This window comes from Dactylosporangium sp. NPDC000555 (assembly GCF_040300025.1).
In the GTDB taxonomy this organism is placed as follows: domain Bacteria; phylum Actinomycetota; class Actinomycetes; order Mycobacteriales; family Micromonosporaceae; genus Dactylosporangium.
Window position 1 is genome coordinate 1 of the sequence record NZ_JBEPDB010000067.1, and the last position, 52,052, is coordinate 52,052.

The 52,052-nt window shown below is 69.9% G+C and carries 45 protein-coding genes, 1 tRNA gene, 4 pseudogenes and 1 other annotated feature; of the genes and pseudogenes, 29 read left to right on the forward strand and 21 right to left on the reverse strand.

The window, feature by feature from the left end; translation table 11 throughout:
- Nucleotides 1-610, reverse strand: a pseudogene (locus ABT297_RS31120) (hypothetical protein); the annotation flags it as partial.
- Between the two features lie 299 nt (nucleotides 611-909).
- Here ABT297_RS31120 and ABT297_RS31125 point away from each other — a divergent pair.
- The 3 genes from ABT297_RS31125 (at nucleotide 910) to ABT297_RS31135 (ending at nucleotide 2,447) form a co-directional block, all read left to right on the forward strand.
- Nucleotides 910-1,191 carry a hypothetical protein gene (locus ABT297_RS31125; RefSeq protein WP_350555966.1) on the forward strand — a complete coding sequence of 94 codons (282 nt, stop codon included), beginning with the start codon at nucleotides 910-912 and terminating at the stop codon, nucleotides 1,189-1,191.
- An 84-nt stretch (nucleotides 1,192-1,275) separates the two neighbouring features.
- The gene (locus tag ABT297_RS31130; RefSeq protein ID WP_350555967.1) at nucleotides 1,276-1,818 is read left to right on the forward strand and encodes a DinB family protein; all 543 of its coding nucleotides are present in this window, start codon (nucleotides 1,276-1,278) and stop codon (nucleotides 1,816-1,818) included.
- Entirely contained in the window at nucleotides 1,812-2,447 is a 636-nt protein-coding gene (locus tag ABT297_RS31135; protein ID WP_350555968.1) for an acVLRF1 family peptidyl-tRNA hydrolase, read from the forward strand. Before ABT297_RS31130 ends, ABT297_RS31135 begins: the two co-directional genes overlap by 7 nt.
- A 66-nt stretch (nucleotides 2,448-2,513) precedes the next feature.
- On the opposite strand, the gene ABT297_RS31140 is transcribed toward ABT297_RS31135, so the two are convergent.
- The 7 genes and pseudogenes from ABT297_RS31140 to ABT297_RS31170 form a co-directional block, all read right to left on the reverse strand.
- Nucleotides 2,514-5,162, reverse strand: coding sequence for a pectate lyase-like domain-containing protein (locus ABT297_RS31140; protein ID WP_350555969.1), 2,649 nt, complete (start codon nucleotides 5,160-5,162; stop codon nucleotides 2,514-2,516).
- Nucleotides 5,163-5,372: 210 nt separating this feature from the next.
- Nucleotides 5,373-7,610 carry a diguanylate cyclase domain-containing protein gene (locus ABT297_RS31145; RefSeq protein WP_350555970.1) on the reverse strand — a complete coding sequence of 746 codons (2,238 nt, stop codon included), beginning with the start codon at nucleotides 7,608-7,610 and terminating at the stop codon, nucleotides 5,373-5,375.
- A gap of 212 nt (nucleotides 7,611-7,822) precedes the next feature.
- Nucleotides 7,823-8,275, reverse strand: a complete 453-nt coding sequence (locus tag ABT297_RS31150) for a response regulator transcription factor (protein WP_350555971.1) — start codon at nucleotides 8,273-8,275, stop codon at nucleotides 7,823-7,825.
- Nucleotides 8,272-8,826: a hypothetical protein gene (locus ABT297_RS31155; protein WP_350555972.1), complete on the reverse strand. Its 555-nt coding sequence runs from the start codon at nucleotides 8,824-8,826 to the stop codon at nucleotides 8,272-8,274. Before ABT297_RS31155 ends, ABT297_RS31150 begins: the two co-directional genes overlap by 4 nt.
- Complete coding sequence (locus ABT297_RS31160; protein WP_350555973.1) at nucleotides 8,817-9,632, reverse strand: hypothetical protein; 816 nt, start codon at nucleotides 9,630-9,632, stop codon at nucleotides 8,817-8,819. Before ABT297_RS31160 ends, ABT297_RS31155 begins: the two co-directional genes overlap by 10 nt.
- A complete protein-coding gene (locus ABT297_RS31165; RefSeq protein ID WP_350555974.1) occupies nucleotides 9,629-9,931 on the reverse strand; it encodes a hypothetical protein in 303 nt (100 codons plus the stop codon). Before ABT297_RS31165 ends, ABT297_RS31160 begins: the two co-directional genes overlap by 4 nt.
- A 71-nt stretch (nucleotides 9,932-10,002) precedes the next feature.
- Nucleotides 10,003-10,401 (reverse strand): annotated as a pseudogene (locus tag ABT297_RS31170) (VOC family protein).
- Between the two features lie 105 nt (nucleotides 10,402-10,506).
- Here ABT297_RS31170 and ABT297_RS31175 point away from each other — a divergent pair.
- Both ABT297_RS31175 and ABT297_RS31180 read left to right on the forward strand, forming a co-directional pair.
- Nucleotides 10,507-10,580 (forward strand) — tRNA-Pro (locus tag ABT297_RS31175).
- Between the two features lie 474 nt (nucleotides 10,581-11,054).
- On the forward strand, nucleotides 11,055-11,762 hold the full coding sequence (locus tag ABT297_RS31180; protein WP_350555975.1) for an SDR family NAD(P)-dependent oxidoreductase: 708 nt from the start codon (nucleotides 11,055-11,057) through the stop codon (nucleotides 11,760-11,762).
- Between the two features lie 96 nt (nucleotides 11,763-11,858).
- On the opposite strand, the gene ABT297_RS31185 is transcribed toward ABT297_RS31180, so the two are convergent.
- A complete protein-coding gene (locus tag ABT297_RS31185) occupies nucleotides 11,859-12,299 on the reverse strand; it encodes a hypothetical protein (RefSeq protein ID WP_350555977.1) in 441 nt (146 codons plus the stop codon).
- Entirely contained in the window at nucleotides 12,235-13,530 is a 1,296-nt protein-coding gene (locus tag ABT297_RS31190) for a hypothetical protein (protein WP_350555978.1), read from the reverse strand. The genes ABT297_RS31185 and ABT297_RS31190 overlap by 65 nt, the downstream gene beginning before the upstream one ends.
- Before the next feature lie 361 nt (nucleotides 13,531-13,891).
- Here ABT297_RS31190 and ABT297_RS31195 point away from each other — a divergent pair.
- Nucleotides 13,892-15,117 (forward strand): IS3 family transposase gene (locus ABT297_RS31195; RefSeq protein WP_502885676.1). Its coding sequence is split into 2 segments (ribosomal slippage): nucleotides 13,892-14,180 and nucleotides 14,180-15,117, totalling 1,227 coding nucleotides; the frame shifts between segments, so codons are not numbered across the junction.
- Nucleotides 14,167-14,298, forward strand: a sequence feature (AL1L pseudoknot). It overlaps the preceding gene by 132 nt.
- A 1,572-nt stretch (nucleotides 15,118-16,689) precedes the next feature.
- On the opposite strand, the gene ABT297_RS31200 is transcribed toward ABT297_RS31195, so the two are convergent.
- Genes ABT297_RS31200 through ABT297_RS31210 form a run of 3 tightly spaced genes read right to left on the reverse strand, consistent with a single transcriptional unit; the run spans nucleotide 16,690 to nucleotide 18,688 of the window.
- Nucleotides 16,690-18,048 carry a ThiF family adenylyltransferase gene (locus tag ABT297_RS31200; protein WP_350555980.1) on the reverse strand — a complete coding sequence of 453 codons (1,359 nt, stop codon included), beginning with the start codon at nucleotides 18,046-18,048 and terminating at the stop codon, nucleotides 16,690-16,692.
- Nucleotides 18,030-18,416: a hypothetical protein gene (locus ABT297_RS31205; protein WP_350555981.1), complete on the reverse strand. Its 387-nt coding sequence runs from the start codon at nucleotides 18,414-18,416 to the stop codon at nucleotides 18,030-18,032. The genes ABT297_RS31200 and ABT297_RS31205 overlap by 19 nt, the downstream gene beginning before the upstream one ends.
- On the reverse strand, nucleotides 18,413-18,688 hold the full coding sequence (locus ABT297_RS31210) for a multiubiquitin domain-containing protein (RefSeq protein WP_350555982.1): 276 nt from the start codon (nucleotides 18,686-18,688) through the stop codon (nucleotides 18,413-18,415). The genes ABT297_RS31205 and ABT297_RS31210 overlap by 4 nt, the downstream gene beginning before the upstream one ends.
- A 157-nt stretch (nucleotides 18,689-18,845) precedes the next feature.
- Here ABT297_RS31210 and ABT297_RS31215 point away from each other — a divergent pair, with 157 nt between their 5' ends.
- Both ABT297_RS31215 and ABT297_RS31220 read left to right on the forward strand, forming a co-directional pair.
- Nucleotides 18,846-19,712 (forward strand): hypothetical protein, encoded by an 867-nt coding sequence (locus ABT297_RS31215; protein WP_350555983.1) that lies wholly within the window; start codon nucleotides 18,846-18,848, stop codon nucleotides 19,710-19,712.
- Between the two features lie 78 nt (nucleotides 19,713-19,790).
- Nucleotides 19,791-20,390, forward strand: a complete 600-nt coding sequence (locus ABT297_RS31220; protein WP_350555984.1) for a hypothetical protein — start codon at nucleotides 19,791-19,793, stop codon at nucleotides 20,388-20,390.
- A gap of 128 nt (nucleotides 20,391-20,518) precedes the next feature.
- Here the strand turns inward: ABT297_RS31220 and ABT297_RS31225 are convergent, their stop codons facing one another.
- A complete protein-coding gene (locus ABT297_RS31225) occupies nucleotides 20,519-20,644 on the reverse strand; it encodes a hypothetical protein (RefSeq protein WP_350555985.1) in 126 nt (41 codons plus the stop codon).
- 314 nt (nucleotides 20,645-20,958) lie between these two features.
- Between ABT297_RS31225 and ABT297_RS31230 the strand changes: the two genes are divergently transcribed.
- From ABT297_RS31230 to ABT297_RS31240, 3 genes are all read left to right on the forward strand, one after another.
- On the forward strand, nucleotides 20,959-21,726 hold the full coding sequence (locus ABT297_RS31230) for an SMODS-associated NUDIX domain-containing protein (RefSeq protein WP_350555986.1): 768 nt from the start codon (nucleotides 20,959-20,961) through the stop codon (nucleotides 21,724-21,726).
- Nucleotides 21,726-26,015: a tetratricopeptide repeat protein gene (locus ABT297_RS31235; protein ID WP_350555987.1), complete on the forward strand. Its 4,290-nt coding sequence runs from the start codon at nucleotides 21,726-21,728 to the stop codon at nucleotides 26,013-26,015. Before ABT297_RS31230 ends, ABT297_RS31235 begins: the two co-directional genes overlap by 1 nt.
- 513 nt (nucleotides 26,016-26,528) lie before the next feature.
- The gene (locus tag ABT297_RS31240) at nucleotides 26,529-27,131 is read left to right on the forward strand and encodes a response regulator transcription factor (RefSeq protein WP_350555988.1); all 603 of its coding nucleotides are present in this window, start codon (nucleotides 26,529-26,531) and stop codon (nucleotides 27,129-27,131) included.
- Between the two features lie 7 nt (nucleotides 27,132-27,138).
- On the opposite strand, the pseudogene ABT297_RS43230 reads toward ABT297_RS31240, so the two are convergent.
- Nucleotides 27,139-27,382, reverse strand: a pseudogene (locus ABT297_RS43230) (IS982 family transposase); the annotation flags it as partial.
- 326 nt (nucleotides 27,383-27,708) lie between these two features.
- Here ABT297_RS43230 and ABT297_RS31245 point away from each other — a divergent pair.
- From ABT297_RS31245 to ABT297_RS31255, 3 genes are all read left to right on the forward strand, one after another.
- Complete coding sequence (locus tag ABT297_RS31245; protein WP_502885677.1) at nucleotides 27,709-30,804, forward strand: hypothetical protein; 3,096 nt, start codon at nucleotides 27,709-27,711, stop codon at nucleotides 30,802-30,804.
- A 132-nt stretch (nucleotides 30,805-30,936) separates the two neighbouring features.
- Nucleotides 30,937-31,653, forward strand: a complete 717-nt coding sequence (locus ABT297_RS31250) for a hypothetical protein (RefSeq protein WP_350555990.1) — start codon at nucleotides 30,937-30,939, stop codon at nucleotides 31,651-31,653.
- Nucleotides 31,654-31,895: 242 nt separating this feature from the next.
- On the forward strand, nucleotides 31,896-32,933 hold the full coding sequence (locus tag ABT297_RS31255; RefSeq protein WP_350555991.1) for a tyrosine-type recombinase/integrase: 1,038 nt from the start codon (nucleotides 31,896-31,898) through the stop codon (nucleotides 32,931-32,933).
- Nucleotides 32,934-33,954: 1,021 nt separating this feature from the next.
- Here ABT297_RS31255 and ABT297_RS31260 read toward each other — a convergent pair.
- Entirely contained in the window at nucleotides 33,955-35,238 is a 1,284-nt protein-coding gene (locus tag ABT297_RS31260) for an outer membrane protein assembly factor BamB family protein (RefSeq protein ID WP_350555992.1), read from the reverse strand.
- 88 nt (nucleotides 35,239-35,326) lie between these two features.
- Between ABT297_RS31260 and ABT297_RS31265 the strand changes: the two genes are divergently transcribed.
- The 11 genes from ABT297_RS31265 (at nucleotide 35,327) to ABT297_RS31315 (ending at nucleotide 42,822) form a co-directional block, all read left to right on the forward strand.
- Nucleotides 35,327-35,680 (forward strand): MauE/DoxX family redox-associated membrane protein, encoded by a 354-nt coding sequence (locus ABT297_RS31265; protein ID WP_350555993.1) that lies wholly within the window; start codon nucleotides 35,327-35,329, stop codon nucleotides 35,678-35,680.
- On the forward strand, nucleotides 35,677-36,315 hold the full coding sequence (locus tag ABT297_RS31270; RefSeq protein WP_350555994.1) for a diguanylate cyclase domain-containing protein: 639 nt from the start codon (nucleotides 35,677-35,679) through the stop codon (nucleotides 36,313-36,315). Before ABT297_RS31265 ends, ABT297_RS31270 begins: the two co-directional genes overlap by 4 nt.
- A gap of 159 nt (nucleotides 36,316-36,474) precedes the next feature.
- Entirely contained in the window at nucleotides 36,475-36,735 is a 261-nt protein-coding gene (locus ABT297_RS31275; RefSeq protein WP_350555995.1) for a hypothetical protein, read from the forward strand.
- 47 nt (nucleotides 36,736-36,782) lie between these two features.
- Nucleotides 36,783-37,799: an MvdC/MvdD family ATP grasp protein gene (locus ABT297_RS31280; RefSeq protein ID WP_350555996.1), complete on the forward strand. Its 1,017-nt coding sequence runs from the start codon at nucleotides 36,783-36,785 to the stop codon at nucleotides 37,797-37,799.
- A gap of 5 nt (nucleotides 37,800-37,804) precedes the next feature.
- The gene (locus ABT297_RS31285) at nucleotides 37,805-38,542 is read left to right on the forward strand and encodes an SDH family Clp fold serine proteinase (protein WP_350555998.1); all 738 of its coding nucleotides are present in this window, start codon (nucleotides 37,805-37,807) and stop codon (nucleotides 38,540-38,542) included.
- Entirely contained in the window at nucleotides 38,539-39,069 is a 531-nt protein-coding gene (locus ABT297_RS31290) for a MauE/DoxX family redox-associated membrane protein (protein WP_350555999.1), read from the forward strand. The genes ABT297_RS31285 and ABT297_RS31290 overlap by 4 nt, the downstream gene beginning before the upstream one ends.
- A gap of 9 nt (nucleotides 39,070-39,078) precedes the next feature.
- Complete coding sequence (locus tag ABT297_RS31295; protein WP_350556000.1) at nucleotides 39,079-39,675, forward strand: TlpA family protein disulfide reductase; 597 nt, start codon at nucleotides 39,079-39,081, stop codon at nucleotides 39,673-39,675.
- Nucleotides 39,665-40,393 carry a class I SAM-dependent DNA methyltransferase gene (locus ABT297_RS31300; protein WP_350556001.1) on the forward strand — a complete coding sequence of 243 codons (729 nt, stop codon included), beginning with the start codon at nucleotides 39,665-39,667 and terminating at the stop codon, nucleotides 40,391-40,393. Before ABT297_RS31295 ends, ABT297_RS31300 begins: the two co-directional genes overlap by 11 nt.
- Nucleotides 40,390-42,159, forward strand: coding sequence for an ABC transporter ATP-binding protein (locus ABT297_RS31305; protein WP_350556002.1), 1,770 nt, complete (start codon nucleotides 40,390-40,392; stop codon nucleotides 42,157-42,159). Before ABT297_RS31300 ends, ABT297_RS31305 begins: the two co-directional genes overlap by 4 nt.
- Nucleotides 42,160-42,203: 44 nt before the next feature.
- Complete coding sequence (locus ABT297_RS31310; protein WP_350556003.1) at nucleotides 42,204-42,377, forward strand: hypothetical protein; 174 nt, start codon at nucleotides 42,204-42,206, stop codon at nucleotides 42,375-42,377.
- Between the two features lie 175 nt (nucleotides 42,378-42,552).
- Nucleotides 42,553-42,822 carry a CbrC family protein gene (locus tag ABT297_RS31315; RefSeq protein WP_350556004.1) on the forward strand — a complete coding sequence of 90 codons (270 nt, stop codon included), beginning with the start codon at nucleotides 42,553-42,555 and terminating at the stop codon, nucleotides 42,820-42,822.
- A gap of 505 nt (nucleotides 42,823-43,327) precedes the next feature.
- Here the strand turns inward: ABT297_RS31315 and ABT297_RS31320 are convergent.
- From ABT297_RS31320 to ABT297_RS31330, 3 genes and pseudogenes are all read right to left on the reverse strand, one after another.
- Nucleotides 43,328-43,783, reverse strand: a complete 456-nt coding sequence (locus ABT297_RS31320; RefSeq protein WP_350556005.1) for a hypothetical protein — start codon at nucleotides 43,781-43,783, stop codon at nucleotides 43,328-43,330.
- Between the two features lie 45 nt (nucleotides 43,784-43,828).
- Nucleotides 43,829-44,557 carry a hypothetical protein gene (locus ABT297_RS31325; RefSeq protein ID WP_350556006.1) on the reverse strand — a complete coding sequence of 243 codons (729 nt, stop codon included), beginning with the start codon at nucleotides 44,555-44,557 and terminating at the stop codon, nucleotides 43,829-43,831.
- Between the two features lie 39 nt (nucleotides 44,558-44,596).
- Nucleotides 44,597-44,896 (reverse strand): annotated as a pseudogene (locus ABT297_RS31330) (RHS repeat-associated core domain-containing protein); the annotation flags it as partial.
- A gap of 760 nt (nucleotides 44,897-45,656) precedes the next feature.
- Here ABT297_RS31330 and ABT297_RS31335 point away from each other — a divergent pair.
- Together ABT297_RS31335 and ABT297_RS31340 are read left to right on the forward strand one after the other, a co-directional pair.
- Nucleotides 45,657-45,974 carry a 2'-5' RNA ligase family protein gene (locus ABT297_RS31335; protein WP_350556007.1) on the forward strand — a complete coding sequence of 106 codons (318 nt, stop codon included), beginning with the start codon at nucleotides 45,657-45,659 and terminating at the stop codon, nucleotides 45,972-45,974.
- A 268-nt stretch (nucleotides 45,975-46,242) separates the two neighbouring features.
- A complete protein-coding gene (locus ABT297_RS31340; protein WP_350556008.1) occupies nucleotides 46,243-47,781 on the forward strand; it encodes an IS1380 family transposase in 1,539 nt (512 codons plus the stop codon).
- Between the two features lie 288 nt (nucleotides 47,782-48,069).
- On the opposite strand, the gene ABT297_RS31345 is transcribed toward ABT297_RS31340, so the two are convergent.
- Together ABT297_RS31345 and ABT297_RS31350 are read right to left on the reverse strand one after the other, a co-directional pair.
- Nucleotides 48,070-48,849, reverse strand: coding sequence for a hypothetical protein (locus ABT297_RS31345; RefSeq protein ID WP_350556009.1), 780 nt, complete (start codon nucleotides 48,847-48,849; stop codon nucleotides 48,070-48,072).
- The gene (locus ABT297_RS31350; RefSeq protein ID WP_350556010.1) at nucleotides 48,842-49,369 is read right to left on the reverse strand and encodes a hypothetical protein; all 528 of its coding nucleotides are present in this window, start codon (nucleotides 49,367-49,369) and stop codon (nucleotides 48,842-48,844) included. The genes ABT297_RS31345 and ABT297_RS31350 overlap by 8 nt, the downstream gene beginning before the upstream one ends.
- Nucleotides 49,370-50,485: 1,116 nt before the next feature.
- Between ABT297_RS31350 and ABT297_RS31355 the strand changes: the two genes are divergently transcribed.
- Both ABT297_RS31355 and ABT297_RS31360 read left to right on the forward strand, forming a co-directional pair.
- Nucleotides 50,486-50,911 (forward strand): hypothetical protein, encoded by a 426-nt coding sequence (locus ABT297_RS31355; protein ID WP_350556011.1) that lies wholly within the window; start codon nucleotides 50,486-50,488, stop codon nucleotides 50,909-50,911.
- Between the two features lie 238 nt (nucleotides 50,912-51,149).
- Nucleotides 51,150-51,884: an AfsR/SARP family transcriptional regulator gene (locus tag ABT297_RS31360; protein WP_350556013.1), complete on the forward strand. Its 735-nt coding sequence runs from the start codon at nucleotides 51,150-51,152 to the stop codon at nucleotides 51,882-51,884.
- Nucleotides 51,885-52,052 lie beyond the last annotated feature (168 nt).

Below are 52,052 nucleotides of genomic sequence, written 5' to 3' on the forward strand. Positions count from 1 at the left end.
GGTGCAGCGCCCGCCGGTCCAGCGGCCCGGTGCCGGTGAACGCGACCTTCACAAAGCCGAACACGCACACCGCGCCGCAGGCCACCAGCGCGATCACCGCGCGGGTGCCGGCCGCGTTGCCGCCGGACCACTCGTCCCAGCGCCGGAACAGGAAGTGCCAGGCGAACGTGAGCACCGTGACGATCACCGTCGCGGAGTCCAGGCCGAAGCGCAGCCACTGGCCGCGGGTGCGCCGCGCGGCCGGGATGCGCAGCAGGCCCCACAGCATGATGAACAGGCCGGTCAGGTAGATGGCCGCGGTCAGCGGGCCGACGTGCTGGGGCAGGGCGATGCCGTGGTACATGTCGGCGGCGTTGCTGAGCCCGCCGAGGCCGATGAACACCATGCCGAGCCCGATGTGACGCCAGAAGCGGGCCGCGCCCGGTGCGATCCCGGGCGCGGCGGCCGTCGACAGGCACGCGGCCACGCCGAAGCCGCAGGCGAAGGGCACCGCGACCCAGCCGACCATCGCCGGTATCGGCCGCATCAGCCCGACGGCGAACCACACCTCCGCCAGGGCCGCCAGGAGCGAGGCCGCGACGAGCAGCCGGGTCGGACGCCAGGTCGCCACCCTCTCCACGCCGACGAGATCGGCACGCGGCCGCCATTCATGAATCAAACCTCCTCACAACCCCCCTCATCACCCCTCGCGCCCGCTCGCCGGGGCCGGTGGCCGCGCGTAGCGTCGATGGTATGACCGAACCTCCCGAAGATCGAGATCGGCGGAGGCCCGAAGGTCCTGAGCCCTCCGCGGCCGCCGAGCCGCCGAGGGCACCGGCGCCCCCGCCGCACGCGGCTCCTCCCCCGCCTCCCCCGCCTGGCGCGGTCCCACCGCCGCCCGGCTCGGGGTGGGGCGACGCCCGCGGCTGGGTGAGCACGCCCGGCCGGGCCGCCCTCGTCGCGGTGCTCGCGACCCTCCTCCTCGCCGTCGTCCCCTGCTCGGTCGGCGCGTTCCTCGCCGGCCTCACGGTCGGCTCCGTCTCGACCGGCCACCATCACTGGGACGAGCGCCGGCACGCCCCCTACGACGGCCCCTACCCGGGGCCCGGGCCGCGCCTCGAGAAGCCTGAGAAGCCTGGGACACGGCCCGACGACCCCACGCCGACGAAGCCGCCGCCGGGCAAGGTCGCGCCGGCTCCGTCCGCGACCTGATCCGCGACGGACACCCGGACGCGAGGCCCGGCGCGGGCGGTCGTTCGGTCCCGGCCGAACGGTCCCGTCGCTACGGTCCCCGGCATGGAGTTTCCGATCGTCACCGGCGCCGATGTCACCACCCTCATCGACACAGCCGTGGCCGAGGTCCTCGCGGTCGCCGGCGGCTGGCTGGGCTGGGACGGGCGCCCGGTCGCGTTCGACGGCAACGCGTGGACCCCGCACAAGGCGCTGCGCCGCGTCACCGACCACCTGATCGACCATCTGGCGGAGATCGAGTGCCGGCTCGCCGGGCTCTCGCCGCTGCCCGACGCCTGGCACGGGCGCACCGTCACCACCCACGCCGACTTCGCCCGGTTCACCGAGAGCGACCTCGACGAGGCGACCAGCCGGCTGACCCGGCTCGCGGCCTGCTACCGGGCCCGGCTGCGCGGGCTCGGCCCGGAGGCGCTCGACGGCCGGCCGGCGCCGGACACCTGGACCCTCCGGGAGGTCGTGCACCACGTCGCCGGGGTCACCTACTACGCACGGGCGATGTCCGGGGCGTGGACGGCGGCGCCGCGCGCATGGCGCCCCGGACCCCCGGACGGCCCGTGCCTCGGCTGTGGCAGTGTTGAGCCATGGTGACGGCCAGGCCGGCCGCCGGGGGCGGGCGTTGGGTGGAAATCTCGCCGGAGCGGCTGCGGGGGTGGCTCGACGGCTTCTACGGGCGCCATCAGGGCGCCGACGAGGACGGCCTCGTGCTCACCGGGGCGAACAACGGTGACAAGGCGACGCTGCACCCGCCGCCGGGCCTCGACGGGGTCGCGGACGCCGACGCCCTGCTCGCCGGGCTCGCCGTGCCGCCGCGGATCGGGCTGCTGCTGGCCCGCAAGGGCGCGGTCGCGGCCGGCATCGCCGACGGCACGACGATCACGGCGTCCAAGGTGGAGCGCTTCCACGTCCACGGGCGCACCGCGGCCGGCGGGTGGTCCCAGCAGCGGTACGCCCGCCGCCGCGACAACCAGGCCGACGCGGTGGCCGGCAAGTCCGCCGACATCGCGGCGCGGGTCCTGCTGCCCGAGGCCGGCTCGCTCGCCGCGCTCGTGTGCGGCGGCGACCGGGGCATGATCGACGCGATCCTCGCCGACCGGCGCCTGGCGGCCCTCGAGGGGCTGCGCCATCCCCGGCTGCTGGAGGTCGCCGAGCCGCGGCTGGCCGTCCTGGAGGAGGCCGTCGTCGCCGCGCGGAAGGTCCGCGTCCACCTGGTGCCGTAACGGGAGCGGGCCGACCGGCTCTCGCCGATCGGCCCGCTTGCTACAGGTACCGGATGGAACCCTGGGTCAGGGGTAGTTGACCACGTTGGACGGGGAGACGTTGGAGGCCTGCGCCGCCGCCCCGGTGTCGTTGATGACGTGCGTGATCGAGCCCTTGCCCAGCGACACCGTCAGGATGTTGTGGAACTTGACGTTCGGGTTGTTGGGCACCTCGTACGCGTGGTACGCGGCGATCGACGGGTCGTCGTTGAACACGCAGTAGCTGCCCATGCCCCAGGCCTCGTGCGAGGTGACGTTGTTGGCCACCTTGTACGCGGCGTAACCGGTGATGCCGTCGTGCGACCAGGCGGCCGCGCTCGGCGGGTCGTAGGGCAGCTCGTTCTGGAAGAAGATCGTCTTGCCGCCGTTGCCGTTCCAGATCACGTTGTACTTCTGGAAGTGCTCGACGAACAGGCCGTAGGCGGTCACGTTCTGGCCGTTGACGATGAGGCCGGTGTCGGACGGGTTGGAGGTCCAGCCCGCGCCGGCGCCATGGTCCGCCCGCCACGCCCAGATGTGGTCGATGATCGTGTTGTTGTTGTTCACCACAAGGGCGGTGGTCACCTTGGCCGCACCCGCGCCGCCGACCCGCAGGAAGACGTCGGAGATGAGGTTCGGGGCACCCGCGTGGTTGCCGGTGGCGCCGTTCGGGCCGACCTGCAGCAGCACCGGCGAGTTGGTCGTGCCGGCGTCGAACAGCAGGCCAGCGATCTTCACGCCGTCGACGTCACCGACGGCCATCGGCAGGGCGCCGTTGTCCGCGACGATCGTCGCGTAGCCCAGGCCCAGCACGACGGTGTTGGCACGGTTGATGTTGACGGTCGAGTTGAGGTGGTACACGCCCGGCGTGAACAGCAGGTTGAGGCCCTGCGCCACGGCCTGGTTGAGCGTCGCGGCCGTCACGCCCGGCTTGGCGACGTAGAAGTTGTTGATCGACAGCGAGGTGCCCGGGGTGTTGCCGTTGATCCAGGTCGCGCCGCTGCTGTTGGTGCGCAGCGACGGGACGAACACCCGGTAGCCGCCGGCGTCGGCGTAGAGGTACGGCTTCTCCTGGGTGACCGGGCTGGTCGGGAGGGTGGTGTACGGCGGCGTGGGGAAGCTCTGCGCCGGGGCGCCCTGCACACCGGAGAACACCATGTTCCACACGGAGCCGTTCCAGCTGCCGATGGTGCTGTCCCGGGTGAACCACTGCTGCTGCGAGCAGGGGTTGATGTTGCCGCTGACCCGCGAGTCGGCGATGTAGCCGCCGGAGGCCCAGCCGCAGTCGGGCGAGGCGAGGGTCATGCCGCCGTGGACGTCGATCCGGCGGAACGGCGCGGCCTGCGCGACGGCCCAGCGGTCGACCCCGGAGACCGGGTAGATCGACAGGTTCTCCGCCGAGCGCCAGAAGTTCTGGGTGGCGTTACCGGCGAACCAGCCCGCGTCGACGGTGATGTCGCCGTTGATCTTGACGTCCTGCGGGTTCTGGCCGAGGCCGTTGATCGAGGTGTAGAAGCCGATCTGCGCGTTCAGGCCGCTGTACGAGCCCGGCTTGAACAGGAACTGGTAGCGCTCGTTGCCGAACTGGTTCTTCTCCTGCTGGGTGAAGACCTGGTCCAGCTTCGCCTGGATGGTGGCCGAGGACTGGCTCGGGTCGAACACGATCACGTTCGGGCCGAGGTCACCGCCGCCGGGCAGGGGGTTGCCACTCGTCGACGGGCTCGCCGACGGGCTGGCGCTCGCCGACGGGGAGGAGGTCGTGCCGCTACCGCCGGTGTTGACGATGAACTCCCAGATCGAGTACCCGTAGGCGGTGGCGCGCGCGGTGCCGTACAGCCGGATCCAGCGGCCGGAGCCGCTCAGTCCACTGAGGACCTGGATGCCGCCGGTGCCGCCGGTGACCGTCTTGATGGTCGTCCAGTTGACGTTGTCGGTCGACGTCTGGATCTGGAAGTCCTTGCCGTAGGCCGCCTCCCAGTTGATCGTGACCTGGCAGATCGACTGGACCGAGCCGAGGTCGACGCGCAGCCACTGCGGGTCGCTGAACGCGCTCGACCACCGGGTGCCGGTGTTGCCGTCGACCGCGGCGGAGGCCGGGCTGGCGGCGTTCTCGGTGCTGGAGGCGTCGGCCGTCTTGCCCTGGGCGGCGTTGGAGGCGGTGTTGCACTGCCCACCCGGGGCCCCGAACGAGCCGTAGACCTGGAACTCCCACAGCGAGTAGCCGTAGGCGGTGGCGCGCGCCGTGCCGTACATGCGCACGTAGCGGCCGCTGCCGGTGACGTTCAGCGTCTCGGTGCCGCCCGCGCCGGTGGTGGTGGAGTAGACGTTGGTCCAGGTGTTGCCGTCGGGCGAGGTCTGGATCTGGTAGGACTTCGCGTATGCGGCCTCCCAGAACAGCTTGACCTGCGAGATCGTGGCCGTCTGGCCCAGGTCGACCTGGATCCACTGCGGGTCGCTGAACGCGCTGGCCCAGCGGGTGCCGGTGGTGTTGCCGTCGAAGGCGGCGGACGCGGGGGTGCCGGCGTTCTCCGTGGACGAGGCCGTCGCCGGCTTGCCCTGCGAGATCAGGGTGTCGGCGGCCGAGGCGGTCAGGGTCGTGGTGACGGCGTACGTCGCCAGCACCACGACCGTGGCGATGGCGGCGAAGACGAGATTTCGGCGGCGTCGGCTCGCCGTTGGCGGTGCGGCGGTGTGCATCGTTGCTCCTGATTCAGGGCATTGTCGGCAGCCGGAAGTGCCACCGCGGGTGCGGTGGTGGACTTGTGCTCCGGCCGACGGGGTGTCAGGCTCACCGGACCGGGAACGGGCGGCCCGGGAACCGGGGTGGGGTTCGGAGAGCGCTCTCCAAGGACGAGGGTTATCCGCCAAGCCGCCGCTGTCAAGAGGTCTGCGGTTCCGGAACTGAAATTAGAGAGCGCTCTCCTGAAGAGCGCTCTCGCATCGAACCCTGTAGTCGATCCCGGCGTCCCTCGCGTACTGGATGACCGCCGCCGCGAGCACCCGGCGCCGAGCCGCCTCCTCGCCCGCCACGACGAGATCCTCCAGGCCCGCCAGCCGCGGCTCGCGGTCCAGCGGGAGCTCCTCCCGTTCGAGCCGGGCCGCCGCGTGGAACTCCGGATCGACGATGAGCGCGGTGAACGGCAGCGCGGCGAGCAGGTCGAGCCGGACGGTCCCGGTGCCAACGTGGTCGAGCGCGAGCCGCACCCCGGTCGCCCGCAGTTCCCGCATCACCCGGCCGACCGCGTCGTCGTCGGCCAGCTGCGTCGCCGGCAGGGCGAGTGTGAGGCACTCCGGCGCGAGGCCCGCCTCCGCGAGCAGCCCGGCCAGCTCCGCGGCGAACCCGGGCGAGACCAGCGCGGCCCGCCCGACCTCGATCGTGAACGGCGGCCGCGCCGCCGCGATCGCCCGGCGCAGGTCCGCCGGCCGCGACTCCGGAGTCATCAGCAGCCCGGTCAGGTTCGGCGTGTACCGCGCGTACGTGCCCTTGCCGCGCTTCTTCGCCGCGTACATGGCGATGTCGGCGTGCCGCAGCAGGTCCGGCGCGCCGTCGCCGGGCTGGCGCTCGGCGACCCCGACGCTGGCGGTGACGACGAGGATGTGCCCGTGGCTGCGCACCGGCGCGGCGAGCTGCGCGAGGATGCGCCGTGCCAGGGCCTCCAGGCGCCCCCCGTCCGTGGCATCGCCGTGCCCCGCCTCGACTTTCCCGGACATCGCCAGTGCCTCCAGGCGCCCCCTGTCCGCGGCGTCCCCGTGCCCCGCCTCGACTTTCCCGGACATTGCCAGGGCCTCCAGGCGCCCGCCGTCCATGGCGCCGCCGTGCCCAGCCTCGGCTTTTGCGGACATTGCCAGGGCCTCCAGGCGCCCGCCGTCCGCGGCGTCCCCGTGTCCCGCTCCGGCTTTCCCGGACATTTCCGAAATATCCGGAATGAGCACGGCGAACTCGTCGCCGCCGAGGCGGGCCACCAGGTCGGCCGGGCGGACTGCGGCGCGCAGCCGGCGGCCGACCTCGACCAGCAGGCCGTCGCCGACCGGATGGCCGAGCGCGTCGTTGACCGCCTTGAAGTCGTCCAGGTCGATCAGGATCGCCGCCGCGGCGGTCTCCAGCCGCTCGTTGAACAGCGCCCGGTTGGGCAGCCCGGTCAGCGCGTCGTGCGTGGCCTGCTCGTGCAGCAGCCGCTGATGCTCCCGCAGCGACTTCAGCAGCCCGTCGTTGTCCCGGAACGCCAGCAGCTGCCGGGCCACGACCGCCCCGGTGGCCCCGACCGCGCCGAACAGCACCGGGAGGGTACCGAACCCGCTAACCGTCACCGCGACGAGCAGCAGGTTGACGGCGGCGACCGCGAAGTACGGCAACACCGAGTACGACCGCCGCGGCGCCGGCACGACCCCGACCGGCGCGACCCGGGCGCGCTGCAGGAACCCGGCAAGGGCGACCATCACCGCCACGGCCGTGGTGATGATGTTGGAGACGCCGGCCAGGCGGGGGCTAGGCAGGACGGGCACGAGCGCCGAGCCCAGCGCGCCGATCAACACGACGCCGGCGAGCGCCTGCAGGGCCCGCACGTCGACCGCCTCGGTACCGACCAGGATCAGCTTGACGACGGCGAGGACCGCGAGCAGGCAGAGCACGCTGAGCACCAGCATGCCGAGCACCTTGGGCAGCTCGACGTGCGCCGCGAGGCGCGGGTGCAGCACGAAATGCCACAGGAAGGTCGCCGAGCACACCAGGACGGTGGCGGCGTCCAGCCCCAGCCGCAGCCAGTCGCCGCGGCTGCGACTGCGGGCGGGCAGCCGCAGCAAGGCCCAAAGCACGAGCAGCAGCCCGATGCTCAGCAGGGCGACCGCGCCGGTGAGCACCGGGCCGGTGTTGCGCCCGCCCAGGCTCGCCTCGGTCAGCGGCTGGGTCGCGGGCGCGATGAGCAGCGCGGCGATCGCGAGGTGCCGCCAGAACCGGCGCCCGGCGGGGTCCAGGCCGGGCGTGCGGGAGGCCCGCAGCAGGTAGCCGCCGCCGATGGCGATGCCGACCGCGCCCGGCAGCCAGCCGAGCACGGTGAGCCCCTCGAACCCGGCGAGGCGTGCCAGCCCCCAGCCGACGGCAAGGGCGAACAGCGGTGCGTACACGGCGAGCAGTCGGCTCGATCTCACCGCCAGTCATCACCGCCTTCGCCCCGGCCGGCAGTACCGGCCGTCATATCTTCGGCTGAACCAGTGCAGAGATGAGTGGTCTCGCCCGGGGTCTCGCGGGGGGTGCGGACAGGGTAGCGCCCCGTGCACGGCACGATCCAGTACGCCGGAAAAATGGATCATCATTCAGCTCGGTGGATTGTCGGCCGATACCCGCACGGCCCGGCGCCGGGTCACCATCGGAAGCTGCGGCCCAGGTCCGATCCTGTGTTCGGATCGATCGGGGTGGGGTGCACCCGCAGCAGCGACCGGACGCTGCCCAGGAGCGCGTCGAGGCTGAACGGCTTCACCATCTGGTGCACCGCGCCGGCCAGCACGCCGCTACTTACGACGTCCGGCTGCGACAGCGCCGACAGCAGCATGACCGGGATCCGGGCGGTCTGCGGGTCGGCCCGCAGCCGCTCGCACGCGGTCAGGCCGTCCTGCCCCGGCAGCATGATGTCCAGGATGACGAGGTTGGGCAGGCAGGCCACGGCCGCGTCCACGGCGGCCACCCCGTTGTCCGTCTCGATGACCTCGAAGCCGGCCCCGACCAGCTTGCGGGCCACCAGGCCGCGCAGATCCTGGTCGTTATCCACGACCAGGATGCGGGCGGTCTGCTTCTCGGATGCCACGGCCGTGCTCATGAGGGCGCCTCCTGCGGGGGGATGTCCACCTCAGGTTCGACCGGCGCGCGTACATCCGCAGTGCCGTCCGGTTGCCAGATGGTTCGTTTCAGCGCCCGGATCCGCGCGGCCTGGTCGCGCAGCAGCGCCTCGCCCGCCTCCCGCACCGCCGCCTCCGCCACGGCGGCCGAGACACCCGCCCCCGGCGCGATCTCGACCCGCCAGCGCCGCATCCCCTCCACCCGCACCGCGACGAGCCCGTCCCGTGAGCGTCCACGCGCGACGATCGCGGCCCGGCGCGCCACGTACTCCTGCGCCCGGCGTCCCAGCGCCGGCGGCTCCCGCGCGACCGGCTCCCCGGCCGCCGCGCTCACGGCCGCCAGGAACGCCCGCGTCCGGGCCGCCCACAGCGCCCGCGCCAGCGCCTCGAGGTGCCGCGCCAGCGCGGTTGTGTCCCGCAGTACCGACGCTTGGAGCGCGACGCGCAGGCTCGCGGACCCGGTCAGCTCCCCGGCCACCGCGCCCCCGGCGACGCTCGCCCGCACCCGCGACCCCTCCCCCGTCACCGCCATCCGAACCACTCCGGCCGGTCGTCCATCAGCCGGCCCGTAGTCGCGAGCGCGGCCGCCACCGCGTCGCGCCGCTCGCGGATGTGCCCGCGCAGCAGCCCGATCGCCTCCCGCACCCGCTCGACCACCTCGACCGGATCGTCCGCGCTGAACGCGGTCTGCGGCGGCTCGGCCGGCCCGGTCGCCGCCACCACCTGCGCCACCGCCGCGACCCCGCCGACCGCGAGCGCCGCCGCCCCGCCGAGCGGGACCGCCGCCACCGCCGCGACCGAGGCCACCACGGTGAAGGTGACCGACCATTCCGTACGCGTACAGTCGCCGCACGCGCCCAGCGCCCCGATCGCCTGCTCGGCGATCCGGTCGGCGTCCTGGCGTGCCCGCGCCCAGATCTCCTGCTGCGCCCGCAGCGCCGAGCGCAGCACCGCCGCGATCGCATACTGGTTGCGCACCAGCGCCGGCCAGGGCTCCAGAAAGCCGGTCCGGAACCGGTCCGCGGCCGGCCCGGTCCACACCCGCAACGCACCGGCGGTACCGAGAAACCGCGCCAGCTCAGGGTCGGCCGGCACGGCCGGATCGCCGCCGTCCCCCGTGGACAGTCCACGAAGGACGCTCGTGACCCCGTCGGCCATCGCGTCGAACCGCCCCGGATCGGGAAACCCGGTCAGCGCCCGGAACGCGTCCGGCACGTCGGCGAACTCCCGCTCCACCGCGGCCTGCCGCCCGGCATCCCCGCGCAGCCCCACCATGGCGACCTCGCTCGCGAGCCGCTGAATCTCCGCGGCATGCGCCATGAGCAGCTCGTACGTCATCGGGCACCCGCCTGCGGCAGCCGCCCGTCCGCACCCCGCAGCCGCTCGAACTCCGCACGGGCCGCCGCGTCGGCGCGCGCGTACTCCCCGGCCGCCGCGCACACGGCCTCGGCCGCCTCCGTAGCCTGCCGGGCCGCCCCCGCGAGCACGCTCACGAGGCTGCGCCGCAGCGCACACCACTCGGCGTCGTCGTGCCGCACGCCCTCGAGATCCGCCGCCGCCCGCTCGTACACACCCGCGAGCGCCGGCAGCTCCCGCCGCCCGGCCCGCCACAACAGATAGAGATCGACACCCAGCACCGTTTCCCGCCCCCTCGGTCTTTTTCGCTGGGGCACCGTAGGTTCCCGGGCGCGCTGAACGCCAGTCCGATTTATGGCGTTTTAGCCTGTTCCAAAGACGGTCCCAGCAGGTCCCACCGGTTCCCCGCGATATCCCGGAAGACGACGATCTTGCCGTACTCCTCCACGCGCGGTAACCCTTCGAACGCCACCCCGTGTTCGAGCATCCGCGCGTAGGCCGCCTCGAAGTCGTCGACCCGCCCGGCCGCCTACTCTCCCACCCCGGCGAGCCGACGCTCCCGGTCGGCCTGGGCGAGCAACAGCCCCGTACCACCCCCGGACGGCCGCACCATGACCCACCGCTTGGCCCGCCCGCCGACGGAGGTCACCGAGGGGGAATCCTCGACGAGCTCGAACCCGAGCACGGAGACGAAGAACTCGATCGCCGGGTCGTACGCCGCAACCACGATCGTGACCAGGTCAAGTCGCATCGCCCGAGCGTAACCACCTTCACCCCGGGCATGGGGGATACTGCGTGGGCGGGCCGGGAGGGGATGCGCTACGCTGTACCGGCTGCACGCGAAGGCGGGCGGCGCCGGGACATAGCGCAGCTTGGTAGCGCACTTGACTGGGGGTCAAGGGGTCGTGGGTTCAAATCCCGCTGTCCCGACGTTGAAAAAGGCCAGCCCAGCTGGCCTTTTTTATTGGCATGCCTCGATACAGCGATCGTCGCATGACACGAGTTTTGGCCCGTACGGGCGTACTGTTATTCGCTGCGAAACGCCCCGAGCTGCGGCGTTACCACCACGCCCGGCACGACGGCACCCCGAATTCGTAGCGCTCGACCGAACCCGGAACGACGCTGAGCTGCAGTTTCACGGTCAAGACGACCGGCACGCCGCTCAACGACCCCAAAACTCACCCTGCACCACCGCCGCCGCCAGCGACGGCCACTGTGGACGATCACGACACACCGCCGACACGTACACCCGTACTGTAATCATCAGAAACTGGCAGACCGCCTCAGCACACCATCCACGTCGTCTTCGACGACCGCCGGCGCTCGCTCATGCCGAAAGCGGATGTCCGATCGTGGTGCGGTGCTGTTGACCTCACCCCAAGTTCAAGTGCTTCGCTGCGGGCTATGAATCTTGACGGGCTACGCGTCGCTATCACCGGCGCTGGACGCGACACGGGACGGTCGCTGGCAGAATCGTTTGCCGAGCGCGGCGCACAGGTGTTCCTCTCAGCCCGGAGTCTGGCGGCGGCCGAGCATGTTGCCGATCTGATCCGTCGGCGCGGGCGTGGTCATGCGGAGGCATTTCGCTGCGATCTGGGCGAGGCCGACTCGGTACGCGCGTTCGGTTCGGCGTTGGCCGATCGAACAGAACACCTCGATGTGCTGATCAATAACGGTGCCAGCTACATCGAAGGTGACGACCTGGGGGACGTCTCGGACGTGCAGATCGAGAGCGTGATGGCTGCGGGCGGGACCGGCACCATACTGTTGACCAAACATCTGCTGCCGCTGCTGCGAACCTCGCCGCGGGCCGACATCGTCAACATCATCTCCGCCTGCGGCGAGGTCGGGCACCGCCGTTCTGGCGCGCATCCCGCGTTCTACGCTGCCAAGCATGCCCACGCCGGGCTCGCCGAGATCCTCTCGCATCGGCTCAGGCCGGAAGGCGTCCGGGTGATTTCCCTCTTCCCGCCGGACTTCGTTCAAGATGGACCGCGGCAGGCGAACAGCGACCTCACCGCCCGGTCGGTCGTCGAGTGCGTACTGTTCGCGGTCGGGCAGCCACGGGACTGCTTCATCCGCGAGTTCCACTTCGAGCAGGTCCGGCATTGATCAGGACGTCGAGGCCATCGCGGTCGCGCCGGCTAGCACGGAACCATCTGCGCTGATTTGCCGCGATGCGGATCGGTGTCGAGTGCCGGTCGGCACTTACAGCGAGGGCAGCCGGTCGCCGCTGGCTGGGCTGATGTAGTTGTCCAGAAAGTAGCTGTAGATCTGCAGGTGGCCTTGTAGGGCGCCGTCGAGGTAGGCCAGGTAGTCGACCAGGCCGCCGGCCGCTTCTCGTTCGTCGGCGCGGTCCGAGTCGCTCCAGCGCCGATGCTTGGTCGTGATCCACTCCTGGAGGCGTCCCCGGTCGCGCCACCACTGGCGGACAAGAGCCGGCGTCCAGTACGCGTCGCCGTCGCAGGCCCAGCCGGCCCATGGATCCTCCCGGGCCGCGACGAGGACGGCGCGGAGCTCAGTTCCGTCGATGGCCGCGGCATGCTGATCCCGGTGTCGATGCTGGACGACTAAGGGGGTACGGCTACGTCGCCGGCTGGCTTTGGAACAGGGCCTCGATCCGGGCGTCGTAGGTCCGCCAGTGCACATCGGCGCCGGGGAGGCCGGCGGTGACCTCACGCAGGACCGTCAGTTGCTGGTTGGCGAGGACCGAGGTGTACACCTGCGTGTTGCCGGCCGCAATCTCAAGGATGCGGCTAAGGTCATCGGCGGTCAACAGCTCCGATATCGCGTTGATCAAGGTCAGGACACCTGCGGCAAACATGTAGGTCCGTTGCTCCGCGAGCAGCTTCTCCAGTTTGGGGAGCAGGCGAGGCTCAGGCCGATGAAGGTCAACAGCGCGCCGCCTGTTTCCAACCTCCGTGGCTGCGTCCGCGAGCCGGTCGATCACCAGGCCGTCGACCGGTGCGGCGGGCAGGGGACCGAACAGCTCATACGTGTCGAGCATGCCGACGATGCTGGTCTCGCGGAGCAACTGCTCAATGCGATTCCGAGCACCTGCTCGCAGCGCATCCCAGGTGAACGGCAGGTAGCACAAGCCAGAGACCAGTCGCATCAGCCCCTGGTCATCGAGGTGATCCTGCCGGTCGTTCAGGATCTGCCGGGCGGCGTTCTCGAGCTCCGTCGGCGCCAGGTCGAACATGGCCATCGCGGTACGAGTGGCGCGCCACCGGATGGCCGCCTCGTAGTCTGCGGACAGCGTCGTCTTGCAGACCACCTTCATGAGATTGGTGCGCAGGGTCGCGGAACCGCGATCCAGGTAGCTGTCCTTCAGGTACTCCCTGAGCTTGTCCTCCGCGCGCGGAAACGATGGCTCCGCGATCTCGCGAACAAACCTGTCGATGGCCTTGCGCCCCGTGACGGGCCCGTGGGCCAGCAGGCCGTCGACCGCGGCGGCCAGGTGGGCCCGGACCAGTTCAGGGCCGGGGCTGAACAACTCGTCGTCGCCGCCCACGTAAGCCGGATGAGCGCATAGGTTCCGATCCGCTTTGAGCCGGGACAGCTCGTCGTACTCGCGTGCACCGATGAAATGCAACCGGTCGCGGGCGAGGTCGAGCAGCCCGTTCTCGAACCGTTGCAAGGCGACCTTGTCGGCGCTGGCGATTGCGGTGTCGAGGTCTCTTGCGCCGGCTACCGCGGCCGGCTCACCCTGCTCCGCCAGTAGCCGGATCTTATCGATCAGGTCGGAGGTCACCGCAATCCACAAGGAGAGGATCGCCGATCGGTAGGCGGCTGCGCCGTACGCGGCGATCGCTTCGTCCACATATCGCTGTGACCGGCTCGAAACGACCCGAGCCCGCAACACGTCAACCCCGCGCACGTCCTGCTCCCTGCTCATCGATCCGTCGGCACTTAACGCGTCCTACCCTAAGGCCGTCCCGCGGCCCGACCCCGTCGGCGTCCATCACCTGGCGACGACCCGGTGGACGGCACGGCCGTCCGCGGGACGCTATGGCATCAGTCGCCCAGCAGTGCAATCGAGAGCACCGTGCCAGCTGACCTCACCGACGTGCGGGCGATTGTCCGCAGGGAGCTCACACACGCTGGCGCTGGCCAGCGCACCCGGTTGGGAGGGCGACATCTCCCTGCCAGGTGCCGCATTGCGGTTCGATGGATCACGCGGGGTTTGAACCGCCCCGGGTTTCTTGGAGGCTCCGAATCCTGGAAAGGTAGGAGCCACCATGGCTGCACCGAGGAAGTACCCCGATGAGCTGCGCGAGCGCGCGGTTCGGCTCGTGTTCGAGATGCGGAAGTCGACTGGTCAGAAGCAGGGCGCGATCGCTCGGGTTGCTGACCAGTTGGGCGTTCACCGTGAAGCGTTGCGGGGCTGGGTCCGCCAGGCCGAGGTCGACTCGGCCGCGCGGCCGGGCACGTCGAGCGAGGACGGGCAGCGGATCGCCGAGCTCGAGCGGGAGGTCCGGGAACTGCGCCGGGCCAACGACATCCTGAAGGCGGCGGCGAGTTTCTTCGCGCGGTAGCTCGACCCGCCACAGACCAGATAGTCGCCTTCCTCGACATCTATGGTGCGCTCTACGGGGTCGAGCCGATCTGCCAGGTCCTGCGTGACGCCGGCCTGCCGATCGCCCCGTCGACCTACTACGCCGCCCGCAACCGGCCCCCGTCGACCCGATCGGTCCGTGACGACGAGCTGTGCCGGCTCATCCAGGCCGCCTACGACGCCAACTACCGCGTCTACGGCGCCCGCAAGATCTGGCGGCAGCTGCTACGCGACGGCGAGCAGGTGGCCCGCTGCACGGTGGAACGGCTGATGCGCCGCCTCGGCATTCGCGGTGCCCGCCGCGGCAGGACCCCACGGACCACCAGATCCGACCCGGCCCTGCCCAAACCGGCCGACCTGCTGCGCCGGAACTTCACCGCCACCGCGCCGAACACCCGATGGGTCGCCGACTACACCTACGTCCCGATCGAGGGCCAGACCGTCTACGTCGCGTTCGTCATCGACCTGTACTCCCGCGCAATCGTCGGCTGGCGCCTGGCCGAACACCAGCGCACCGACCTGCCCCTGGATGCGTTGACCATGGCGCTGTGGCAACGCCGACCCGACCGCGACGCCCTCATTCATCACTCCGACCACGGCTCGCAATACCTGTCCATCCGCTACACCCACGAGGTTGAACTCGCCGGCGCCCAGCTGTCCGCCGGGACCGTCGGCGACTCGTACGACAACGCTCTGGCCGAGACCGTAATCGGCCTCTACAAGACCGAACTCGTTGCCAGACAAGGACCCTGGCACACCCCAGACCAACTAGAGATCGCCACACTCGAATGGGTCGACTGGTACAACCACCGCCGGCTCCACGAGGCCTGCGACTACCGCCCACCCGCCGAGTACGAAGCCCTCTACTACCTCAACTATCCACCAGTTACTGTCGACACAGCCCACTGATCACGGCCTCCACGAAACCCGGGGCGCTTCAGTTCAGCACTTGCATGTCACCGGTCCATCTATTTACTAGTCCACCCGGCAGCTGAGCCGCCCGCACGCGATGGAGCTGCAGGGTTGACGGCTGACCTGCGGATACGTCGGCATGACCCTCATCAGGGCGCCGCATCAGTGCTCGAGGGACCCGATCCGGTCGTCCAACGCGTCGATCCGTCGGCGGAGGGCTCGTGCATCCTTGGGCGGCAGTATTTGCAGTACACGCTCCAAGACTTCGCGGTCAGCTAGCGGATGAGGGCAACAGCCCACATGACCGTAGAAAAGTTTGTCGGCACGCTCATCGTCCGAGGCACGGGCGAATTCTTGCCACGCCTTCAACGCTGCCGCGACAGCCCCGGGACCAAGATCGGCCCGTTCGAGGCGAGCGATTCGGCCGAGCCCGCTTGCCGACACGCCATCGATAAGGGCGATCCGTACGCCAGGCTCCCGTCGCCGAGGCAGGTTGGCGCGGACGTGCCCGGGTGGCTTACGCGCCATCGCTCCCAAAGGTGATCATCATGTCCCCGATTGTTCCACACCCTGCGACCTGCAGTCATCCTCAGTGCAGCGGGTAGGCGTTTTCGGCTGCGTTCGTGTGGCTCGGAGTGCCACACTGCCGCGGTGGAGAGGTTCCGGTGCGCTGCGGGCCGGAACGCGCTGAGTGTCCCCGTCCGGCTGGTCGGCCTTCCCGCGGGGCCGCCCCGGTCGCTGCTGGATCACCATCATGTGAACCCTCCGCTGCTCGACCCCAGCACCTACGCCATCGACAAGGCCCCGTACGGCCGCGACCACGTCGTTGGTACCTTCGTGCTGTCGCCCGGCGACATTCGCGGTACACGCTTCGTCCACGAGTTCGCGAGCATTGGTTGCTGGTCCCTGGTTGGATGGGACCCCTGCGTGGCCTGCGAACGGTGCGGCACGCTAGTCGCTTCCCGGTGCGGTCGAAAGCGGTGTCCTGGCGCGAGCTGGAGATCATCGGCATGCGCGTGTACCGGCGGGAGGACTACGTGCAGGCCGCCCGCTTTGTGCACAAAGCGGCGTGTCGGCCGATGCCCTGACATCTCGGGTCGTACCGCCCCATGGAGGTTGGCGAAACGTTCCGCGCCCTCGATGCCGGTTGCGACGCCAAATGGTGTTGGACTGCGGAGGCGACACATGAGCCTGTTCTTACTGTCCGACCGGATGGCCGTGGTCACCGGGGTGCCGACGCGGCATCGGGCTCGCGATCGCCGCGGCGGGCGCCGACATCATCAGCATCACGCCGCGCTGGAGCAGGCCGGCGGCGAGGCAGCCACCCGGGTGCCGCCCACGGTACCTCGTTCACCCCGATCCGGGCGGACCTCGCCGATCCGCCGCCGTGCACGAGTTCGTGGCCCGGCGGCGCCGCGGACAAAAGTTCCTGACGCCGCTGGAGGTGCCGCGTCATGCAAACGCGGTCGAGCGATCTTGGCTTCCGCTTATGCCGCATGGTGAGCCCGCGTGACGGACGGGCGCCGGGTTTCCGAGGAAGACGTGCCCGGAATCCCGGCGCCAGTGGGATCAGTGCTGTCCCCGCCCGAGCTGCCCGGCCTCGGAGCACCACGGGCACGCCGGGTCCCGGCGGGGCACCTGCGGGATCCGCGTGCGGTCGCGTGGCAGGTACAGCGTCCACGTGGTGTCGTCTGGGTCGTGATGCAGCCCGGTGCCGGCAAGCATGAACTGGTCAACGGCCTCCATGGCCACGAGGCCATTGAGCGCGATGACGCTCGGTGCGGGCACGCCCGGGACGTAGCGGGCCGCGTCGCGTTCCCGGTCTGGGTGCATGTCGATGGCCAGCTCCGTCGGGTCGATGAGCTCGTTGCACCACAGACACCCGCCGGCCGGGATGAGCAGGCGGGCGACCGCGTGGATCTGCCCGATCGTGCCGTCGGCGCCGACGCGTACCTTGACCCCGATCTGGGTGGCCGGAATGTGGAACTGGTTGACGGCCCGGTTGACCCAGAACCGGGCGGCGTGTGAGTCCGCGGCCAGGAAGATCCAGTCGCAGCGGGTCAGCTCCTCGCGCGCCCGGGGGGTCTCAATCCGCTCGGCCAGCACGGTCAGGTCGATGTCCGGGTTGGCGCGGCGGGCGTTGCGGATCGCCAGCTCGACCTTGGCCGCGTTGACGTCGCTCGGGTCAGCGGCGACGAGCCTGGGCAGGTTGGTGTCCTCGACGGTCTCGTCGTCGATGAGCACCAACGCGCCGACACCGAGCCGGGCGAGCGTCTCGACCAGGATCGAGCCGACGCCGCCGAGGCCCGCAATCGCGACCCGCATCCGCCCAAGGGTCTCCTGGCCGAGGTCGCCGAAGAGGCGGGCCTGCCGGTCGTGGATCGCCGCGGCCTGCCCCCCGCGGGCAGAACGCGGCCGGAGCCGGACCAGATTGCCGCCCGGCACGACCAGCTCGGCGAGGGCGGCTCGGCCGCCGTCGGGCAGCCACAGGTCTCCGGCCGCCGCCGCATCGGCCAAAACGATCCCGCCGACCGGCAGGCCGGTGATCTGCCGCAGCGCCGGGTAGCCGCGCTCGTGGCTGGCCAGGTCGACCCGGGAGAATCCGACCGCGTCCGTGCCGAGGTGGCGGTGTACGGCCAGGTAGACCAGCCGCTCGTTGCGGGCCCGGATCACGGCGTCGCGGACGAACGTCGCGGTGAGCGCGCTGTGCCCGGCCGTGCCGATGGTGTAGTCGACGCCGTCACGGGCGAGCAGCACCTCCCGGGCGAGCAGACGAGGGCCGCGCGGGCCGTCGGCGAGCCCGGCGAGGATGACCGCGCCGTGCTCGCCGCCGTCGCGGAACAGGTGGTCGGTCAGCTCCCGCCACAGTCGGGGCGGCACCGTCAGGCTCCAGCCGTGCGTCGGCGGGTTCACCGGGACGCGAACCATGTGATCACCTTCTCCGCCTTGAGGGCCGCGTTGTCGAGGCCGGGCCGCCAGCCGTTGGACCGGCGCGAGAGCTGCAGGACCGGCTGGTCGCGCCAACTGGTCGCTGAAATGCCCTCGCCATGCGGCAGGCCATCGGCACGGGTGACCACGCCGAGGTAGTGCGGGTAGACGTCGGCGCTGTCGTACGCGGCGCTGATCTGGAACCCAAGGAAGGTCCGCGACGGCAGGTAGCGCGAGCCGACCTCCACGTCGTGGACGGTCACGTAGGCGCCGCCGGCGCCGTCCGGCACGACCTCGACCGGCTTGCCAGCGAAGTGTGCGCGGACTGCGTCGACGCCGCGGGTGACCGCCGGGACCAAGTCGGTCACGAGTTGTCGTCCTTGTCGACACACAGGAAATCCTCGTGCCGGTGCACCCGGACGGTGTCGGTGTCGCCGATCACGTGGTACTTCCCGCCGTGGTGGACCGACAGCTGGAACGTGAGCTGGATGTCGACGCCCTGCGCGATCGCGGCCTGCTTGATCTCCAGGCCAGTCACCTCCCGCTCGGGCACCTCGACGGGCTTGGTGTTGACGATGACCTCGACGGTGCGCGGCGGCCGGGCCCCGTCGTTCTGCTGTTCGGCCTTGAGAGCCGTCACGGCGAGTCCTCCTTCGGTCTGGTCACTAGGTCGACGGATCGGCCCAGCAATTCAGTTTCACGGGAAAAATTTAAACTGGTGATCCGTAGTGCTGTCAAGACCCTAGTGGTCGCGGCGTGGGCCGCGCGGCGAGTGGGCGGCGGGCGGATGAGCTGCCATGCTGGATGGCGTGCAGATCGAGCTCGCTGGCCGCATTCCGTTGCAGCACGCCGAGCTGGTCACCCGTTACATCGAGGACCAGGACACCCTCCTGCTCGATACGCGGTCCTTGAGATGGGCGAGCCCGCTGGAACTCGCCGCGTTGGTCACCATCGGCACGGACGCCGCCCACCAGGGTCGCGATGTGCGCCTGCAGCTGCCCTACGACGAGAAGGTCACCTCCTACCTCGGGCGGATGAACGTCATCGACCTGCTCGAGGAGGCTGGCTGCAAGTTCGACGGGTCGCCACTGGCGACGGGGCGCAGAGACCGCCGCGACACGTTGTTCGAGGTCACCAAGGTCACGACGGCGGACAGTCAGCAGGTCGCCGAGCGACTCGGTGAGATGGCCTTCGGCCGCCTGGGCCGGAAGGCGGGTGCCGCAGCATTCAAAGCCATGAGCGAGCTGCTGGACAACGCCACCACGCATGGCGTCAGCGATGTCGGCGCGTTCACCGCTGCGCAGCTGCTCACCGGTGTGACCAGCAACTGGCCCGGATTCGCCTTCACCGTCTGCGACGCGGGGGTCGGCATCTTCGAGCACCTCCGCGCCAGCGCTCCACACCAGGACCTTGTCGACAGCCGTGCCGCACTCGAACGCGCCCTGCAGCACAAGGTCAGCGGCGTTCCCGGCGGCAACCGCCGCGGCTACGGCTTGGGCGACCTCGGGAAATATGCGCGGAGCGACGGCGGCGGCCGGCTAATCATCCGCAGCAACGGCGCCGTGGCCAGCGTTGTCCTGCGCAGCGAATGCAAAATCAACTACAGCACCTTCACCGCACCGATGAACGGCACCTGGGCCTCACTGCGAGTCCGCCGCACTTAGCACGCGCAGGTGCATCCGACAAGGGACGATCGCGCGTCGGGCTACCGCAGGCACGCCGAACGTGTTTCAATCGGTCACGTGAAACCGGATGCCGCGACGTCGTTCACCTTCCCCGTGAGACCGCACGGGAAGTTCCTCGCTACACGCGAGCCCGCGAAGCTGGTCTTGCGTGAGCTGCAAGACAAGATTCCAGCGAACACGTACACCCTGGTCATCGACTTCACCGGGGTCGACGCCATGACCCACAGCTACTGCGACGAGTTCCTCGCTCGCTACTACGCAACCCTCGCCTCCACCGGCAACAACAGCGACAGCACGGACCGAAGCCCGGCAACCGTCTTACTGACTGGTTTGGAGGAGGATGTCCGCGAAACCATCACCATCTGCCTCGAACGCAGCGACCTCATCGCCCTGGAAGACCGTGATGGACAGCCGTTCGTGCTGGCCGCATCAGCCGTCCTGAACGAAACCTTCGAAGCCGCACGGCAACTCGGCACCTTCACCGCGCTCCAACTGGCCGAGCGCATGAGGGTCACCGCACCGAACGCCAACAACCGGCTCAAGCGACTGGTCGCTGCGCGAGCCTTGCTGCGCCGCCCGGGCGTCGCCGAGCGCGGCGGCAAAGAGTTCACCTACGCCGTACCGGAGCTCTCTCCGCGCGAAACGACCGCTGTATGACTGCATCGACCCACGCAGACACGACTCTCATGACGCCTTCTTGCTCAGAGAGACCCTGAGGCAAGGGGCAATACGTACGACGAGACGTCTCCCCCGCACGGATTGATCGTTCGGCCGAGCGGCTGCAGTTAGCCGATCCCGGTCGAGCCCACGGAGAGGATCAGCGACGCGCCGGCAAGGACGAGCGCATCCGCGATCGAGCCGAACCGCAGCACGCCGAGCGCGACGATTGCCGTGAGCGCTGCGCCCAGCACGAGTTCGACCAGAACGCGAATGACACGATAGCCAACTGGCGGTTACGGTCGTCCGGCGCCAGGCTGACCTCGCGGGCGATCACTCACGATATGGCGGCACTCGAGTCTCTCGTCCAACTGACGACGCACAGCCCAATCAGCGACTTGAGTGCGTTGAAGACGTTGCGCAGGTAGTCGTCACGGCGACTCACGAGCGATATCGCGACGAGACCCGGAATGGCTGTTGACGCGGCGGTCCGGTCACAGGCAGCATCGAGGTTGTTGCATTCGGTTTCCGCGATCGGTCGCTCCGGTCGCCGGACGGGAGGCGCCGCGTGCTCGCCAACATCGTCGCCGGCCTGGTCACCGCGGCCCTGCTCGCCGTCGGTGGATTGGCATGGCAGTACCGGCGCCGCCTAGGGCTGCTACGAGCCGCGCTGCACCGGTCAGGCCGGCTGCGGGTGTCGGTCGCGGCCCTACTGCGTATCAAGGACGACGACGGCTACATCCTGATGCAGCATCCGTTTCGCCCGGATGCCTACGGTCCGCCCGGCGGCGTCTTCAAGTACACCAGCGCGGCGCGCGCGGCCCTGGACGCGGTCGGCTTCGTCGAGCACCGGCCGCCCGGCCGGGAGGCGACGATGAGTCGCGACCTGCGTGGCTTCGTACCGGCGCGGCTCGGCCTCGGCTTCCTGCGCTGGTTCGACAGCGGCGCGGACCGCGAGTCCGGTCCCGAGTGCCTGCATCGCGAGCTACGCGAGGAACTGGCCGAGGCGGGGCACCCCGAGCTGATGGCGTTGGTCGAGAACCTGCGGTTCCAGAAAGTCCGTGCCGTCGTTGACGGGCCCCGCCCGACGCTCGGCAAGGAGTACCGCACAATCCGTTCGTTCGAGGTGTACGACATTATCGCCGACACCCCGGAGGCGCTGCAGCTCGTACAGTGCCTGCTCACGCTGGGCCGCGACGCCGGCGAAACGGCGATCATTCTGGCGACGGCCGCCGACATTGAAGAGGGGCGCTGCGAGCGGTACCTCGTCAGCCCGCAGTCCGCATTCTTGCTCGGCGAACGGCGGATCCACGAAGATCTGCCCGCGCTGCGCTGATGGCACCCGCAGCCGCGGCCGGTGGAAGCGAGGACCCGCTCGCCTCGCTGTTGGACCCGCAGGTCGCCGAGGCCCTGCGGGAATGGGCCATGGCCGGAGGCGGCGTCGTCCAGGCTCCGAGCCCCGGTTGGAGCGCGTCGGGCTACACCGGCGCCGTTGTGGCGGTCATCCTCTTCGAGGAACGGCGTCCGGACGGTGCCTGGAGCTCGGACAAGCAGATCATCAAGGTAATCCCCGCCGGTGAGGAGCGGGAAACCGGCCTGCACGAGGAGGCCTGGCGGCACAACCAGTCCTTCGCCAAGCGACATCTGGTTCGGCAGCGGGGCCGGCCGTGGCCGGTCGGCGACGGACGCTACATCATGTTTCAGGACATTGCCGGCGACCTGCTCGACTATTGTCCGGTCGACAGGCTCGACGGCGACGTGCAGGCCGTCTGCTGCGCGGCCGTAGCACGGCTCGTCCTGACGGACTGGAACGGCAACCGATGGCCGGACCGGCCCACCCGTACGCGGAAGCTCGTTGGCGACTACCTGCGCCACGAACTGCGAAAGCGAATCGACAAGATCGAGCAGTGGGCGGAGCAGCAAGGCCTGGCCCGGCCCGGCGAGCAGTGGGTCGGCGCACCGACGGCCGACGACGGCGAGCGGCTGCCGAATCCCATCGCGATGGTCCGCACGGGGCTGTCCGCGCAGCGCGTCATCGTCCAGTACCTGTGGGGCCTGAGCCACGGCGACCTGCATCGCGGCAACATCCTCGTCCCCGTGCCCGAGCCGGCGCCCGGCGACCCACCCGCGCCGCTGGAGGTCGACCAGATCAGGATTGTCGATCTGGCGGCGTTCGACCCGGCTGCGCCGCTGACCCGCGACCTCGTCGAACTGTCCCTGTCGTTCGCCGCGGCCGAGCTCGAGGGCCCCGCCCGTCCGGACGCGGCGGAAGTCCTGCTCCGCGTGCTCCTCGACGGCACCGGTCGACCCGGCCCCGCGGCGTCCCCGACCGGCGATGCCCTCCGGTCCATCCATCGCGGGGCCGGACAGCCCAGGTCGTTCCTCATCGAGTGGCGGACGCAGTACCTGCTGTCGTTGCTGGCCGGCGCGCTGCGGCACACCGGCTACAAGAACCACGACGACGCGACGCGGCGGTGGTTCTTCCGCGTCGCGGCCAGGTCCACGGCGGAGTTCCTGCGGTTCGCCGAGCAAAGGCAGCTCATCCCGGTCGAACCGGCGGCCGAGGAGGCGCCGGAGCACGTGGTCGTATCGCTGGTCTCCGCCGTGAGCGACCGACCGGCCGCCTATACGCTCCAGAAGCAACTGGAGCGCCACGCGGAGGCCGGCGGCCTGAGCTGGACCGTCCACGTCCTGCTGCACACGGAGGAGCGCGGCGCGGCGCCCGACGCCGGCCCGCGCAGTCCGGACGTGGTCGTGTACCTGCTCTCCGAGCGCAGCGTCGTGGACCACGGCTGCCGGCGCGAGCTCGACGCCGCGAAGGCCGGCGGCTTCCCCGTGATCGCCGTTCGGACCGACGCCACAACCATGCGACTCGGCGATCGCCAGGATGTGGTGCAGGCGGGCCCCGACGGCTTCGCCGAACTCACCCGCCGCGTCGCCGAGCTCTCACTGACGGAGCAGGTACGCCGGCAGATCGCCGAGAAGCTCGCGCAGACCGAGGCTGAGGCGGAACGGGCGGCGGGGCCGCGGCGGCGAAGGCTCGACGCCTACAACAGTGAGAAACGTGTGCGGCTGGAGGACGAACGGCGCCGGACGGCCGGCGCCGGCCCCCGACGCGACGAGCCGGTGCCGTCGGACCTCACCGCCGTGACCGTCTCGGCGCACCACGTCCGGCTGGTCAACGAGGCACCGGCCGTCGCCGAGGGCGAGTTCTGCGACCGCGTAGCAGCGATGCACGGCGTCGAGGACACGATCGGCGATGCATCGACGCGGGTGGTCCTGGTCTACGGCGCGTCCGGCGCCGGCAAGACGGCGTTCACGGCGGAGCTGCGGCGTCGGCTCGCCGCACCTCGGCCGCGGGCCGCGGTGGACGCCGTCGTGTACCTGTCGGCCGACGGGTACCGGCCGGTCAACGTGGCCACGGTCCTGCTCGACCTGGTGCGCAGCCTCCCGGAAGGCGCGGACCGCGAGCGGCTCACCGCGCGGCTGACGGACCCGATCGAGTGGCGGGAGAAGCTGACTGACGTACTGGCGGGCCTCGATGGCCGGTCCGTCGTGGTGGTCCTCGACGCCGCGGAACACCTGTTCGACGCGGCCGGAACCCTCCGGGACCGGGATTTGGGCGCGCTGGTGCGGGAGCTGGCCGGTCGTCCCGGGCACTCCGTGACGCTGGTCCTCACGGTGGCCGACGGGCCGCCGCGGCAGATCCGGCGCGACCTGTCGGCGAACGTCAGGTTCGTCGCGATCGAGCGCGGCCTGCCGTTCGCCGACACCATCAGGTTCCTCACCGCCCTGGACCGCACCGCGACGCTGGGGCTGTCGGCGCTGGCCCAGGATGACGACTTTCGGCAGCGCGTGTACGAGGTGAGCCGCGGACATCCGCGGACGCTCGAACTACTGGTGGGTCTCCTGCGACTGGACCCGGACCGGTCCGTGGTCGGTCTCCTCGACGACCTCGAGCGCATGGCGCCGGAGAACGTCGCACCGACGCTGTTCGACTGGACCTTCGCCCAGCTCGACCGGACCGAGCAGCGCGCGCTCCAGGCGCTCGCCGCCTACCGCCGGCCGGTGCCGCCGGCGGCGGTCGACTTCCTGCTGAAGCCGTTCGTGAAGGGGATCGACAGCGCTCCAGTGCTGCGCGGCCTCCATGAGCGGCGCATCGTCCGCCACGACCACGGGCACTACTTCCTGCCGGCCGCGGAGAGCGCCCAGGTCCTTGACGGCATACCGCAGGGGGCCCTCGACGACCACGGTCACGTGCCTCCGGTGCTGACCCGCTTCGCCCTGCTGTACCGAGCCGCCGTGTACTTCGAGCAGGCACAGCCGGCTCAGGTCACTGGCCTGCTCGATCTCCGTCCGTACTTCAGCGAGATCGACCTCCGCATCCGGGCGTGGGACTTCCATCGGGCGTACGAGGTCATGAACCACATCGAGGACGAGTACCTCCGGCCCTGGGGGCAGAGCGACGTGCTGCTGGACTGGCGGCGCGCGGTCCGCGGACGAGTGGGGGACGACGCCGAGGAAGCGAACAACCGCCGCCGTCTGGTCGCGGCGCTGCAGCAGCAGGAAGACATCGACGGCGCCCTGACCGAGCTGACGCAGGCACGCCGGGAATGCTCGTGGCTGCGCGCCCCGCGGGCCCGCCTCGCACTCGACATCCAGCTGGCGAACGTGCACTTCGACGCCGGGCGGCTCAGCCGCGCCGGCCGGCTGTATCGGCGGCAGCTGTGGCAGAGCCGGTTGGTGGGCGGCACGGGAAGCGAGTCGACCGTCGCCCAGGGCAATCTCGCGCTCTGCCTCGGCCGGATCGGTCACCATGCGCGGGCACTGCGCATGTTCGCCGCCGCCCGGTCCGCCGCCCGCCGCCTGTCGGACACCGACCGAAATCGCATCCTCCCGGAGCTTCTGGCCAGCCACGCCTGGGTCCTCGGTCAGCTCGACGAGACGCCGGCGGCCATGGAGCGGCTGCGGGAGGGCCGCTCGGTAGCCGCCGCCGCCGGCAACCGGAACCAGGTCGGCCTTGGACTCTGCCTCAACGGAGAGGCGGCGATCCTGGTCGACTCCGGAGCAGCCGAGGCCGCCGGCGAGTTGGCGCAGAAGGCGGCCGAGATCGGCGTGCTAACTCGCGACCCGAACCTCATTCGGCAGGCCAACCTCAACCTCGGCCTGGCCTATCTCTGCCTCGATCGGGACGCTGACGCACTCGCCACAGCGGAGATCAGTGCCCGGCTGGACCGCGGTCCGCACGCGATCGGGGCCAACGGCCTGCTGGGGATCGCCGCATTCCGCTGCGGGCGGCCGGACCGCGCACGGCTCGCCTTTCTCACCGCGATGGATGCCGCCGGCCGACAGCTGGAACGAGAACAGCACGACTACGTGGCGTGGGATGCGCGCGGCCTCGCCTGTTTCGGCCTCGCGCTGATCGAGGTCGAGCAGCAGTCCAAGCGCCTCGCCCAGGCCGCGGAGGCCTTCGCCCGGGCGCGCCGGATCACCAGCGCCGCCGGGGCCGTACGCCGGAATGCGATCCTGCTCGGACGCTTCGGAGAGCGGGCGGACGACGGCCTGGTTGCCGCGATGACGGCGGTGGCCCGCGGAGCCGGACCGCCCTTCGGCACCGCCTACTGAATTCGGTCGACTGATCGAACCGCGACGTTGCTTTCGGTGTTGTCGGTCCAGAGAACTCTGAGCCGGAGTACTCCTACCCGGTTGACATGGACGACGACGCCTGTCGGAGCCTGGTCCGGACGGGGATCCCGACGGCGGACCCGATCGCCCCGCCGCCATCCTTTTCGGCCCGGCGACACGTCGCCGGGATCGATGCGCCGAAAGTTTCCATTGACCATTGCCATCCCTCATCAGGGTGCGCGAAACGCGTCGGAATGAGGTCGTCGAAACGATAGCGATACGCGCGCCGAAATCCGTTCGGACGGGAAGAAGAAAGCAGCATCGGTGTATCTGCACCTGAAGTTACGGGATGGGCACTCCGCGCGTCCATGACGTCACTGACGCCAGGCCGACATCATCCATGGCGGTATCCTGTCGCGATTGTGTCGCGTTCACCGCCACGTTCTGGACCAGCCTGCATCCAGGTAAGACGGTAGGAGGAGCTTGCCGAGCAATGCTGAGAGGGCATCCCCGATGCCGGTGCGGATCGCCGTCTCCGATCCGCTGCCGATGTTCGGCCGCGGAGTAGCGGAGGCAATGCGCGGCGCGGGCTACGATGTCGAGTCGCCCGACGACCTGCTGTCGTGGACGAACGAGGTGGGTGCGCACATGGTGATGCTGACGCTGCTCAGCCCGGCCGACTGGACCCTCCTCGCCACGTTGCGCGACAGCCGGTCGCAGGTCGCGTTGATCGCCGTGATCGAGCACGGCGACGTCCCAACTTCCGTACGGGCCCTCGTCTCCGGGGCCGTCGGCGTCATGGCCCGGGAGGCCGACCCCGAAACAGTTTGCAGCGTGGTGTCGGCCGTTGCCGCCGGTCGCAGCCTTTTGCCGGCCGAGGTGGTCCGCGCACTCACCGCACCGCAGCGCCGGCCACCGGCCGAACACATTCCCACGGACAGGGAGATCGCCTGGGTTCGCATGCTCGCGCAAGGCTTCACGGTCGCCCGGCTGGCCCAGCACGCCGGCTACTCCGAACGGATGATGTTTCGGCTCCTGCGCGCCCTTTACAAGCGGTGGGGCGTTGCCAACCGTACCGAGGCCATCGTCCACGCCCGCGGGAACGGCTGGCTGTGAACCTCAGCGCGACCGCCCGGATCGCGCGTTGCAGCAGCGGCGCCGCGGCCCGCAGCCGCTTGTTGTATCCGGACTAGCCCGGCAGATACGGAAACGCACCAGGCAGGTGCCGGGGCAGGAACCGCACGCAGCCAGCGGGCCTCGGAGCGGGCGCCGAGCAGGACCTGAGCCACCGCGATGGTCAGCAACTCCGCATCGGACAACCTCGGTGGACGCCCGGTGCGGCGTGGCCATCCGAGCCAGTCGTCGATCTGAGGTACCCGGCGGCGGCGGTGGTCGGGCTGATCGCGCTACGTTTTTACGACCAGCGCGTGGGTCACGGGCGCCGCAATGCTGTTGACCGGCTTCGACGGCCGCTTGATCACGCTTGCGCTCATGCCGCCGACCGGTGCTAGGCCTGTCATGTACGAATGCCGGGCATACTCGTGCTGTGGCAGCACGAGTACGCAACCAACCCTGGGCTCCGTGCGCGACCAACGCGAATCTCCGAACGCCCCCAACGCCTGGCGGACCGGGGAACTGCCCGCCCGGTGGCGACCTCGATCTCCACGTCGGCTGGGACCGTTTCGAGAAGCTCATGTTGGATCTTGTCCAGCGTGTCCTGGGTTTGCGCGGTGTCCGGTTCCGCCGCTACGGAACGCTCGGCCAGAAGCAGCATGGGATCGATCTTGCCGGCCGGGACCCTGACGGCGCCTATGTGGTCGTGCAGTGTAAGGACTACAGGTCCTTCACGAAGGCCGACCTGCGCAGGGCCGTCGCCACATTCGCGTCGGGCCGCCGCCCGTTCCACGCGACGCACCTGATCGTGGCGACCTCGGCGAACACCGAGCCGACCCAGGTCTTCGACGAACTTGCGACGTTGCAGGGCGAGCACCCAGAACTGACACTCGACCTGTGGGGCGCTGAGCAGATCAATGACTATCTGCGCCGCAATGCGGATATCGTCGCCCGCTTCTGGACCCGTGAGACCGCAGCCACATTCTGCACGGCAGCCCCGCTGCCGGGCGTGCCCGCGCCACCTCCTGATCGGCAGCTGCAGGCCGCTCGCATCCTCGTCGGCCCCCTCAAGACGTCAGACGTCCTGGCGACGTTGCGGCAGGCCGAGGAAAAGCGAGTAGGCACGCCGCACGAATCCGCTGTGCTCTACCGAGAGCTGGCCGAACAACTGGAGGCCGCCGGACACCGAGGCCATGCTGCCGTAATGCGCGACCGGCAGACCGGCGCACTTCGAGAGGCGGGTCAATCGGCAGAAGCCGCCGCAGTAATCGCCCGGCTTGCCGTCAACGCGCTCAACCGCGGCGAGCGCGACGAGGCCCGCCGCTTGAAACACATGCTGACCGAAGTGGTCAACGAAACGAACGCCAGCGCGGACTCCGAGCCAGCGGAGCCACGCAGGCACGCGGCGCTCGTCGCGGCAGCCGTGGACTACGTCGGCGACCCACTCGGCCGACCCGACGATCTCCTCCGCGCACTGTCCGACCCGGACGCGACGACCGTTCCGTACCACCCGGAGTTGGTTCTGGTACTCGCCGAGGGTGTCGCGGCCGGTCTTCCTCATCAGTTGGGTGAGCTCGATCCGTTGCTGCGTTCCACCATCGGGCAGCTCGGTGCGGCCGGCTCGGAGGAGATCGGGATTCGGCTGCGTCTCGTCCTGGCAGAGTACGACCACGAGGAACGCCGGGTGCTGGGTTCGGTCGCCCGCAAGCACGAGCTGCCGGGTCGTCTGGCCGCGCTGGTCAGCGCGCGAGAGGCACGACGCTGCGCGCAGGAAAGCCGACTCGACGAAGCCGTCGAGCATTGGCGGGACGCTGTGCTCTACGGCATCCACGATGGCTTGGCCGACGACGCTGCGGACTGGCTCTACGCGATCCGGTCCGCCAGACACCTCCTTGGCCCATTGGTCGCCGGCATCGACGACGAGCACCATCTTGCGCAGGCGTTACGGCACACTGCTTCGGATCGCTTGCTCAACCGCGCCCAGCGCCCGAGTGAACGAGCGCGGGCTGCGGTGCTAGATGATCGTCCCAGGGTGGCGGTACTGCACGCGCGGCAGTGGCTCACCGATGCCTTCATTACCGGCAGCTGGGCCGTCGAACTGGAAGCGGCCCGTTTCCTCGGCGACCTGTACCGGGACAACGAGGAACCTGAAGCCGCCGCTGAGCTCTTCGCGAGGTCGGGCAGTGCCAAGAAGATCGAGGAACTGGCCGAACAGGTCGGCGACCGCCTGATCCCCGTCACGCTCGACCGAGAGGAGCCGTGGTGGACCACGAGCGCTCGGATCGTGCTCACCATCGCCCAAGCCGACCTCCTGCCCGACAAAGCAGCGGCGGCCTTGCTCGAGGAGCTGACCGACTTGGCAGCCCGAGGGCGTGACGGTGAGCTCATCGACCGTTTCGGCGGCGGCGGAGTGACAGACCGGGCCACGGCCGGCGCCTGCGCCTTCGCCCATCGCTCAACCGCCGAGCAGGCGATGACGGTCCTTGACCTGCTTGCCGCAGACGTTCCGCGACAACCAAACCAGTTCAGGGACAGCGACGACGCACACGCCGCCACCTGCATCGACATCGCGACCACGCATCCGCAACTCGCGGTACCGGCACTCACCCGTCTCTTCGACCTCGCCAGCCACGACGCCAGGAAAGCCGTTGCTCTGACTGCCGACGACCGAGTCCTGGACCTGATCAAGGGGAACGTCGGCTCCAGCGGACCGAGCCTGCCGCTCTTGACCACCGAGCAGCGTGACGTGCTCAGAACTGCTGCCCTACGACTCGCCGACGGCCAGTCGCCGATAACCCAGGCGCTTCGACACGAACTGGCACCCCACGAACCGGCCGCGCTGGAGGCAGCGCATCGTGCCGCCGACCGGATCTTGACGCGGCCGGATCCGCAAGCCGGGCAGACCGCATTCGGCTCCTTGATCGTGACCGACGCCTACCTTGCCAGCCTCCTCGACCAGCCGGAACGAACGGCGTGCCTCGAGAAGCTTCTGAGCATCGCAGAAGATGCCCGCGAGGCGGCGATGAACCGGCAAAACGCGTTGGACGCCGCAGCCAACCTCGTCCTGCACGCCGAGCCAGCGGTCCGAGCAGCCGTCTTTCAGCGCAGCAAGCACTTCGTGACCGGAGCCCAGGACGGCAGCGCCCACGACGACGAAATGACAGGGCCGGCCCATCCACTGAGCTTCCTTCGGATCTCCATGGGGACGGCAACTCTACGCGGTCAAGGTTTGCGGCTTGCCGGATGCGCGTCGAGTGACGACGCCGAACGCCGATGGGTGCGCGACCGTGCGGTCGACCTGCTCCGCAGCGGTGAGGATTCCCTTATCCAGCAAGCCGCGCTGGCATTGGCTGCCATGGATTCCGTCACCACCGAGCTCGACGCGGATCTGCTGGCCGCTCATCACCATGTGAACGTGCGGCAGCTCAGTGCACACCTCTGCGTCCGCCAACCGGAGCGATACCGGGTAGCCGCCCTCCGCCTGGCTGAGGACCGTAATCCGCGGGTGCGGCGTGTCCTTGCCGAGGCAGCAGCACGCGCCTACGCCCAGAACCCTGAGGGTTTGCGGGAGATAGTTGGTGTTCTGGCCTCCGATGCACGACACAGCATTCGCACCGCGGCTCGACCCTCCGCAGGCGTTGATCAGGTTTCGTCGGCGGCAACAGCCGACCCGTGACGAGACCGATTTGCTTTGTAGTCCCGACGCAGCCCCTGCACTTGAGACAAGGGCAGTGCGTACGAAGACAGGTCCACTCGCACGAGTTGAACGTCCGGCCGAACGGCTGCAGTTATGGCTACTGTGACAGCCGTGGAGAAGCCCCCATCGAAGAGCACTGGACGCGAAATCACGGAGAAGGCCGTCGAGGCCGGCCTCAACGTGGTGCCGCTGGTCGGCGGTCCGTTGGGCGTGGCGTTCGCCTACGCGGTGAGTTTCACCTACAACCGCCGCATGACCCAGTGGCTCGAAGATCTGGCCGAGGCCGTCGACGAGCTCACCGACCAAGTCGAAGGCATGGATCTTGAGAGCTTGGCAGCAAACGACATCTTCGTCGACGCCGTCGCCTCCGCCACGCAAGCCGCCACCCGGACCCATCAGGCACTGAAAATCGACGCGCTCCGCAATGCCGTGCTCAACAGCGCACTCCCGGGCGCACCAGATTCCGACACGCAGCTGATGTTCCTGCGCTGGATTGAGGACTACACGGCCGCTCACCTCCAGATCCTGACGCTGCTCAACAACCCGGAGGCGTGGTACGACCAGCGAGGCATCCCCACGAAGAAGGACACAATCGCGGGATCGCGGCGCCAGCTCGTCGAGGAAGGCATCCCGGAGTTCGCCAGTCAACGCGAGTTCACCGACGTGGTCGTGCGCGACCTTTCCAACGCCGGCCTGCTGAGGATCGACGGTCTCGGCGGCATGGTCACCGGTCACGGGATGTACCAGGCCGTCACGTCTGAACTGGCGGCCAAGTTCATCGCCTACATCACCGATCCCCGCAAGGACAGCTCGCCGTCGTCCACATGAGCCTTGGCAGCCCGCGTGTGCACCACGAGCCGGATCACCCGATCAGGGGTCCTCCGATGGAGGGATCGCGGTTGTGAGTCACTCCGCACGGCGGTCCCATGAAAGAGGCGGGCCCATCTCCGGGCCGTGCATCAACGGACGGCGGAGGTGTCATGGCCGATGTCGATGTAATCGTCCAGAATCCGATCACGGGGTTGTTCGGGTTCCGGCTGGAACTTGGTCGCGACCGATCCGGAACGCGCATGCAGGCCAGACGGGGCGGGTTCGTCACACGACAGGCCGCCCTGGCCGAGTACCGGCGGCTGAGCCGACAGCGTGACGCGCAACGACCCCGGCTACGGCTGTCCGACACCGTGCAGACGCTGTGCGAGGACTGGCTCACCGCCCGGACACAGGAACTGCAACCCAACACCGTCTACAACTACGGCCACCTGCTCAACCTGATCTACCCGCACATCGGCCGGGTCCGCGCATCACGGCTCAGCGCCCGCATGACCGAACGCGCCTACCAGCACCTGGAGGCCGCCGGCTACTCCCGCACCACCCTGCGAACCCGCCACCTGGTGCTCGCCAAAGCGTTCGGCGAGCAGACCGGCCGCACCCTCGGCGCGCGCAAGCCCCGGGAGACCGACGATCTACGGCCCGTCTGGACCCTCACCGAAGCACGCACCTTCCTCGACCACACCACCAGCGACCGGCTCTACCCACTCTGGCGACTCCTGCTCACCACCGGCCTACGCCGCGGCGAACTGTGCGGCCTGCAATGGTGCGACCTGGAACCGGACCTCGCCGCGCTGACGGTCCGCCGACAACGCGTCGTGGAAGACCCCACAAGCCAAGTGCGGGAGAAGCCACCCAAGTCCCACAACGGCACCCGCACCCTGCTCCTCGACCCAACCACCCTCACCGCACTGACCAACACCAGACCAACCACCAAGATGGCGCTCGTCTCCGGCCACATATTCCTCGGACGACGCGGCCAACCACTCCGACCCGACAACCTCAGCAACCGATTCAACCAACTCGCCCGAGCCGCGGGAGTCCGCCCGATCGGACCCCACCAGATCCGCCACCTCCTCGCCTCCAACCTCCTCGACCTCGGCTACGGCATCCCCGAAGTCGCCGAACGCCTCGGCCACGACCCCGCAACCCTCATGCGCTACTACACCCGCACCAACGCCCAACGCCGCCAACAAGCCGCCCACGACCTCGCCCAACTCATCACACCAACAGCAACCCTCATGGACGTCAGCACCGCACCCCACCTGCAGGCGGCATGACCACATCAATGCCAGCGCGGCACCAAACCCACGGACCCCTTTACTCGGCCGGTTTATGCTTGAAGCGACCTGGGAGAACGTTGCTGAGCACGCCGCTGGGGCCTCCGACGACTGGGGGTCAAGGGGTCGTGGGTTCAAATCCCGCTGTCCCGACGGTTTGAGCAGGGCAAACGGCGAGGCCGATTGCCCTTTGTGGACACGTGGCTGTTAGCGCCGCCCACCATGATCCATTAAGCAAGATGGACGAAAGTGCTCAAATCGGGCGCTCGAATCCCCGTTATGCCGCGGATTGACCGGCGGCCACTTGACCGAAATCAAGTGTGCACTGTGCTGACTGGTGGTTCGTTCGCCCGGGCGTTGTCGCGGGCCGCGACATCGTCGGGCGTACCCGCAGGTCGGCCTCGGAGCTCGTTCGCGGATCAGCCCGCCTAACCGGGCGGGCCGCCGGACTTCGGCGGCCAGCGCTGCGAGCACCTCGCCGGGCGTCTCGTCGCCGCGATCACCGACCGGTACGGCGAACACCGCCACGTGCACTGCACGATCACCGAGGACGGCATTCTCAGCGGCGGCGTGGCATGGGTTTCAGACCCGGCCGAAGCCAGCACGACGACACACCGAAAGGCCAGGCCCCGTGACCAACGACCTCGACGCCGGCCAGACGCTGCTCCTCATCGCCGATGCAGACTTGCTGCACCGGCCCCGCCCGCTGCGCACCGACGAGCCGCTGACCATCGCAACCGTCCCGACAACGGCCGCTGACTGGCTACCCCACACCATCCTGCCGTCGTTCACCAGCCAAGTGCCGTGGCGGGGCGCCCGGTGGCAATCTGCGGCGCCGAGTCGGCCGCAACAACGACAAGGATCGACGCCAGTACCGCGAGCGCCGTGATCCTCGCGACGAGCCGCATCGCTCCCCTCCATGCGTGTGTCGAGGCGGTGCGCAGGTAAAGATCGCGGAACCCGGTCGAGGATCGCCGAAAGCGGCGGTAGAGCGGTTGCCCACAGGCCCCAGTTCAGCGGCTCAGGAGCCGGGCCGCCAGACCGGGATCCAGTCGTGGTCCAGCCGGCACGCGAGCAGCGGCCCGGTGGCGAAGCACTCCGGCGGGTCGGATGAGCGGGCGGCGGCCCGCCCGAGCACCGTCGCCGCGCCGGTCTCGACGTCGAGGCGTGCGATCAGCGTGGTACCGGCGGCGCCGCGGCCCGCGACCAGCAGTTGGGTGCCCGCCAGGTCACCGGCGGGCACCCAGCCGTCGAGGCGGCGCACGAGCCGACCGGTGGCGGCGTCGAGGACCAGGACCAGGCCACTGCCGGCGACCGGGGTGGACGGGGTGGCCAGCAGGTACGACGCGGATAGGCCGGCCAGGTCCAGCTCACCGTCCAGGCGCCACCGCTCACGGCCGGTGTCCCGGTCCAGCCCCACCGTCGCCCCCGTCGCCTCCGAGGCGCAGAGCATCTCCCCGCACCAGGAGAGGTACCCGGCGGTCCGCTCCCACATCCGCCGCCCGGTGGTCAGGTCGAAGACCGCGCCCTCGAGGATGTTTCGCTGCTTGGCCCGGTAGGCCAGCAGCCGGTTGCCGGACAGTGCGAGCCCGTTGACCGTGCCGGAGTCCTCCAGCCTGACGGTCCGCACGACCTCGGCAGTCTCGCCGCTGTGCAGCCGCAGCGTGCCGTCGGCGTCGAGTGCCGCGATCTGGACGCGCCGGCCGGACTGGAACACGACCGTACTGATGCCGCCGGGCGCCGTGACCAGCGACCAGCGCACGGCGCCGGTGCGCAGGTCGATGCCGGCCAGGTACGGGGTCGACCGCTGCCGCTCAGACTCCGCATCGCCGCCCGGTGGGTACAGCTCGGAGACCACGACCCCGTCCGCGCACGCGCAGCTGTGGACCACCGGCACGTAGCCGGTCCACTGCCACACCGGCGCCCCGGTGGCGGCGCCGAGCCCGACCAACGCCGCGTCGGCCGGGCTCGGGCTGTCCTGAACGCCGACGACCACCCGCGCCTGGTCCACGCCCAGCAGCTGCGTGCCGGCCGAGACCGGCACCGCCCACCGGCGAGCGCCGTCGGGCATCCGGTACGCCGCGAGGTTGTCCCTCGACAGCACGTACATCGCGGACTCGTCGCCGGCGACGGCGCTCACCCCGTCGCCCCGCAGCACCGTCGCCGGGTCCGTCGACAGCGCCGGCTGTGCGCCCCCCGCCAGCGTTAGCACCACGGCGATCAGCAGGGCGGCCGACCACCAGCGCCGGACGGGCGGCCGTCCGCCACCACGGGGCCGCGCATCAAGATCGATCACCGTAGCCATTCGCCAACCATCCCACGGGCGGCACTACCGAAGTTTGCGCCATGTCTAGATTCCCATACGTGAATCTTCTCGCCGTATGGTCCGGGTCGTGTCATTCGCGGGGACTGCACTTCCATTGACCATGGGCATACTCGCCGCGATGTTCGTCGCGAGCGGGGCGCCGAAGTTACGAAGGCCGTTCGCCAGCGCGCTGGCAATCCTGCGGTTCGGCGTGCTTCGCGGGATCCGGCCGTGGGCCGGACGGGCGCTCGGCGGCGTCGAGGTGCTCGTCGGCGTGGCCGTGGCGGTCCTGCCGAACCCCTTCTGGCCTGCCGTCGCGGCCTTGCTCCTGCTCAGCGTCTTCACCGGGTTGGTCGTCGCGGCCCTCGCCCGCGACCGCTCGTTCGACTGCGCGTGTTTCGGCGGCGGCGAGCAGATCTCCTCGTCTACGCCCTGCACATGACCGGGGCCGACGCCCGCCTGTGGGGTGTGGCGGCCGGCGTGCTGGCCATCACCGGCCTGGTGGTGACCCGGCAGGTCGTCGCCTTCCACGACTACGACCGCCTGCTCACCGACCTCGACCGCAGCGTGCTGGAACTGCGCCAGCTGCACGGCGAGCTGCGCCACCAGGCGACCCACGACGCGCTGACCGGCCTGGCCAACCGGGCGCTGCTGGCCGAGCACATGGCCACGCTGCCGCCCGCGGCCCGGCTCAGCATCCTGGTCCTCGACCTGGACGGCTTCAAGCAGGTCAACGACCGCCACGGCCACCACGCCGGCGACGAGTTGCTCGTGGCCGCGGCCCGCCGGCTGGCCGCGTGCGTGCGGGCCGACGACCTCGCGGTGCGGCTGGGGGGCGACGAGTTCGCGGTCGTCCTGCCGCACACGGACGCGGACCGGGCCGGGCGCCTGGCCGACGAGGTGACCGCCGCGCTGAGCCGCCCGTACGCGGTGGCCGGCACCGTGGCGCGGGTCGGCGCCAGCGTGGGCATGGCCACCGGCACCCCGGCCGGGCTCGACGCGCTGCTGCGGGACGCCGACGCCGCGATGTACAGCATCAAGATCGCCCGCAAGGCCGGAGCCGTCGCCGCCGCATGACGGTACCGTGAATCCCACGTTACGAGAGAGCGCTCTCACGACTTTTCGCCTCCCACCAGCGGAAACATCGATATCCATCGGCGACGGTCTGGACACTCGCGGTGATCTATGGCCAGGATGGTCGTCGATGGTAATGCCAACGGGGAAGGAGGTCAGAAAATGGCAGAGCTCTTCGCGTTCAACGTCGCCGTCCTGGAGCCCGAGCCGGCCGCCGCGCCGGACCTGGGGTACTACGACCCGCAGCTGCAGCAGTTCGTGTGGGCCGGGGACGACGAGGTGACCCTCGGTGCGGCGCTGTGCAGCCGCGGGCCGGCCGGCTACAACCGGTGCAGCTCGACGGGCACGGCCTGCAACATGAGCGGCTCCGGGTGTCAGAGCCCAGGCTTTCCCAACTGCTACATCCGCTGCGACTACGGGTGACCCGACGCCTGAACCGCAGGTGATGTGAGCACATCGATGGGAGTGTCATGGGGGAGAGCCGGATCCTGGTCGTCACCGACTACATCGACGCACACGCGGACCGCCTGATCGCGCTGCTGCGCGAGCGCGGTGCCGAACCGGTCCGGCTCAACTCCAGCGACCTGACCGCCGGCCTGACCGGCCGCCCGCCGCACGGCGTCACGCTGCACCTGCCCGAGGCGGGCAAAACCGTCGACCTCGCCGGCCTCACCTCGATCTGGTGGCGCAAACCGGGCCCGTTCGGGCTGCGCCCCGACCTCGACGAGCGGCAACGCGAGTTCGCCATGGAGGAGACCGGCCACGCGGTGCTCGGCCTGCTCGGCACCCTCGGCGCCCGCTGGGTCAGCCATCCCGACGCCATCCGCCGCGCCGGATACAAGGCCGAGCAGCTGCATCGAGCGGAAGCGCTCGGTTTCACGGTACCCCGCACCCTCATCACCACCGACCCCGAAGCGGCCCGCGGGTTCCTCGACGAGTGCGGCGGACAGACCGTCTACAAAGTCCTGTCCGACCCGTACCTGGCCGCGAGCCGGCACGCCGAGCGCGGCGGGCACGGCAGGCATGAGCACGGCAGGCACGGCTGGCACAAGCCGCCCGACAACCTGTTCGTCGCGACCACCCCGGTCACCGCCGCGACCCTGGGCGACGGCGAGGCGGTGCGCGCGGTCCCGTGCCAGTTCCAGGAGCGCCTGCCGATCGCGAGCGAGCTGCGCGTCACCGTCATCGGCGACGAGGTCTTCGCGGCCGAGGTCGTCGCCGGCACCATGGACTGGCGGCTGCCCGGCGCCGACGCGACCTGGCGGGCCGCGGCCCTGCCCGATGCCGTGGCCGCGCGGTGCGTTGCGCTGACCCGCGGGTACCACCTGGAATTCGGCGCCGTCGACCTCATCCGCACCCCGGACGGGCGGCTGGTCTTCCTGGAGATCAACCCCAACGGGCAGTTCCTGTTCGTCGAGGACCGCGTGCCCGAACTGCGGCTCGGCGACGCGATGGCCGCCCTGCTCATGCGCGGCGGCCAGGCGTGAGCCCAATGAGCCCGCTGATCCCGTTGCCGGCGCTGGGCAAGGCCCGCGACAGTCACGCCGTGCTGTTCCAGGGCCCGATCGACCACGACACCGCGGCCGGATGCTACGAGCATCTGCGGGGCGCCGGTCGGGTACCGAAGCTGGATCTGGTCCTGGCCACGACCGGCGGCCCGGCCACCGCGGCGCGGCGGCTCGCGCTGCTGCTGCACGACTACACCGACCGGCTCACGATCCTCGTCCCGCACCGCGCCCGCTCCTCCGGAACCCTGTTGTGCCTGGCCGCGCACGAGCTCGTCCTGGGCCCCCTCGCCGAGCTGGGCCCGCTCGACCCGCAGATCGCCGCGGCCGGCCCGCCGCAACCCGGGCAGCCCGCCGTGCTCTCCGCCGAGGACCTGCGCGCGTTCCGGGCGATGGCCGAGGACTGGTTCGGCGTCGACCGGCCCGAGGACCGCCTGCAGGTGCTCGCCCTCGTCGCCCAGCGGGTCTTCCCCGGCACCCTCGGCGCCTTCTACCGCGCCGAGCGGCTCGTCCGCGGGATCGCCGCGGAGCTGCTCGCCTTCCAGCTGCCCGACGCCGAACCGGCCGCCCGCGCCGCGCTCGTCGAGCACCTCGTCACCGGCCGGCACGCCCACGACGACGTCGTCACCCGCGGCCAGGCCCGCGCCCTCGGCCTGCGCGTCACCTACCCCGACGCCGAGCAGGAGGACCTCCTGTGGGCCGCTCTCGAAGGGAACGCACCGTGATCGCGCACCTGTTCGGCCTGACCGTCATCGGGCTCACGTTCGCCGCGTCGGCGGTGAGCAAGCTGCGCGACCGGGGCGGATTCGTGCAGTCCGTGCGCGCGTTCCAGCTCCTGCCGGAGCGGCTGACCGGCGCCGTGGCCACCCTCCTCACGTCCACCGAGGTCGCCGTGGTCGCCCTGCTGGCCCTCGGAACTGCCAAGCCGGATGTGGTACCGCCTGTTCTGGTCGTCGCCGCAGCCCTCCTCGTCGCCTACACCGCCGGTCTGGTCTCGGTCCGGGCCCGCGGGCTGCACGTGCCGTGCCACTGCTTCGGCGCCAGCCCGGTACCGGTCTCCTGGTACGACATCGCCCGCAACGGCCTGCTGCTCGGCATCGCCGGCCTCGCGCTCGCCGCGGGCACCCCGGCCGAGCCGCTCACCGGCGTCGACGCGGTCCTCGTCGCGCTGGCCGGCGCGGCCACCACCCTCGTGGTGACGAACCTCGCGAACGTCGTCCACACCGCCGTCACCGCCGCCGGTACCGACTGAGGAGCCCCCATGGACGCCACCTCCTTCGTCCTCGTCGCGCTGAGCCTGGTCTGCCTGCTGAACCTGGTGCTGGTGCTGCGCATCTCGGCCCGGCTGCGGGCCGCCGACCACGTGCGCTACGAGCGCGAGCACGACGGCGAACCCCTGCCGCTGGGCTCGGCCGCGCCCCAGTTCAACGCGATGACCCTCGCCGGGCAGGGGATCACCGGGCAGCGGCTGGCCGGGCGCCCCGTGCTGTACCTGCTGCTCTCCCCCAGCTGCGACCACTGCCGCGACGTGCTGCCGCTCCTCGGCGACCTGGCCCCGCTCGCGCAGCAGGCCGGCACCCAGGTCGTCGTCGTGGTCGACGTCGGGCCGATCCGCGCCCGCGACTGGCTCGCCCTGGTCCGCGACGAGGACGGCGTCACCGTCAGCGTGCCGGTGCTGGCCGCGCCGGCCACCCGCACCACGATGGTGGTCGACTTCAACCCGCCGGGCCTGATGCCGTACTTCTGCCTCGTCGACGCCGCCGGCCGCATTGCCGCCCGCGGCCCCGTCGGCGGCCCCGACTGGCAGGCCCAGCTGGCCTCGTGGCAGGAGCCGGTCGGGGCCCGCGATGCCCGCTGAGCCGGTCGCCGGCTACGGCCCCGACCTCGCCTTCGCCCACGCCGCCGGGCACACCGGCTTCGTCGAGCTCGCGATCCCCACGATGCTGTCCTTCCTCCGCCGGGCCGGGATCCGCGACGGCCTCGTGGTGGACCTCGGCTGCGGTACCGGCGTGCTCGCCCGGGCCCTGCTCGACGCCGGCTACGACGTCCTCGGCGTCGACCTCTCCCCTGCGATGCTCGACCTGGCCCGCGTCACCGCCCCGGCCGCGCGGTTCGTCGAGGCGTCCTTTGTGGACGTCGAACTGCCCCGGTGCGCGGCGGTACTCTCGGTCGGGCAGTGCCTCGGCTACCAGTTCGACCCGAGGGCCTCGCTCCCGGCTCTCGTCCGGCGCATCGCCGCCGCCCTGCGACCCGGTGGACTCCTCGCCTTCGACCTCAACGCGCCCGACCCGGCCGAGCGCGGCCACACCATCCTGCACCGCGACGAGCCCGGCTGGACCCTCGTCGCCGCGACCACAGTGGACACCGACACCCTGACCCGGCGCATCACCCTGTTCCGGCGCTCCGGCGACACCTGGCGGCGCACCGACGAACAGCACGTCGTCCGGCTGTACGAGCCCGCGACCGTCCTCCGTGGACTCACCGCGGCCGGGTTCCACGCCCGGACCTTCCACGAATACGGCGACTCGCCGTTCCCGGCCGGGCTCGTCGGCTACCACGCGCTGAAACCGGCATGAGACTCCGGTCCGTCTTCGGCCTCGCCCTGCGCGCCGCGCCCGGCCGCCTCACCGGGTACGTGCTGCTCGTCCTCGCCACCGGCGCCGCACCCGTCGCCGGCGCCTGGCTCACCCGCACCGTCATCGACGACCTCATCGCCGGCCGCGCCTACCTCGGCCCCGCCGCGCTCCTCGCCGGCGTCGGCGTCCTGCTCGGCGCCACCCCCCACCTCGCCACCTACCTGCGCCACGAGCTCGACCGCCGGGCCGGGCGCACCGCCCAGCGCCGCCTCCTCGACGCCGTCGACCGCCTCGCCGGGCTGCGCCGCTTCGAGGACCCCGACTACCTCGACCGCCTCCGCCTCGCCCAGCAAACCGGCGACCTCACCTGCGGCGAGGTCGTCGACGGGGCCCTCGGCGTCCTGCGCTCCGCCGTCACCATCGCCGGATTCGCCGCCTCCCTCGCCCTCCTCGGCCCCTGGGTCACCGCCGCCCTGCTCGCCGGCGGCGTCCCCACCGTCCTCGCCGAGCTCGGCCTCGCCCGCCAGCGCGCCCGCATGTACTGGCGGATCGGCCCCGTCCAGCGCCGCGAGATGTTCTACACCCACCTGCTCACCACCATCGGCGTGGCCAAGGAACTCCGGCTGTTCGCCGCCACCCCGTTCCTGCACGCCCGCATCCTCACCGACCGGGCCACCGCCGACACCGCCCGCCGCCGCGTCGACCGCAACCACGCCGCCGTCCAGACCGTCCTCGCCGTCCTCGCCGCCGCCGTCGCCGGCGCCGGGCTGCTGTGGGCCGTCGCCGCCGCCCGCGACGGCCGCCTCACCCCCGGCGACGTCGTCGTGTTCGTGACCGCCGTCGCCGGCGTCCAGGCCGCCCTCGCCACCCTCGCCGACGACGGCGCCCGCGTCCACTTCGCCCTCGAGAACTTCGCGCACTACCAGACCGTCGTCGGCGCCGGACCCGACCTGCCGCCCGGCACCCGCGACCCCGGCCCGCTGCGCGACGCCATCGAACTGCGCGACGTCTGGTTCCGCTACACCGACGAGCACCCGTGGGTCCTGCGCGGCGTCAACCTCGTCATCCCCCGCGGCACCGCCGTCGCGCTCGTCGGGCGCAACGGCTCCGGCAAATCCACCCTCGTCAAACTCCTGTGCCGGTTCTACGACCCGACCCGCGGCGCGATCCTCTGGGACGGCACCGACCTGCGCGAGCTCGACGTCGCCGCGCTGCGCCGGCACATCGGCGCCGTGTTCCAGGACCACGTCGCCTACGACCTCACCGCGGCCGAGAACATCGCGCTGTCCGAAGTGGACGACCCCGCCACGGTACGGCCGGCCGCGACCACGGCCGGCGCGGACGGCTTCGTGCGGCGGCTGCCCCGCGGCTACGCCACGCTGCTGTCCCGGGTCTTCGCGACCGGCGAGGAGGACCACCCGGAGGCCGGCGTCGTGCTGTCCGGCGGGCAGTGGCAGCGCCTCGCCCTCGCCCGGGCACTGCACCACGCCGGGCGCGACCTCATGGTCCTCGACGAGCCGTCGGCCGGGCTGGACGCCGAGGCGGAGCAGGAGGTACACCGGACGCTGCTCGATGCCGCGACGGGCAGCACGTGCCTGCTGGTCTCGCACCGCCTCAACGCCGTCCGCCACGCCGACCACGTGGTCGTGCTCGACGCCGGCACCGTGGTCGAGCACGGCGACCACACGTCGCTGGTCGCGGCCGGAGGCCAGTACGCGCGCCTGTTCGCCATCCAAGCGGAGGGCTACCACCCGGGGCCACCGTGACCCGGCGCCGCCACCGGGGCGGCCGGCTACCACGCCGGGACACCGTGACCGGGCGCCGTCGCCCGGGCGGCCGGCCACCACGGTACTTTTCGTACCTGGACGACCAGAGTCAGTGGCAGGCTGGCGAGCGGGTGAGCGGCTGCTACGCGATGGTGTCGACCACGCACATGGTCCGCGCGTCCCTGCGGGGGCTCGGCACCGGTCCGCTGCCCTACTGAGCAGTCGGAGCGTCGACCCGGGCGTGCTCAGCCTGCCGTGCTGCCGTCGCGTTCGCTGGCGTCGTCGACGGCCCGGTTCCTGGTCGACTGATCCGCCAGTTCGTGCTGCAGTGCGGTGACGTCGGTGGGTGAGCTGAACTACTTCAGCGCTCGGGCGATTCTGGCCTGCTAGGCCTTGGCTCGTCCGCCTCCATGTCCCCCCGCGCTTGCCAGGAACACGGGTCGCTGCGGCGACGCTCAGTTCACCGACGTGTCCTGGTCGGACACCGATGTACCGGTCGCGGTTACGAACGAAGTCTTGCACCGAACGCCAGGCTTCCATGGTTGGCAACAGGAGCGGTGGCTGCACCACTGCAATGACGCCGCAGCGTTCTACGGCCGCGCGGGCGCGGACGATCTCGCAGCCTTTCCGGATGCGGTGCAAGCCATCCGTGAGCAGTGGTGACGCCATCGCTGTCAGACCAGGGAGCCAGGATTTGGCACCCCACAGGCGGGAACACGAACCCCGACAGCCGCCACCGCCCGTCGCATTCCCACTGCGCCGTGTTCTCGAACCGGCCCCCGCGGACCCTCACCGTGATCACGCCGGATCCCGAACACCGCGCCCGGAGGGTGAGCAGCCGCCCACCCGGAATCTCGACCCGCCCCGGCAGCCTGCCGGAGACCCCCGAACCCCACGCACCGATCAGCTGTCCGCCGGGGACGCCCGCCTCCTCGACCGGCCCGGCCGGCGCCTCCGGACGCTTGCAGGCGGCCACCCCAGCGAGCACTGCGGCCACCGGCACGACGAGGGCGAGGATGCGACGCACCGGTGCGTTCAGGACGACGGCGACGCGGACGGATCGGGGCTCGCCGCCGGGGCCGCGCCGGGCGGTGCCGCCGGGCCGGTGCAGGCGACCGACCCGGCGAGCACGGCCAGGGCCGCGCTCGCCGTCGCCGGCCGGGACTCGTCACGACGCGCGCGGCGTGACCGGGGTGGAGACGTTCAGCGCGAGCGCCTCCACGTCCCACGACGTGATGGTGTCCGCCCGGTCGATGAGCATGGGGAAGGGGCCGGGATCGACCGGCTCCAGCTCGGGCGGGAACAGCATCGACACGTATCGCCATCCGACGTCGCAGTCGATCCGGCCCTCGTGGTCGAAGGCCTTGCCGCGGATGCGCAGGGCGAGCTGACCCGAGCCCGAGCAGCGGGCCCGGACCTTGATGAACCGGTCGCCGGGGATGGCGACCTCGGCGTGCGCCGCGGCGCGCTCCGCCGAGTTCCACCGGCCCACCGGCCGACCGGCATAGGGAAAGCTTGTCGACAGGTCGGGCGCGGTGGTGGTGGCCGGCACCGAGGCCGATCGGGAGGCCGGCCCGGCGGGCCCCGCCGGGCCGGTACAAGCGACCAGCCCGACGAGTGCCACCAGACCTACCAGCGCAGTTGTCACCAACGACCGCGGCATGACATCCTACCCGAGGTGTTTGAGGATGGAGGCTCCGACATCGTTCGCGCTCTTGCCGCCGGACGGGATCGATCCCAACTTGACGGGCTGCATCTGGGGACCAAGGTACGTCACCTTCATCCGCATCTGGGTGAAGTCGACGGTGGTGCCGTCGCTGCGGTGCCCGGAGTACTGGACCGTCTCCCACTTCACCGAGACGATCGGCACGACGACGTACTGCTTGCCCGCATCGGTGTGGAACGAGTCGGAGATCTCGACCTCCGTCGTCACCGACTTGGTCCAGGTGTAGCTCCAGGAGTCCTCGCAGCTGTCGCTGAATTTGCCCGAGATCACCTCACCGGAGATCTCAGCATCAGCGGACATCGTGTTCACGCCGCCCATCCCCTCGGCCCACTCCGTGGTCTCGGAGACCGTCGTCTTCGAGGAGTAGTCCTTCGCGACGTAGGGGTCGCCGAACACCATCGACAGCGGGACGTCCTCAAGGGCGAACTGCTGCTCGCCGCCGGTCGCGACGACCTTCTCGGTCAGTAGCGGCGGGCCGAGGTGGGCGTTGGCCTGGGCGCGGGCCTTGGCCAAGCGGCGTTTGGCGCAGACGGCGTTGCAGGGTGCGTCGATGTCGTTGTCGATCCGGTCCTCCTCCGCCTTGCGTTGCCGGCCCTCCTCCGTCTGCACCGCCGCCCATTCCTTGAGGCAGTCGCCGTCGCAGTCCGGCCGCTGACCGGACGGGTCGGACATGGTGACCGGCGAGTTGTTGGCGTAGGCGTAGCCGTTCGTGCTCGCCGGGTCGGTCGGGGCGAAGACCGGGTCGACCGAGAGGAACCGGCCGATCGCGGGATCGTACTCACGGGCGCCGACGTGGGTCAGGCCGGTGGCGTCGCGATCGCCGCCGACGAAACCCTTGGCGGTCGGCCAAGCGGGCGAGCCGCCGCGGGGCGCGCCGTAGGGGTTCTGCCGCCGGATGCTGATCGCCTGGCTGCCGGCGGCGACGGCGATGTTCTGCGTGTTCTGGTGGTCGCCGATGAGCCAGGTGCCGGTGCCCCGGTGGTCATCATGGCCACGACCTGACCAGCCCAGGAGTAGTACCGGGTGGCGGTACCCGCAGCCTGCTACTCGGCCCGACCGCCCTCGCCGCCCTGACCAACATCAGACCATGCGCGAAGACCGCGCTGGTCGCCGGCTACATATTCACCGGCCGCCACGGCCAGCCACTACGGCCGGACAACGTCAGCAGCCGCTTCAACCAACTCGCCACCGCCGCCGGAGTCCGCCCGATCGGCCCCCCACCAGATCCGCCACCTCCTCGCCTCCAACCTCCTCGACCTCGGATACGGCATCCCCGAAGTCGCCGAACGCCTCGGCCACGACCCCGCAACGTTGCTGCGCTACTACTCCCGCGTCAACGCCGCCCGCCGCCGCCAAGCCGCCCACGACCTCGCCGACCCCATCACACCACCAGCAGCCATCACACACCTCGACACAGCAGACCGACCGCCGAATCCAACCTGAAGATCGACCCGACAGGCACCCTCGTCTATGCCTGGGAGTCCATCGTGGACGCGACATCACGAACGGCACTTGATCCGAGGAGCTAACGAATGCGCTCACAGCGGAGATCAACTCCAGGTGGAGGTGGCATCATCACACAGCACCGGTCAGCACACAGCCGTGTTAGTTTCGGCAGGTCACTTGGATGTGGGGATACAGGCCGACACGAGCCGACACTCCATAGTGGACCCGGATCAAGCCCCTGGGGGTCGGGGTCGTGGGTTCAAATCCCGCTGTCCCGACGGAGCAAAAGGCCAGCTCAGCTGGCCTTTTTTGTTGACGGTAATCGATGTGTCGACCGCGCGATGACACTTGGGAAGACGAGTACCTGTTCCTGTTGGTCAGCGAGGGACGAGAGCAGGTGTCGCAGCTGCACGAGTCCATCTACCGCCAGGTACTTCGCGGAGCGCAACGGCCGTCGCGTTTCGTTCCCCACATGACCGTCGGTCGCCATGCCGACAAGGTGGCATTACGCGCCGGCGTCAGCGAGGCTGCTGAGATGGACCTGCCACTGATCGGCAGGGCGCTGTCCCTAACCGTCTACCGCCGGGACAAAGACGCAAGGCGCGTCCGAGAGCTTGACATTCCCCTCGGCGCGGCTTCGTGAGAGGGACGCACGCACCACTGTCTCCAGGGCAGGAAGCCGAGCCGGTAAGAGCTGGTGACGAGTCTTCGCCCGCCGGCGCGCACCAACGGCGGCATGACAGCGCACGTGCGCTGGGGTCTCGGCACCCGGTGCCAACGCCCTCGATGGTCGACCACTCTAGTCCTTCAGTAAGCGTGTCGGGCGCTGGATCGGCTTGGAGATAGACCAAGGGCCTTACCCTGCCGGGGTTTGCGACTCCAACGCAGCCCGGCAGAACAGGTCCCTTGTGGTGAAGAAGCTAACGCATGAGCAGAGCCGTCGGAACGCGGCACGCCGGCAGCACAAGGTCGAGGCGCGGCATCGGCAGGCGGGGCATTGGGGTGAGCGGTCAGAACCGATCCTCACCTCGCAGAAGATCAACTACGAGATCGGTGGCAACGTCGAGGCGACCCCGTACGGCGGGTTGTTCGCGATGCACCGGCTGGTCACCCGGCTCGGCCTCGTGCGGGCGATCGACGCCGGCGTTGAGCTGTTGAAGATGCATCTGCCGTATCACCAGTCCGATCATGTGCTGACCCTGGCCTACAGCGTGCTGTCGGGCGGCACCCGGCTGGAGGACGTCGACCGGCTGCGCAACGACGTGCCGTTGATGAACGGGCTCGGGGCCAGGCTGCTGCCGGACCCGACCACGGTGGGCGATTTCCTGCGCCGCTTCACCGAGGCCGACATCCTCGCGTTGATGGACGCGATCAACTCGGTACGGCCGGCGCTGTGGCGCGGGCGTGGCGCCGATCTGCTCGGTGCGGTGGCCTACCTGGACGTGGACGGCACGATCGTGCCCACCACCGGTCAGCTCAAGCAGGGCATGGACATCTCCTACAAAGGGATCTGGGGTTACGCGCCGCTGCTGGTCACCCTCGCGAACACCCGGGAGGTGCTCTACCTGGTCAACCGGCCCGGCAACGCCCCCAGTCATCTGGACGCCGCCACCTGGGTCGACCGGGCGATCGCCCTCGTGGCACCGTACGCGAAACGGGTGTGCGTGCGCGGTGACACCGACTTCGCCCTGACCGCCCATTTCGACCGGTGGGCCGAGAAGGTGGACTTCGTGCTCGGCACGGACAACATCGCCGCCCTGCGCACCCGGGCCGGGGCCCTGCCCGAGACGGCGTGGAAGAGCCTGCAGCGGCCAGCCTCGTACGAGAACAAGACCGGCACGACCCGGGCACGACGCCATAACCGCAAACAGCAGGTCGTGCGGGAACGGAAGTTCCTCAACCTGCGGCTCAACCACGAGGACGTCGCCGAGTTCACCTACCAGCCCAGGAAATGCCGGCGAGCCTACCGCATCGTGGTGCTCCGCAAGAACATCAGCCGAGCCAGGGGCGAAGACGTACTCATCGACGAGGTCCGCTACTTCTTCTACTTCACCACCTACAGCGCCCGCACCCACCCCCCGGCGCGGATCGTCGAGCTGGCCAACGAGCGCTGCGACCAGGAGAACATCCACGGCCAGCTCAAGTCCGGCCTCGGCGCCCTACGCGCCCCCGTCGACGACCTGCACAGCAACTGGGCCTACATGCTCATCGCCGCCCTGGCCTGGAACATCAAGTCCTGGCACGCGATGATGATGCACCGTAAGCACGACCGGCACGGCTTCATCCGCATGGAGTTCAAGCGGTTTCTCGACACCGTCGTCCGCGTCCCGGCCATGGTCATCGTCCGGGCTCGCGCCATCGTCGTTCGACTGCTCTCCTACACCGTCAACCTCGACCGGTTCTTCAGCGCATGGGCCACCACCGAACGAACCCGCTTCGGCTACGGCTGACCACAAGCCGGACCGCGTCACCGAGCACCGCCGCGCGGCCGCGGCGGCGGTCTGACGCGTCCAGCAGCGGAAACCCGCCACCCGAACCGCAGCAAAACGGGCACAAGCCCGGGACGGGTCAACGCTCGACCAAGCCCACCGACCGCCACGACCACCCTCAGCACATGATCATCTGCCTCTTCGACGGTGCGGACTACGAGACCATCCTCAACCGGCAGCTCGGTCGGTAGGCGCGACCAGGGCCGGCATCCGCGCACGAACCCGGACCTGTCACCCGCCGCTGCCTTCTTATGAACTCCCGGGTCGTTCGATGGACCGATGGACGACGGCGACGACCAGCAGTCCGGCGCCCAGCCACGCGATCGTGACGAGGGTGAAGGCCAGCCACTGGAACGGCGACGGCTGACGGGCCACCTCGTCCGCGCACCACCGGGTGATGTAGGACGCCGGCAACGCGTCGGCGACGTACTGCAGCGGCGCCGGCAGGTCCCGGAAGAGGACCAGCGAACCACCCGCAATGGTGTACAGCAGCTGCAGCATGTTCGGGGCACCGAACGGATCCCGCAGGATCACGGCAAGACCGGACAGCGCCAGGGCCGCTCCGGCGACCCCGACCGCGGCGAGGGCGAGGACGCCGGCCACGGTGAGGAAGGGCAGCGGCCAACGCCACAGCAGCAAGCAGCAGATGAGATAGGTGATCGTCCCCGAGATAAACCCGTCGACCAGGTGCGGCAACAGCCGCAGGACCGTCGAACGTACCTTGCCGATGGGCGAGCGCTGCCACGTCCGCAGCGTCTCGTAGAGCCGCTCGTTGCCGGTGGCCAGCGAACCGCCGAAGGCGATGGAGGTCGTGACGGTGAGCACGGCTGCGGTCGCGATGACGTAGTCCGCCGAGCGCGTGTACTGCGCCGCCATCTCGTAGAACACGAGCGAGAGCCCGATCGGCTTGATGATCCGGGAGGCCACGTAGCCCCGGACGTTGAGCCAGGAGAAGAGTCCCTTGTAGCTCCACCAGGCGTGTCCCGCGCTGGCGGCGAGGCGGTCACCCACCATTGCGTCGCTAGACATTCGTCGCCACCGCCTGTTCCCTGCTCTGGGTATCGAACCTCTTCGCCAGGGGCAGTGGCAGCAGCGCCAGCGCGCCGGTGATCGCCAGGGCGGCCGCCAGGTGGGCGGGCGAGCCGGTCTCCGCCCAGGCGCGGGCCTCGCGATAGGGAAGGACGAACGACACCCACGACAACGGGCCGACGACCGACTCCGGGACGCCGAAGACTCCCCCGAGCGCGACGACCAGCAGCAGCCAGCCGTTGGCCATGCCCGGACTGAACGGAAACCTGAGGATCAGATAGCCCAGCACGCTGAACAGCCCCACCGAGCCGGAACAGACCAGCAGCACGGCTAACGTCAGCCGGACGTAGTCGTTGGCCGGATCGAGGCCGCCGAGGAGGATCGCGGACACCAGGACGACGGGGTAGGCGATGAGGCTCTGCACCACGATCGCGCAGTACCGGCCGAGGGCGGCAGGTCGAAGCGGATCGGCGCCGCCAACCGCGATCGGTTTCCACCGGACCAGCGGCAAAGCCAACATCGCCCGCGCCACCCGACGCGCCGACCGCCGTCCCCACGACCTCATCACCGCCGTGATCAGCGGCAACCCGAAAACGCAATGACCCTGGGTATGACTTCCTCGGGTTCCATCACCGGATGGTCCCGTCGCAGCGATATCCGAAGTTCCGCTATCCGGCGTGCTGGCCCAGCGCCAAAGCGATGTCCCGGGCGCGCTCCCGTATCCGGGAGATGACCGGACGCAATCGATGCCACACCCCGACCCGCTGGCTGGTCGAGGATCTCAACCAGTTCCTTCGAGGGGGCGCCAGTACTTTCGCTATGGCAACTCGGCCCGCAGCTTCGCCAAGCTCGACCACTACGTCACCGAGCGGATGGCGTAACTGCTCTCCAAACGACACGGACGCTCCGGCCGGGGCAACGGCATGAAGCACATCATCATGTCAGGCAACCGCCTCAGTCTGGAACACCTCGCCGGAAACGTCGCGTACGGCAGCACCGTGCATGCCGCCAGGTGTAGGACGTCGGTAATCCGTGTAAGGGAGAACCTTACGCACGGATTGACGGGGGAGGCTGGAAACGGAAGCGCCGTCCATGGCCACCACGGGTGGGACGACCTGGCGGGAAACCGCAGGAATACAGACCCTGGGACCTACCGACGACCACGCCACCGCGCCTGCCTCCTACCCCCTCCACGGAGCGTTCCACCGATCCAAACTGCACCCCCTGCTGGAGCGCATCAACGCCTACCTGATGCGGTTCCTCCGTCGCGAGCTCAAACGGTTGCGGAGCAAGAAGAAAGCCCTCCAGTACTGGAAGAGGACCGTCGCGAGGCGGTGGGGCCTGTTCGTGCACTGGGCATGGAACACCTCGCTCACGACCGCCTGGTGACCAGGGCGACAAGAGCCCGGTAAGTCGAGAGGTTTCGCCGGGATCTGTGGGAGCCGGAGGGTGAGACCGCCTCCGGCCACCCGACAGGGCACTTTCGGGTTCCCGGCCGCCAGCCCGCGACATCCCTAACCAATGAAGGCGTTAGGTTAGTTCGTCTCCTGCCCTGGCCAACGATCGTTCAATGATGTGTCAACGCCGTCGCCGGAGACTTGGCTAGCAAGCTCGACCTCAAGAAAAGAGGAAAGGCATGAAGAAGGCGATCGGCGCACTGTCCGCAGGGTTGGTTGCGGCCGCAGCATTGGCCGCACCGGGCGCTGCGCACGCAAGTCCGGGTGCCACCACTGCCGCCAACCTGGCCTGCAGCACCACCGTGGATATCGGCTACACGGTGTTCTCCGGGGGCTACGTCCGCGGCTCCGGCAGTTACACGAGCGAGTCGTGCCTGGCAATCTCAAAGGTGACGCTGGTCATCACGCACAACGGCAGTGAGGTCGGCGCGACCCGGGTCACCAGATACCCCAGCACGCCCTCGTCCGCGTCGTTCTCGCCGACGGACTACCGCTGCGCGACCAGCTCGCTGTACTCGCGGTTCCGGACCAAGATCACCTGGACCTACGTCGGTGGTGGCGGCGGCACCAAGCTGTCCAATGAAATCAACGTGGAATGCTCCTGAGCAGGTGAGCAAGCCGACCGCCCGGCTTCGGAATCCGATCCCCGCCGGGCGGTCGGCGTAATTGATCCTCAAACCCTTTGTCCGACACGTATCTTTTGCCTCCAATTAACATGCGCTTGCATCGATGTAAGACATCCACTAGCATGGCTCCGGTCGCTACCGTCCTGCTGGCCCGGCATGGGCGGTCCGTCGATCCATGTGGGGGCTCGACGGGACTACGGGGTCGCGGGGAACAGCAGTGCAGTTTCATATGTTCGGCAATCTTCGAGCGACTTTTCTCGGTCAAAATTTCGATCTTGGTCATTGGCGGCAGCGGACCGTTCTCGGCGCCCTGCTCATGACTCCGAACATTGCCGTCAACCCGGACACATTGATCGAACGCACCTGGGAGAAAGAGCCGCCGACGCGCGTGCGTAACGTGCTTTCGTCGTACATCACGAGACTGCGTCAGCGACTCGACGTCGGGAAGGCCGCAAATCAGACGATAGCATTGCGGCGGTTGAGAGAGGGCTACGTCCTGATGGTCGACCCGCAGGCGGTCGACATACATCGCTTCCGAGCCGCAACGAATGCAGCGCTGGCTGAAGAAGACACCGCACAGGTGTTGCGCCGGCTCGAGGGCGCGCTGGCCGAGTGGACCGGCGACCCGTTGCATGGCATGCACAGTCAATGGGCGGTGGGAGTCCGCCAGGACCTGCGCGCGGAACGCCGACGGTGCCTGATCAAGGTCGCCGACATAAGCCTGCTGATGGAGGATCGGCGTGACCTCAGTGGGCTGCTCGGCGCGTACTTGAATGAAGAGCCTTTCGACGAATTGGTCGTTGAGAAGTACATGCTCACGCTGAGCGCTTCCGGCCAGACCTCACGGGCGCTGGAGCTCTACACGGAGACCCGGCTGCGCCTGCTCGACGAGCTCGGCATCGAGCCATCTGCCTCACTACAGGAAGCCAATCTGAAGCTATTGCGGCAGTGAGTCGTCCACGATCTCGATACTGTTACGATGGGGATCGATGAGACAGCTCACTGCAATTGCCTGGCGGCTTGCGGTGGCGGCGATGGCGTGGCTGGTCGCCGGCATCGGACACAACTGGTATGGCAACCGGCACCATTTCGCCGACCTGCGGATCTACCACCTGGCGGT

Coding starts and splice junctions, on each gene's coding strand:
- ABT297_RS31280 (WP_350555996.1), top strand. CDS start 36,783: ATGGGGGAGAGCCGGATCCTGGTCGTCACCGACTACATCGACGCACAC.
- ABT297_RS31350 (WP_350556010.1), bottom strand. CDS start 49,369: ATGTTGGCTTTGCCGCTGGTCCGGTGGAAACCGATCGCGGTTGGCGGC.
- ABT297_RS31260 (WP_350555992.1), bottom strand. CDS start 35,238: ATGGCTACGGTGATCGATCTTGATGCGCGGCCCCGTGGTGGCGGACGG.
- ABT297_RS31295 (WP_350556000.1), top strand. CDS start 39,079: ATGGACGCCACCTCCTTCGTCCTCGTCGCGCTGAGCCTGGTCTGCCTG.
- ABT297_RS31300 (WP_350556001.1), top strand. CDS start 39,665: ATGCCCGCTGAGCCGGTCGCCGGCTACGGCCCCGACCTCGCCTTCGCC.
- ABT297_RS31180 (WP_350555975.1), top strand. CDS start 11,055: ATGAATCTTGACGGGCTACGCGTCGCTATCACCGGCGCTGGACGCGAC.
- ABT297_RS31285 (WP_350555998.1), top strand. CDS start 37,805: ATGAGCCCGCTGATCCCGTTGCCGGCGCTGGGCAAGGCCCGCGACAGT.
- ABT297_RS31150 (WP_350555971.1), bottom strand. CDS start 8,275: ATGAGCACGGCCGTGGCATCCGAGAAGCAGACCGCCCGCATCCTGGTC.
- ABT297_RS31215 (WP_350555983.1), top strand. CDS start 18,846: ATGCTGGATGGCGTGCAGATCGAGCTCGCTGGCCGCATTCCGTTGCAG.
- ABT297_RS31160 (WP_350555973.1), bottom strand. CDS start 9,632: ATGACGTACGAGCTGCTCATGGCGCATGCCGCGGAGATTCAGCGGCTC.
- ABT297_RS31270 (WP_350555994.1), top strand. CDS start 35,677: ATGACCGGGGCCGACGCCCGCCTGTGGGGTGTGGCGGCCGGCGTGCTG.
- ABT297_RS31305 (WP_350556002.1), top strand. CDS start 40,390: ATGAGACTCCGGTCCGTCTTCGGCCTCGCCCTGCGCGCCGCGCCCGGC.
- ABT297_RS31140 (WP_350555969.1), bottom strand. CDS start 5,162: ATGCACACCGCCGCACCGCCAACGGCGAGCCGACGCCGCCGAAATCTC.
- ABT297_RS31345 (WP_350556009.1), bottom strand. CDS start 48,849: ATGTCTAGCGACGCAATGGTGGGTGACCGCCTCGCCGCCAGCGCGGGA.
- ABT297_RS31155 (WP_350555972.1), bottom strand. CDS start 8,826: ATGGCGGTGACGGGGGAGGGGTCGCGGGTGCGGGCGAGCGTCGCCGGG.
- ABT297_RS31130 (WP_350555967.1), top strand. CDS start 1,276: ATGGAGTTTCCGATCGTCACCGGCGCCGATGTCACCACCCTCATCGAC.
- ABT297_RS31255 (WP_350555991.1), top strand. CDS start 31,896: ATGCAGGCCAGACGGGGCGGGTTCGTCACACGACAGGCCGCCCTGGCC.
- ABT297_RS31235 (WP_350555987.1), top strand. CDS start 21,726: ATGGCACCCGCAGCCGCGGCCGGTGGAAGCGAGGACCCGCTCGCCTCG.
- ABT297_RS31200 (WP_350555980.1), bottom strand. CDS start 18,048: ATGGTTCGCGTCCCGGTGAACCCGCCGACGCACGGCTGGAGCCTGACG.
- ABT297_RS31325 (WP_350556006.1), bottom strand. CDS start 44,557: ATGTCCGACCCGTCCGGTCAGCGGCCGGACTGCGACGGCGACTGCCTC.
- ABT297_RS31355 (WP_350556011.1), top strand. CDS start 50,486: ATGAAGAAGGCGATCGGCGCACTGTCCGCAGGGTTGGTTGCGGCCGCA.
- ABT297_RS31275 (WP_350555995.1), top strand. CDS start 36,475: ATGGCAGAGCTCTTCGCGTTCAACGTCGCCGTCCTGGAGCCCGAGCCG.
- ABT297_RS31185 (WP_350555977.1), bottom strand. CDS start 12,299: ATGTGCACTGGCGGACCTACGACGCCCGGATCGAGGCCCTGTTCCAAA.
- ABT297_RS31240 (WP_350555988.1), top strand. CDS start 26,529: ATGCCGGTGCGGATCGCCGTCTCCGATCCGCTGCCGATGTTCGGCCGC.
- ABT297_RS31335 (WP_350556007.1), top strand. CDS start 45,657: ATGTGTCGACCGCGCGATGACACTTGGGAAGACGAGTACCTGTTCCTG.
- ABT297_RS31135 (WP_350555968.1), top strand. CDS start 1,812: ATGGTGACGGCCAGGCCGGCCGCCGGGGGCGGGCGTTGGGTGGAAATC.
- ABT297_RS31245 (WP_502885677.1), top strand. CDS start 27,709: ATGTTGGATCTTGTCCAGCGTGTCCTGGGTTTGCGCGGTGTCCGGTTC.